47 protein-coding genes, 2 tRNA genes and 3 rRNA genes (2 of these 52 only partly in view) are annotated in these 57,671 nt (G+C 47.6%); 25 read left to right on the top strand and 27 right to left on the bottom strand.

Annotated features, from left to right (window positions below; all coding sequences use genetic code 11):
* Nucleotides 1-747 carry the 5' portion of a TDT family transporter gene (locus K7B67_RS21095; RefSeq protein WP_252177818.1) on the bottom strand. The gene continues 225 nt to the left of window position 1, outside the view, so the window shows 747 of its 972 coding nt (coding positions 1-747); its start codon is at nt 745-747; the stop codon falls past the left edge of the window.
* Nucleotides 748-1,091: 344 nt separating this feature from the next.
* On the opposite strand from K7B67_RS21095, the gene mutY reads away from it, so the two are divergent.
* The 9 genes from mutY to K7B67_RS21050 all read left to right on the top strand — a co-directional run bounded on the left by mutY (nt 1,092) and on the right by K7B67_RS21050 (nt 10,789).
* Nucleotides 1,092-2,168, top strand: coding sequence for an A/G-specific adenine glycosylase (gene mutY / locus K7B67_RS21090; protein ID WP_252177817.1), 1,077 nt, complete (start codon nt 1,092-1,094; stop codon nt 2,166-2,168).
* A 109-nt stretch (nt 2,169-2,277) separates the two neighbouring features.
* Nucleotides 2,278-3,078, top strand: coding sequence for a phospholipase (locus K7B67_RS21085; protein ID WP_252177816.1), 801 nt, complete (start codon nt 2,278-2,280; stop codon nt 3,076-3,078).
* A gap of 100 nt (nt 3,079-3,178) precedes the next feature.
* Nucleotides 3,179-4,096: an acyltransferase gene (locus tag K7B67_RS21080; RefSeq protein WP_252177815.1), complete on the top strand. Its 918-nt coding sequence runs from the start codon at nt 3,179-3,181 to the stop codon at nt 4,094-4,096.
* Nucleotides 4,071-5,537 (top strand): protein adenylyltransferase SelO, encoded by a 1,467-nt coding sequence (locus K7B67_RS21075; protein WP_252177814.1) that lies wholly within the window; start codon nt 4,071-4,073, stop codon nt 5,535-5,537. Before K7B67_RS21080 ends, K7B67_RS21075 begins: the two co-directional genes overlap by 26 nt.
* Before the next feature lie 47 nt (nt 5,538-5,584).
* A complete protein-coding gene (locus K7B67_RS21070; protein WP_252177813.1) occupies nt 5,585-5,857 on the top strand; it encodes an oxidative damage protection protein in 273 nt (90 codons plus the stop codon).
* An 80-nt stretch (nt 5,858-5,937) separates the two neighbouring features.
* Nucleotides 5,938-6,013 (top strand) — tRNA-Phe (locus tag K7B67_RS21065).
* Nucleotides 6,014-6,054: 41 nt separating this feature from the next.
* Nucleotides 6,055-6,130: transfer RNA gene (locus tag K7B67_RS21060), tRNA-Phe, on the top strand.
* Nucleotides 6,131-6,466: 336 nt separating this feature from the next.
* Nucleotides 6,467-8,926 carry a hypothetical protein gene (locus K7B67_RS21055; protein WP_252177812.1) on the top strand — a complete coding sequence of 820 codons (2,460 nt, stop codon included), beginning with the start codon at nt 6,467-6,469 and terminating at the stop codon, nt 8,924-8,926.
* Between the two features lie 15 nt (nt 8,927-8,941).
* A complete protein-coding gene (locus tag K7B67_RS21050) occupies nt 8,942-10,789 on the top strand; it encodes a nuclease domain-containing protein (RefSeq protein WP_252177811.1) in 1,848 nt (615 codons plus the stop codon).
* Between the two features lie 43 nt (nt 10,790-10,832).
* Here K7B67_RS21050 and K7B67_RS21045 read toward each other — a convergent pair whose 3' ends face one another.
* The gene (locus K7B67_RS21045; protein ID WP_252177810.1) at nt 10,833-11,492 is read right to left on the bottom strand and encodes an XRE family transcriptional regulator; all 660 of its coding nucleotides are present in this window, start codon (nt 11,490-11,492) and stop codon (nt 10,833-10,835) included.
* Nucleotides 11,493-11,611: 119 nt separating this feature from the next.
* Here K7B67_RS21045 and K7B67_RS21040 point away from each other — a divergent pair, with 119 nt between their 5' ends.
* The 3 genes from K7B67_RS21040 (at nt 11,612) to K7B67_RS21030 (ending at nt 14,185) form a co-directional block, all read left to right on the top strand.
* On the top strand, nt 11,612-13,381 hold the full coding sequence (locus K7B67_RS21040) for a DEAD/DEAH box helicase (protein ID WP_252177809.1): 1,770 nt from the start codon (nt 11,612-11,614) through the stop codon (nt 13,379-13,381).
* A gap of 196 nt (nt 13,382-13,577) precedes the next feature.
* Complete coding sequence (locus K7B67_RS21035; protein WP_252177808.1) at nt 13,578-13,889, top strand: hypothetical protein; 312 nt, start codon at nt 13,578-13,580, stop codon at nt 13,887-13,889.
* Nucleotides 13,886-14,185 carry a hypothetical protein gene (locus K7B67_RS21030; RefSeq protein ID WP_252177807.1) on the top strand — a complete coding sequence of 100 codons (300 nt, stop codon included), beginning with the start codon at nt 13,886-13,888 and terminating at the stop codon, nt 14,183-14,185. Before K7B67_RS21035 ends, K7B67_RS21030 begins: the two co-directional genes overlap by 4 nt.
* Before the next feature lie 385 nt (nt 14,186-14,570).
* Here the strand turns inward: K7B67_RS21030 and K7B67_RS21025 are convergent, their stop codons facing one another.
* Entirely contained in the window at nt 14,571-15,683 is a 1,113-nt protein-coding gene (locus tag K7B67_RS21025; RefSeq protein WP_252177806.1) for a hypothetical protein, read from the bottom strand.
* Nucleotides 15,684-16,011: 328 nt separating this feature from the next.
* Here K7B67_RS21025 and K7B67_RS21020 point away from each other — a divergent pair, with 328 nt between their 5' ends.
* Nucleotides 16,012-16,182, top strand: coding sequence for a hypothetical protein (locus K7B67_RS21020; RefSeq protein ID WP_252177805.1), 171 nt, complete (start codon nt 16,012-16,014; stop codon nt 16,180-16,182).
* 122 nt (nt 16,183-16,304) lie between these two features.
* Here the strand turns inward: K7B67_RS21020 and rrf are convergent.
* From rrf to K7B67_RS20995, 5 genes are all read right to left on the bottom strand, one after another.
* A 5S ribosomal RNA gene (gene rrf, locus K7B67_RS21015) occupies nt 16,305-16,420 on the bottom strand.
* Nucleotides 16,421-16,643: 223 nt separating this feature from the next.
* Nucleotides 16,644-20,079: ribosomal RNA gene (locus K7B67_RS21010) — 23S ribosomal RNA — on the bottom strand.
* Nucleotides 20,080-20,426: 347 nt separating this feature from the next.
* Nucleotides 20,427-21,968, bottom strand: a 16S ribosomal RNA gene (locus tag K7B67_RS21005).
* Together the 16S, 23S and 5S rRNA genes form the textbook arrangement of a ribosomal RNA operon.
* Nucleotides 21,969-22,511: 543 nt before the next feature.
* Nucleotides 22,512-24,071, bottom strand: a complete 1,560-nt coding sequence (locus K7B67_RS21000; RefSeq protein ID WP_252177804.1) for a hypothetical protein — start codon at nt 24,069-24,071, stop codon at nt 22,512-22,514.
* Nucleotides 24,072-24,280: 209 nt separating this feature from the next.
* Nucleotides 24,281-25,585, bottom strand: coding sequence for a hypothetical protein (locus K7B67_RS20995; protein ID WP_252177803.1), 1,305 nt, complete (start codon nt 25,583-25,585; stop codon nt 24,281-24,283).
* 508 nt (nt 25,586-26,093) lie between these two features.
* On the opposite strand from K7B67_RS20995, the gene K7B67_RS20990 reads away from it, so the two are divergent.
* From K7B67_RS20990 to K7B67_RS20965, 6 genes are all read left to right on the top strand, one after another.
* Nucleotides 26,094-26,663 carry an alkylphosphonate utilization protein gene (locus K7B67_RS20990; RefSeq protein ID WP_252177802.1) on the top strand — a complete coding sequence of 190 codons (570 nt, stop codon included), beginning with the start codon at nt 26,094-26,096 and terminating at the stop codon, nt 26,661-26,663.
* A 229-nt stretch (nt 26,664-26,892) separates the two neighbouring features.
* A complete protein-coding gene (locus tag K7B67_RS20985) occupies nt 26,893-29,250 on the top strand; it encodes an OTU domain-containing protein (protein WP_252177801.1) in 2,358 nt (785 codons plus the stop codon).
* Between the two features lie 262 nt (nt 29,251-29,512).
* Nucleotides 29,513-31,147, top strand: coding sequence for an IS1634 family transposase (locus tag K7B67_RS20980; RefSeq protein WP_252177800.1), 1,635 nt, complete (start codon nt 29,513-29,515; stop codon nt 31,145-31,147).
* Nucleotides 31,148-31,582: 435 nt separating this feature from the next.
* On the top strand, nt 31,583-32,608 hold the full coding sequence (locus tag K7B67_RS20975) for a hypothetical protein (RefSeq protein WP_252177799.1): 1,026 nt from the start codon (nt 31,583-31,585) through the stop codon (nt 32,606-32,608).
* Between the two features lie 62 nt (nt 32,609-32,670).
* Complete coding sequence (locus tag K7B67_RS20970) at nt 32,671-34,188, top strand: IS66 family transposase (protein ID WP_252177798.1); 1,518 nt, start codon at nt 32,671-32,673, stop codon at nt 34,186-34,188.
* Nucleotides 34,189-34,298: 110 nt separating this feature from the next.
* Nucleotides 34,299-35,291 (top strand): OTU domain-containing protein, encoded by a 993-nt coding sequence (locus K7B67_RS20965; protein WP_252177797.1) that lies wholly within the window; start codon nt 34,299-34,301, stop codon nt 35,289-35,291.
* A 170-nt stretch (nt 35,292-35,461) separates the two neighbouring features.
* Here K7B67_RS20965 and K7B67_RS20960 read toward each other — a convergent pair whose 3' ends face one another.
* The 12 genes from K7B67_RS20960 to K7B67_RS20905 form a co-directional block, all read right to left on the bottom strand.
* Nucleotides 35,462-35,851, bottom strand: a complete 390-nt coding sequence (locus tag K7B67_RS20960) for a type II toxin-antitoxin system VapC family toxin (RefSeq protein ID WP_252177796.1) — start codon at nt 35,849-35,851, stop codon at nt 35,462-35,464.
* Entirely contained in the window at nt 35,848-36,087 is a 240-nt protein-coding gene (locus K7B67_RS20955) for a type II toxin-antitoxin system prevent-host-death family antitoxin (RefSeq protein WP_252177795.1), read from the bottom strand. The genes K7B67_RS20960 and K7B67_RS20955 overlap by 4 nt, the downstream gene beginning before the upstream one ends.
* A gap of 234 nt (nt 36,088-36,321) precedes the next feature.
* Nucleotides 36,322-36,747 (bottom strand): F0F1 ATP synthase subunit epsilon, encoded by a 426-nt coding sequence (locus K7B67_RS20950; RefSeq protein WP_252177794.1) that lies wholly within the window; start codon nt 36,745-36,747, stop codon nt 36,322-36,324.
* 13 nt (nt 36,748-36,760) lie between these two features.
* Nucleotides 36,761-38,137, bottom strand: a complete 1,377-nt coding sequence (gene atpD / locus K7B67_RS20945) for a F0F1 ATP synthase subunit beta (RefSeq protein WP_252177793.1) — start codon at nt 38,135-38,137, stop codon at nt 36,761-36,763.
* A gap of 60 nt (nt 38,138-38,197) precedes the next feature.
* Nucleotides 38,198-39,058, bottom strand: coding sequence for a F0F1 ATP synthase subunit gamma (gene atpG, locus K7B67_RS20940; RefSeq protein WP_252177792.1), 861 nt, complete (start codon nt 39,056-39,058; stop codon nt 38,198-38,200).
* Between the two features lie 60 nt (nt 39,059-39,118).
* Nucleotides 39,119-40,660 (bottom strand): F0F1 ATP synthase subunit alpha, encoded by a 1,542-nt coding sequence (gene atpA, locus K7B67_RS20935; protein WP_252177791.1) that lies wholly within the window; start codon nt 40,658-40,660, stop codon nt 39,119-39,121.
* A gap of 37 nt (nt 40,661-40,697) precedes the next feature.
* Nucleotides 40,698-41,231, bottom strand: coding sequence for a F0F1 ATP synthase subunit delta (locus tag K7B67_RS20930; protein WP_252177790.1), 534 nt, complete (start codon nt 41,229-41,231; stop codon nt 40,698-40,700).
* Between the two features lie 12 nt (nt 41,232-41,243).
* The gene (locus K7B67_RS20925) at nt 41,244-41,714 is read right to left on the bottom strand and encodes a F0F1 ATP synthase subunit B (RefSeq protein ID WP_252177789.1); all 471 of its coding nucleotides are present in this window, start codon (nt 41,712-41,714) and stop codon (nt 41,244-41,246) included.
* A gap of 211 nt (nt 41,715-41,925) precedes the next feature.
* Nucleotides 41,926-42,180, bottom strand: coding sequence for a F0F1 ATP synthase subunit C (gene atpE, locus K7B67_RS20920; RefSeq protein ID WP_252177788.1), 255 nt, complete (start codon nt 42,178-42,180; stop codon nt 41,926-41,928).
* A gap of 91 nt (nt 42,181-42,271) precedes the next feature.
* Nucleotides 42,272-43,153 carry a F0F1 ATP synthase subunit A gene (gene atpB, locus K7B67_RS20915; RefSeq protein WP_252177787.1) on the bottom strand — a complete coding sequence of 294 codons (882 nt, stop codon included), beginning with the start codon at nt 43,151-43,153 and terminating at the stop codon, nt 42,272-42,274.
* A gap of 52 nt (nt 43,154-43,205) precedes the next feature.
* On the bottom strand, nt 43,206-43,565 hold the full coding sequence (locus K7B67_RS20910; RefSeq protein WP_252177786.1) for an ATP synthase subunit I: 360 nt from the start codon (nt 43,563-43,565) through the stop codon (nt 43,206-43,208).
* 354 nt (nt 43,566-43,919) lie between these two features.
* On the bottom strand, nt 43,920-44,915 hold the full coding sequence (locus tag K7B67_RS20905; RefSeq protein ID WP_252177785.1) for a LysR substrate-binding domain-containing protein: 996 nt from the start codon (nt 44,913-44,915) through the stop codon (nt 43,920-43,922).
* Nucleotides 44,916-45,017: 102 nt separating this feature from the next.
* On the opposite strand from K7B67_RS20905, the gene K7B67_RS20900 reads away from it, so the two are divergent.
* The 5 genes from K7B67_RS20900 to K7B67_RS20880 all read left to right on the top strand — a co-directional run bounded on the left by K7B67_RS20900 (nt 45,018) and on the right by K7B67_RS20880 (nt 47,790).
* On the top strand, nt 45,018-45,173 hold the full coding sequence (locus K7B67_RS20900; protein ID WP_252177784.1) for a hypothetical protein: 156 nt from the start codon (nt 45,018-45,020) through the stop codon (nt 45,171-45,173).
* A 202-nt stretch (nt 45,174-45,375) separates the two neighbouring features.
* The gene (locus K7B67_RS20895) at nt 45,376-45,540 is read left to right on the top strand and encodes a hypothetical protein (RefSeq protein ID WP_252177783.1); all 165 of its coding nucleotides are present in this window, start codon (nt 45,376-45,378) and stop codon (nt 45,538-45,540) included.
* 283 nt (nt 45,541-45,823) lie between these two features.
* Nucleotides 45,824-46,480, top strand: coding sequence for a hypothetical protein (locus tag K7B67_RS20890; protein ID WP_252177782.1), 657 nt, complete (start codon nt 45,824-45,826; stop codon nt 46,478-46,480).
* Nucleotides 46,366-47,172: a transposase gene (locus K7B67_RS20885; protein ID WP_252177781.1), complete on the top strand. Its 807-nt coding sequence runs from the start codon at nt 46,366-46,368 to the stop codon at nt 47,170-47,172. The genes K7B67_RS20890 and K7B67_RS20885 overlap by 115 nt, the downstream gene beginning before the upstream one ends.
* Before the next feature lie 279 nt (nt 47,173-47,451).
* Nucleotides 47,452-47,790, top strand: coding sequence for a hypothetical protein (locus tag K7B67_RS20880; protein ID WP_252177780.1), 339 nt, complete (start codon nt 47,452-47,454; stop codon nt 47,788-47,790).
* Between the two features lie 208 nt (nt 47,791-47,998).
* Here K7B67_RS20880 and K7B67_RS20875 read toward each other — a convergent pair whose 3' ends face one another.
* Nucleotides 47,999-49,972: a bifunctional 2',3'-cyclic-nucleotide 2'-phosphodiesterase/3'-nucleotidase gene (locus K7B67_RS20875; protein WP_252177779.1), complete on the bottom strand. Its 1,974-nt coding sequence runs from the start codon at nt 49,970-49,972 to the stop codon at nt 47,999-48,001.
* Nucleotides 49,973-50,242: 270 nt separating this feature from the next.
* On the opposite strand from K7B67_RS20875, the gene K7B67_RS20870 reads away from it, so the two are divergent.
* Nucleotides 50,243-50,701: a DUF29 domain-containing protein gene (locus K7B67_RS20870; RefSeq protein ID WP_252177778.1), complete on the top strand. Its 459-nt coding sequence runs from the start codon at nt 50,243-50,245 to the stop codon at nt 50,699-50,701.
* 108 nt (nt 50,702-50,809) lie between these two features.
* Here K7B67_RS20870 and K7B67_RS20865 read toward each other — a convergent pair whose 3' ends face one another.
* The 6 genes from K7B67_RS20865 to mnmG form a co-directional block, all read right to left on the bottom strand.
* Nucleotides 50,810-51,811: a 4-hydroxyproline epimerase gene (locus K7B67_RS20865; RefSeq protein WP_252177777.1), complete on the bottom strand. Its 1,002-nt coding sequence runs from the start codon at nt 51,809-51,811 to the stop codon at nt 50,810-50,812.
* A gap of 47 nt (nt 51,812-51,858) precedes the next feature.
* The gene (locus K7B67_RS20860; RefSeq protein ID WP_252177776.1) at nt 51,859-52,767 is read right to left on the bottom strand and encodes an FAD-binding oxidoreductase; all 909 of its coding nucleotides are present in this window, start codon (nt 52,765-52,767) and stop codon (nt 51,859-51,861) included.
* A gap of 319 nt (nt 52,768-53,086) precedes the next feature.
* Nucleotides 53,087-53,992: a ParB/RepB/Spo0J family partition protein gene (locus tag K7B67_RS20855; RefSeq protein WP_346658282.1), complete on the bottom strand. Its 906-nt coding sequence runs from the start codon at nt 53,990-53,992 to the stop codon at nt 53,087-53,089.
* Nucleotides 53,989-54,795 carry a ParA family protein gene (locus K7B67_RS20850; RefSeq protein ID WP_252177774.1) on the bottom strand — a complete coding sequence of 269 codons (807 nt, stop codon included), beginning with the start codon at nt 54,793-54,795 and terminating at the stop codon, nt 53,989-53,991. Before K7B67_RS20850 ends, K7B67_RS20855 begins: the two co-directional genes overlap by 4 nt.
* A 46-nt stretch (nt 54,796-54,841) precedes the next feature.
* On the bottom strand, nt 54,842-55,486 hold the full coding sequence (rsmG, locus tag K7B67_RS20845) for a 16S rRNA (guanine(527)-N(7))-methyltransferase RsmG (protein WP_252177773.1): 645 nt from the start codon (nt 55,484-55,486) through the stop codon (nt 54,842-54,844).
* Nucleotides 55,487-55,914: 428 nt separating this feature from the next.
* Nucleotides 55,915-57,671 carry the 3' portion of a tRNA uridine-5-carboxymethylaminomethyl(34) synthesis enzyme MnmG gene (gene mnmG / locus K7B67_RS20840; protein ID WP_252180624.1) on the bottom strand. The gene runs 118 nt beyond the window's last position, so the window shows 1,757 of its 1,875 coding nt (coding positions 119-1,875); the start codon falls outside the window, past its right edge; its stop codon occupies nt 55,915-55,917.

The following is a 57,671-nucleotide window of genomic DNA, read 5'->3' as shown; positions in this document are numbered from 1 at the left end:
AATAAACGCCATATACACCATGGCCGTCATAAAAATCGCCAGTGGTGCCAGAACACTGATCATAATCAAGCTGGGGTTATCCGTGATGGTCAGATAACCTGCCAGAGACAGACTGGCGGGTGCCCCCATAATGGCAAAAGTAGGCAGCGCCGCATCAGGAATAGTGTTCTTGAACATCAGGCGATAAAACATAACGGGCAGCTTCACGAAATAGCAGCACACGCCAAAAATAAACAACGCCTGGACCAGAGGCTCAAAGCCCATACCCGGACTGGTGACCGCAGCCACAATAATGCCAACAGGAGGTACAAACCAACTGGGCACCATGTGCTCAATATCAAAGTCCCGAACCCTGTGCACCACAAAACCAATCAGTAATACCAGGTGAGTCAGAACCGCTGCCGACCAGAGCAAACGTGCCACAATTTCAGAAACAGGCATGAGAGCAGCGGCGATCACCATAACAGCCATGGCACAGGTTGGCATAACGCTGCTGACCACAGGGTGTGCAAGGTCTTCCCGAATCAGGTGCGGGTGCAGAATAAACTTCAGCATCAATTTGAAAACCAGGATAGCGGCGATCACAGCGGCGGTTAACTTCAGCGCCAGGGACTGATCCGGTATCACCAGAGACCAGGCTGCGCCAAGGCTGGCAATGCCCAGTGCCAAGCCGCCAAGAGGGGTAGGAACACGACTTAATCTAGAGACCAGGCCGGTTTTACGACCTGGATTTTCAGACTTATTCATCTTTCTTGTTACCGAGAGTATCTGTTATTCGCTCATGGTCAGTCTCCTGAACTCATGGCTGTTTCAACAGTTTTTGAAGGGAATATGAATAAAATAACGTGTTTACAGAATAATAATATTCAAACTTTTACATGACATAAATCAGTAAAACTTATACTAAAGAGGTTTACGCTTTCGGCAAGAACAGGTCTGGGCAAAAAAATAGCTGGATTAAAGTGAGGAAATTCATATCTCTCCCTCCCAGAGGCAGATAAAAAAAGTCTATAAAATCAGATTCAGTAGCCATTACATCGTATTTTTCATAGTAGAATGCACGGTTAAATTTTTAAACCCAGACACTCTATATGTCGTCAGATAGCAAGTCAGACAGCAATAATGAAGCCTTCAGCCAGCAGGTGCTGCAATGGTTTGATCGTCATGGTCGCAAGAACCTGCCATGGCAGAAAAACATCAACCCCTACCGGGTCTGGATCAGCGAAGTCATGCTGCAGCAGACTCAGGTCGCCACCGTCATTCCGTACTTTGAAAACTTTATGGCACGTTTTCCCACCGTTGCCGACCTGGCTTGGGCCCAGACTGACGATGTGCTTCACCTATGGAGCGGACTGGGATATTACAGCAGAGCCAGAAACCTGCACAAGGCAGCAAACATGGTCATGGATACTTTTGTCGGCGAGTTTCCTCGTTCTGTTGAAGAATTAACGCAGTTACCCGGTATAGGTTTATCCACAGCCGGAGCAATAGCGTCTATCAGTATGGGCATTCGCGCTCCGATTCTGGACGGCAATGTTAAGAGAGTCCTGACCCGTTATCAGGCCATTGCTGGCTGGCCCGGACAGTCTGCGGTGACAAAACAACTGTGGAGTATTGCTGAGGAGTACACCCCACATCATCGCAATGCTGATTACACCCAGGCGATGATGGACCTGGGAGCCATGATCTGCACCCGAACCAAACCTTCCTGCCTGATTTGCCCGTTACAGCAAGACTGTCTGGCCCATGCAGCCGGAGAAGAAACCCGCTACCCCGAGTCCAAACCTAAAAAAGAGAAACCGGAACGATCGATAAGAATGTTAATGGTCATCAACGAGTTTGGAGAGGTTCTGTTGGAAAAAAGGCCACCCACCGGCATCTGGGGAGGACTCTGGGGCTTTCCGGAAATCCAGACTGATGAAGAACTGTCTGAAGCGGCTCAACACAAGACCGGATTGAGTCTGGAAGATTTTGAAGAATGGTCGTCTTTTCGACATACCTTCAGCCATTATCACCTGCATATTACTCCCATCAAATCCTTTGCTGCCAGAGACTGTTCAATAATGGATGGCGATCGATGGCACTGGTTTCAACCGGATCAGCCCTCTGAGCTGGGGCTGGCAGCGCCGGTCAGTAAACTGTTAACGAAAATTAGGAGAAGTTTATAGAGCGTCAGTGTGAGTCAACAGAGACTTTCTGAGCCTCAAAACTGGTCAGGCCCGAAAATATAACCTTTAATGGCTGTAGTCCCAGCACTGTGAGATGGAGTAGATCGTAATGCGACTCTCAGCCCAGCGACTCTCAGCCCAGCGACTCTCAGCCCAACTTCTATCCTGCCTGCTCATTCTGCTGCCATGCCAACTTCTGGCCGACTGGTCGACCTCAAGTTATGAGAAGGACGGCATTGTGCTGCCTTATCAACTTTATTCACCTGCACTTGCACCCAGGCAAAAAGTGCCGCTGGTCATCTACCTGAACGATTCACCCGAGGCAGGAAAAGAAAGTAAGAAGCCGCTCAATAGCAAACAGACTGTCGGGCCTGACTATTTCGCCAGTCAACCCATACAGACCATGCAGAAAGCTTATGTTCTGGCTCCCCGGCCCCCTGCAGACAGGTATTGGGTAAAAGTGCCTCCGGGTGAGTTCAACTTTCAGGAAATCCCTTCTTCCACAGCGCTTTCATCCCTGCTGGAACTGGTCAGCCAGCTGGCCTCAAATTCCGAAATAGATGAGAATCGGATTTATCTGGCGGGTCACGGCCAGGGCGGGAGTGGTGTCTGGTTTGCAGCCATGACCACACCCGATTTATTCACAGCCATCGCTCCCATTGCTGGAGCAGGAAGCCCTGATGCAGCAAAACAGCTCACACGCCTGCCGGTCTGGACGTTCCATGGTGACGCCGACAAGGTGACACCGGTTCTTTATGCCCAAAACATGGTCGATGCCATTATCAGGGCCGGCGGCAGCACACAGCGGCTGCGTTATACAGAAATAGAAGGTGGCAACCATGAGTCGGCCTGGCGTGAGGCATTCAGAGGCCACCAGCTTTGGCAATGGTTCCTGAAACACAGGAAATAGCCGCAGGAAAAGCTCAGTTCTTTATAAAATTTCGGGGTTAGAGATGACAAAGGTTTCAAGTTAAACTACGCAGACTCAATGACAGAATGCCTAGTTCAACATGATCGGTCGATGTAAAGAATATTTCACAGGGTGTTTATCTCTCTCCCTTTTAGTCATCAACACCCTGTTACTCAGTCTTCCGCTGCTCTGCTTTTCCCTGTTGAAGCTCATTATTCCATTAAAAGACTTTCGTCGTTTGATGGGACGTGAGGCCCACTCTTTAGCTGAGCTGTGGATCAGCATCAACTCCCTCTGGATCAGAGGACTGTCAGGAACTCATCTGAATATCAGCGGTCTCAACAATCTGAATCCCAATGGCTATTACCTGGTCACTGCCAACCATCAAAGCTGGGCTGATATTTTACTGATGCAACACCTGCTCAACAGAAAAATCCCCTTGATGAAGTTCTTCCTCAAACAGGAGCTGATCTACGTTCCGGTTATTGGCCTTTGTTGGTGGGCTCTCGACTTCCCGTTTATGAAGCGTTACAGCAAAGCCTATCTTGAAAAACACCCGGAAAAACGCGGCAAAGATCTGGAAAACACCCTTAAAGCCTGCGAAAAATTCAAAACCATGCCGGTATCAATCGTCAATTATCTTGAAGGCACCCGTTATACCGAGGCAAAACACAAAAAGCAGAAATCCCCCTTTGAACACTTGCTGAAACCCCGCGCTGGCGGTATCAGCTATGTGATTGGCGCTCTGGGTGAACAAGTAAGAACCCTTTTGAATATCACCATTGTTTATCATCAAAAAGGCCAGTTGGGTTTCTGGGACTTCCTCTGTGGTCGAATTAAACACGTCAGCATCCATTTTGAACAACGAACCATCCCGGAATCGTTCACAGGCCGAAATTACCAGCAGGACGCTGAATTTCGTAATGACTTTCAGGCGTGGGTCAATCATCTCTGGGAAGAAAAAGATCAGCTTATACAACAGATGAAGTGTTATGAAAACCAGCCCGGATCAGCTTAACTTTAATAACCGCTTTGGCCGGTTGCCAGACGTGTTCTATACCCGTCTTCAACCCATCCCCCTGGATCATCCAAAGCTGGTAGCCGTAAGCCAGAACGCCGCTGATCTGTTAGATCTTGAGCTGGGCGACAGCTGCAAACAACAGTTGACTCAGATAGCTGGCGGTTCACGGGTTCCAGAAAGCGCCGACCCTCTGGCAATGGTCTACTCCGGGCATCAGTTTGGCAGCTATAACCCGCAGCTGGGTGATGGACGAGGCTTGCTGCTGGGAGAAGTGACCAACGACAAAGGAGAAAGCTGGGATCTCCACTTGAAAGGAGCGGGTATGACACCCTACTCCCGATTTGGCGATGGTCGGGCTGTTTTACGTTCCTGCATCCGTGAGTACCTGGCTTCAGAGGCTTTGTTTCACCTGGGTATCCCGACCACCCGCGCCCTTTGTGTGGTGACCAGCGACACGCCGGTTTATCGTGAAACGGAGGAACGCGGATCGACCCTGTTGCGAATAGCAAAAACGCATATCCGCTTCGGTCACTTTGAGTATTTCTATTACACCCAACAACACGACGCTCTTAAAACACTGGCCGAGTTTACGATTCAGAACTACTTTCCCCAATGGCTCAATAAAGACGACAAATACTGTTTACTTTTCAAAACAGTGGTGGAGAAGACCGCTCACATGATTGCCCTGTGGCAGGCCAACGGCTTTGCCCATGGAGTGATGAACACCGACAACATGAGCATTCTCGGAGAAACCTTTGATTACGGGCCTTATGGCTTTCAGGATGATTTTAACTGGCACTACATCTGTAACCACTCGGATCATTCCGGTCGCTACGCCTTCAGCCAGCAGCCTGACATAGGTTACTGGAACTGTGGTCGACTGGCGCAGGCTCTGGTGCCTCTGCTGGACGATGCATCGGCTCTGCAAAAAATATTGGACAGCTATCCCACACTTTACTCAGACAAATACCTTTCATTGATGAGTGAAAAGCTGGGACTGCGGGAAGAAGAGCCTGAAGACTCAGAGCTGATCCGGGACCTTCTGCAACAGCTCCATGAGCAACACCTGGACTACACCCTGTTTTTCCGGGCATTGTCGAATTACCAACCGGGTCAGGCATCATCCGCATTAATGGACTTGTGCAGCCAGCCTGATCCCCTCAAACAATGGCTGCAACGCTATGATGAAAGGGTTCTTCGAAACTCGGAGCCAGAGCAGCAGCGTCACCAGCGAATGAAACAGGTTAACCCCAAATACGTTTTGCGAAACTATCTTGCCCAAACGGCAATCGAAAAAGCAGAAACAGGGGATTACAGTGAGATCAAACAACTGATGACAGTGTTGAAATCACCCTATGATGAACACCCTGATCTGGAACACTATGCCCAAAAGCCCCCTGAATGGGGTAAAAAACTGGAAGTCAGCTGTTCGTCCTGACGGATAGTTTGCTATACCATGCCACGATTTAGAAAAAGGGGATACCCATGGCCCGTACTGTACATTGTGTAAAACTCAACAAAGAAGCCGAAGGTCTTGCTGTACCGCCACTGCCAGGCCCGAAAGGCCAGTGGGTTTATGAGAACGTATCCCAGGCCGCCTGGAGTGAATGGCAAGCCCACCAGACTCGCCTGATTAACGAGAAACACCTTAACCTGCTGGATCCTGAAACCCGCAAATACCTGACCGAACAAATGGATAGGTTTTTCGCTGGCGAAGACTATGATGCCGCTGAGGGTTTTGTGCCGGAACAGCATTAAAAAACGGAAAATCGGTATGCCCGACTTGACTCAGAGGGGGGAAATCCGTTTAATACGCCTCGCACATGATTGCATGAAATGCCTGGGTAGCTCAGTTGGTAGAGCAGCGGATTGAAAATCCGCGTGTCGGTGGTTCGATTCCGCCCCTAGGCACCATCTGTCTTTACGGATGGTGTTAGCAAAAGCAGTCTGGCATGGCCTGGGTAGCTCAGTTGGTAGAGCAGCGGATTGAAAATCCGCGTGTCGGTGGTTCGATTCCGCCCCCAGGCACCATGGATAGATACAAAAAAGCCTCGCACTTGCGGGGCTTTTTTCGTTCTAGATGTAATTGACGGGTTCCCTCTATCAATGGCACATCAAACTCATTGAAGTGACGTACCAGGTGCTTATCTTCCCCCTCCTTGGCCTACACCCCCCACTCAGCCCCAAAACCGTAGCTTTTTTCTACAGTCGTCAAAACCTGTTTCAAGTCAGTACATTTACTAACGACGAAGGTGTACTATTGACCCAACAAATTTAAAATATATTCAGATCGGTTCAAAAATTATGCATGACAGTCTAGGCAAAGCACTATGTATCAAGAGTTACTCATTTGAGACAGAGGGGGACATGGGCATTGTCAAAATACTTTTTGTCCAGGAGGATGACAAGTACACACCTTACACCCCGGAAATTGAAGCTGAAGACGGGATATTCATTACCCATAGCTACGAATCAGCCACAAACGCCTTCGATGAGGGTGAGATTTTCTGCATTAACGCTTACAGGGAGTCAGATCGGGACGATTGGAAAGAAGGGACTGGATATAAAAAACGGTTTGTGTCCAATGGTACAGAGATCTCTGCCCTGAATAAATATGAAATGATGCCCATCATAAAGTGCTCTCTACCAGATAAAAAAACAGGCATCATTGATAGCAGCATCATTCCTCCACTCAACAAGTCCTTCTTTGTACACAGTGAAGATAAGGCCTATGGCCCATTTTTAGCCAGTAGAGTTAATGATGACAGTTATCGTTTGATGCCTGTTAGTGGTTCTTTAAACCTTGATACTGATCACATTGTATCCATAGACATAACAGAACTGGCTAAGTGTACTGTGGTTCAACGCTCAACAGACGCTTTATATTTGCCCAATCTGAATAGCATTAAGGAGATGAGTGGCTCCCTGGAAAAAATTGATTTTATCTCAGACAAAGACCTGATCAGGTATTTTGCTAAAAACGGCTTTGGTAAAAATGTCAAGAAATTATCTAAAAGCGCGGCAAAAGGGCTGCTTGACGCTATAGATAAGCACAGTCAACAAAAAGCCTCATATAGAAGCCATGAACGCCTGGATCGGCTCAAGAACATAATGGATGACTATCTATCTCAGGATGACATCGGTCAAGAAATAATTAATGACTGGACTAATTCCAGACAAGGTGAAAAGTTTCTTGGTAAGTACATTCAGAATAACAAGTCAAAGATACTTGATGACCGTATAACAAAACTGGATAAAGAAGCAGAGGAAGAACGTGCCAAGCTTGAGGCTCGTAGAAATAAGTATAAGAAAGAGCATGATAGCGAGATGGCTCGTTTAAATGCTGAGCTTGAAAAACTCCGCATCAGGGAAAGAAACGAAAGACAGGAAATTGATGACCAATTAGCCCAATACCGCCAGCAATCAGAAAAGCAGAAAAAAGAAGAAATACAGAAGCAAAATGCTGAGCTTATGGCTGAAATAGAAGCCCTGGAGCAGCAAAGAGACACGATGGCTTCAGAAAATGCCGAGCTAGGCCAGGAGCTTGAGCACCTCCGTCATGCTCGTTCTCTTCAAACTGTCATTGAAAATCTGGAGTTTCAGAAAGACTCTCTGGTTCGCACCATTGAAGCAAAGAATGCTTTACTGAATGACACCAATGAATTAAGAAAACTTGCTATTCAAGACAAAACCTTAAAACAGTTGATGTCCCTGAACTCCACCATTGATTCTGATCAGAAAATAGAGTTCTCAGAGGTAATCTGTAACGACAATCCAGCCACTCGACCAGAAGATTATATAGAGGCCATCAAGTCTCATCTTGATGAGCAAGAAGGCCGGTCATTGTCCAGAGATGAGGTAGCCAACCTCATGATCTGCATTGCTCAAAATTATCTCACCTGCCTGGCGGGCCCTCCCGGTGGAGGTAAAACATCGTCTGTGGTTCGGTTAGCAGAAGCAATGGGGCTTCATAATTCTGAAGAAAATAAACCAGGCCATTTTTTGAATATTTCTGTCGGTCAGGGTTGGGCAGGTATCCGAGACCTATTGGGTTATTTCAATGCTATAAAAGGTGAGTTTCAACCAGCTCCAACCAAACTTTATGAGTTTTTACAGCATCTTCAGGATGATCAAGAAAAGAAATTTCTCCGATTAGTACTCCTGGATGAAGGAAATCTGAGTCCTCTTGAACACTATTGGTCTGACTTTCTGCAAATGGCAGACGCCGAGTATAGAAACAAGGTGTTAAGTCTGGGTGCAAAAGATAATAACCTGATACTCCAGCCCGCTAACAACTTGCGCTGGATAACAACGATAAACTCTGACGAAACAACAGAAAGACTGTCACCTCGACTGCTCGACAGGGTTCCAGTGATTAAAATGGATCCAGAACTGGATATTGAAAGCATCCTGGATTACACAACATCTGAAACGCAAACGGTTCCTGGCGGCATAAATTGGTCAACGCTTGAGAACTGGTTCAGCCCCCAGGAGGACAAAGATTTTTCTGTCTCCGATCGGCAGGTTATCAAATTTATTCTTGATCAAAATGACAAATCTCGAATGCTGCATTTGAGCCAGCGAAAACTGAGCAATATGCGACATTACCTGAATGTAGCTAACCAGCATATGGGGGAGAGTCAGGCACTTGACTGGTGTATCGCTATGTATATTTTACCGACTATCGAAGGCTATGGTAAACGTATTGAAGGGGGGTTACAGGCTCTGATTGGTGAGCTTGACAAAAATGGCCTGCGACGCTCGCTCAAGATTGTTGATTCCATTCTTGAAGAAGGTCGTCTGTCGCAAAGTTATAGCTTTTTCTAAGCCAGGAGAGCAGCTTTGCAACATTACATCTTGCACCTTGAGTTACTCGATGGCGCCAGGAGGGGGGTCACCCTCTCCCTTCCTGTTAAAGGTGATAGCCATCCTTCTGTCTGCCGTGTAAAGGAAGATGAAAGTCTTCGTCTGGCTGTCGTTCTTCCTGAACATTGGGAGAATGTGACCATTGCCGTTGCAGATCAATTGCTGGAACCCACAGAGTGGTCAGAGGTAGATTCTGGAATAGAGTACGTCTGGATACCCAATAAACAGAAAAATAAATACACCCCTTATTTTCGAAATTACTTCGGAATAGCAAACTTTGAGATTTCTGCCCACAATACCATCACAGGCCTGCCTGAGATAATCGTTTTTTCTGAAATAGAAGTACTTGCGAGGAGACTTAATGCCGAAAGAGCCAGTCAAATGCTCGACTACCTGTTTCAAAAATCTTTCCCCTTACATGCCACCACCAGTCCAACCAGGCAAAAGGGGAGTAACTATTATGGTAGCGGTAGCTATGATGGTAACGGAGAAACACCGACCCAGCGATTGGATGCTCTCGAACATATATGTAGCGTATTAGAACAAAATATCCCAATCATTGCTCGACGACCTCTCACCAGACTGCGACAGAAAAGAGTGGTTGAGCCTGTTTATGGAAAAGATCTCAACGCAAGCGAAGCCTCCATACAGTGGCTAGCAAGAAATACCGATCAATTAACACCGGAAACAGATAAGGAAAATGCTCATCTTCAACTGGACGACCAACTGTATAGGGTAAGCCAGCTAGCAGTCCAAAAACCCACCGGGTCAACCGATATAACTGAGAATCGCAGGATTCTTGGAGTATTAAGAAACCTTCAACAGCAAATTGAAGATTTAATTTCTTCAATAGAGAACAGGATATGTTCTATTGAGAAAAAAGGGCAGGGATCAGGTACAACTGGAGCCTATGTAAGCTTTTTCAACTGCTTATCACACCATGTTCGTCAATTGAATCAAACAAGGCTTTATCGTTGTGAGCGCCTAAAAACCAGATTGCAAGTCTGCACTCGCATTTATGAACGTTCTGTTCCGGTAAGACAGCCTGATTTATCGATCACCATATCGGCAAAAGCTAAGTCGAATCATTCCTATAGAGATATTATGCTGGCTGCTTTGAAGCTTTATGGCAGCATAGACTGGAAGCAAGAAGATATTTTTCTGGCAATTCACTCAATTCCAAAACTGTATGAATTATTCTGCCTTGAACAGCTTAAAGAAGCCCTTCATAAAGTGCCCGATATGGTGACAAAACAGGACATCAAGCTTGCCACTGGTTCTGACAGAGGTAAACATGCTGCATTCTCATGGGAAGACTGGAATATAAGCCTCCTATATCAACCCATATTCCCGACAGAAAAGAGCGGCGATGCTTTGTCCATTATTAACAGCGAAGGCTGGACTGAGAGATACGATGGCAGTTTGGTCGAAAGAATCAAAAACAAAAGAGAGCCTGATTACATCATAGATATACAGCACATCACAAAAGACTACCGCTATATTATAGTGCTAGACGCAAAGTACACTCATTCAGAAAATGCATACAGCCGTGACTTGAAGTCCTCGGTCATGAAATATGTTCATGGCTTGCACCTCCTGAAAGGCGGCTTTTCTCCTGTCATTGGTTTATATATTCTTTTTCCTGAAGAGGGTGCGCGCTCTTTTCATCATGAGCACTTCGGGATAATGAGTGAGCAACCCGTACTCCCTGTGCTTACAACGCACTCGATGTCCCCCAGGTACTCTTCAACACTCAATAACCTGGAAAGGAAACTTCACAAGTTGATGAGTGCTGCTACAAAAACTGTGAAACCCTCTTCTTAAATTTGGGTGAGCCTGCTCACCCTTTCCAGGTCTGGAGCGGTGCTCAGACCGTTCTGGCACACCAGACGACCTTACCTACTATTGGATTTTCTTCCAGCTTTTTCAGGTCTATATTCCAGCGGGGATACTCAGGGTTATCGCTGATTATTTTCAGTTCATGCTGAATCTGTTTGACCCGCTTGGCCATCAAACCTTCTTCGGTCTGAATCAGATACACCGCTTCACTCTGAACTGATTTCCGGGACATATCCACCAGCACCTGATCGCCATCCCGAAAGGTAGGCAGCATACTGTCACCGCTGATGGTGACAAAGGCCAGGTTTTCACCGGAAACACCTAGTTTCTGGCTAAGAAAAGCCTTACTGAAGGTAAAGTAGTGGCTGACATCCTCAGCCTGTACAACAGAGCCTATGCCGGCGCTGGCCTGCACATCAAACATGGGGGCGAAGACCAGTTCTTTAGTGTCTGAAGTTTCAGAAATTTGTCCACTGTCGTTTTGTTCACCGGTCAACAGCCAGTTCAGGTCGACCCGAAACTCATCGTAGAGACTTTCCAGATAGGCCATGGAAGGGCGGCTGGTGCCCCGACAGATTTTATAGATATGAGAGGCGGATTTGCCTGTCATTTCAGCAAACTGCTTTTTGTTTCCCTGTGTCAGACGATCAACTATCAACTGAAAACGGCGCGCGAAAGCGTTTGCCATACCTTGTTTTTTCCTGAATAAGAATAAAAAATCAATTATACCAGCTCTGATCAGCGGTGCAGAAATGAAAAGAGTGCGCCACTATTCAGCCTTTAAGCAAGGATCGATATAATCAACCGATGACTTTCCAGCTACGCCCTTATCAAAAAGACGCTGTTTCCAGAGTGATACAGCATTTTCGCAACAGTGACGATCCTGCCCTTGTGGTATTGCCCACAGGTGCCGGCAAAAGTCTGGTGATCAGTGAGCTGGGGCGCATTGCCCGTGGCCGGGTTCTGGTTCTGGCTCACGTCAAAGAGCTGGTTGAACAGAATCATGCCAAGTACCAGAGCTATGACCTGAAAGCCTCTATTTTCAGTGCCGGGCTGGGCAGAAAGGAGGCCTCTGAGCAGGTTGTATTTGGCAGTGTTCAGTCTGTCGTTAGAAATCTGGATCAGTTTAACGACGAGAGCTTCACGCTGCTGGTCATTGATGAGTGTCATCGGGTCTCTCTGGAGAAAACCTCCAGCTATCACAAGGTTATTGAACATCTTCAAAAGCTCAATCCGAGGCTGAAAATACTGGGATTAACGGCAACGCCCTATCGGCTTGGTATGGGCTGGATTTATCAGCATTACCTCCCCGGAAACAAAAAAGGTACCCAGAGAACGGCAGAAACCCGATTTTTCAAAAGCTGTCTTTATGAGCTTCCGTTGTCGTATATGATTAAAAATAACTATCTGACACCTGCAACGTTGATCGATGCCCCTGTGGTTTTTTACGACTTCAGCCTTTTATCTAGAGATCGTTTTGGTCGCTATAACGAAGCTGATCTGAACACGCTGCTAAAGGGTAAAGGCCGGGCAACGCAACAGATTATCACCCAGGTTCTGAAAGAGTCCGAAAACAGAAAAGGCGTCATGATCTTCGCTTCTACCGTAGATCATGCCCGGGAAATCATGGGCTATCTGCCAGAATCTGAATCTGCTTTGATTATTGGTGACACAGCTACACAGGAGCGTGACAGTCTGATTCAGGCTTTCAAGGCTCAGAAGATCAAATATCTGGTTAACGTTTCGGTATTAACCACCGGCTTTGATGCCCCCCATGTTGATCTGATTGCAATCCTTCGCCCCACGGAGTCGGTCAGCCTTTATCAACAGATTGTGGGTCGCGGGCTTCGGCTGGCCGAAGGCAAGAAAGATTGTCTGATTATGGACTTTGCCGGTAATCGCTATAATCTGTTCAGCCCTGAAATAGGCAGTCCAAAGCCTGACTCCAAATCCGTGCCAGTGACGGTTCCCTGCCCTGCCTGTGGTCATGAGAACAGCTTCTGGGGCATTGTCGACAGTGACGGTGATCTGGTTGAACACTATGGCCGCCGTTGTCAGGGCATTGAAGCGTTTGAAGGTGAAATTATTCAATGTGACTTCCGCTATCGCTTCAAGGAGTGTGACGAGTGCGGTGCCGAAAACGATATTGCCGCCCGAAAATGTCATCAATGCAAAAAAGCACTGGTGGATCCGGATAAAAAACTGCGGGATGCACTTAACCTGAAAGACTGTATGGTTCTGCGCTGTTCAGGTATGACGCTGGAGTCTGACAGCAAGGACAGTACCCCCAGGATCAAAATCACCTACTACGATGAAGACGGAGCTGAAGTCAGCGAGTTTTTCCGTCTGGACACACCTGCCCAGCAGGGCGCCTTTTATCATCATTTTGGTAAACATGCCCTGATTAACCGTGCTGAACCCTTCAGGGCCAAGTCGGTGGACACGGTTATCAGTCAACAAAAGAAATTTCGCAAACCAGACTTTGTGATTGCCCGGAAAGAGAAACACTACTGGTCGGTCGTTGATAAGCTTTACGACTATGAAGGTCATTACAGAAAGGCTTACGAGGCTGAATAAAGGAGCCTGAAGCCAGACTATTTATGACAGAAATAAATAAAATCAATTAATCTGACCACTCGCCTGAAAGGCTTACCCCGTCTGGGCTACAGCAATTTCCATAGCTTGCGGGAAAACGACACAGATTGATCTTACAAAAAAATCCAAGCACTATCTCTGGTACTGAAGTTTAAATTGAGTCTTTCTGTCTTGACCCATGCTTGAAAAAAGTAATCTGCTCACCGAAATAGGTCGAATGCTGCCTTCTATGACTATTGGAGAATGCCTTGATATTCGGTCTTACAAGCGCAACCGGATTATTGTGATCTGCAGAAAAGAAGTGGACCGGTACCTGCTGATCGAAAACGGCTTTTCGCAACAGAGCATGACAGGCCACGAAGTCTATATCCTCAAAGCCCTGAAGAAGGTCATCAAGAAAGAATTTCCCCGCAGCAATAAGCTCAGAATCTATCGAGAGGGGGTTACCGACCCCTATGCACTCAGTACTCTGAAACGTAAAACGCTATGATACCTATTAATGACTCTATTCCGAGGGTTCTGAAAGATATTCAGGTTCTCTCTCCAGGTTCAGGACTGAGTGTTCACAGTTACAAAAAGGATCGCGGCCTGTACATTGATGTGCTTTCCGAGAACCTCTTTATGATCACGGAGTTTGGTTACTTCAATCAGGAATCAGAAGTGGATTACGCTCTGTTGAAAAAACAGCTTAAGCGTATTTTTAAGCGAGAGTTTCCAAGATCACGATTCATTTACTTGAAAAAACGGGGCAAAAAGCCAAAGGCAGGGCAACAAGAGCTGCTTTAGACGGAAAACTTAACAGACTGTTAATCCTGAGCTTAAGGTTTGCCTGGCATAATTATGATGTCTATTCTCGGTCAGGCTCCCGGAACGGATACAACAGCTATTTCATAGAAAACAAGGCAGAGCATCTCTTGAATGTCAGGCTCTGCAAGGTAGTCAAACATGTCAGACAAATTACTCTCATTGCCTCAGGTTCTCAGCCGGGTTTCAAGAGGATCGACCGAAGAAGAAGGTTTTCCCAAACCTATCAGGCTGCCCTTCAGCAATAGTCCTTACTGGTTTAAATCAGAGATTGAAAGATGGCTGGTGAAGGAAAACCAAACAGCCTCCTGAACGGCTAAAGCCGTGAATGAGGCAGGTGTGACTTTTAATAGAGCACCTTTATAGATCAAGGAATAAGGTCATAATACATATTTTCATCAAACGGTTTTTTTTGATGCACTGCTTGCTTGTGTTGCAACAGTTTTTCAGCACCCTCACACATCGTATTGCATAAAGTATTCTGGCCATCCCTGACCACTAACTCGTTACAGTAAAGTTGATCGTGAAAGCTTCTTTTATGCCACGCCAGTTGTCGATGATTACACAGAACCACCCCGCATTCCTGCTGCTGGCCATCCGGGTGTTGCATTATCATTCGACAGGTTACACCACCTCCATATCCAACTTCATATACTTCATATTCATATCCATCTTCATCTGTATCTTCCTCTGAATCCATTGAAAGGTCGGGGGGAAGGGGTACATCAAATCCTAACGTTGCACCCTCAAAGGCGTTTAGGGCTTTTTTACAAACACCACGACAGGAACCGACGTAACAATTTAAACCCATCGTATGAAGGTGTTGATCAGGGCTCTGGTTGCCGCCGCCAGAGCCGGAAGACATGAGGTTGGCGAAAGCAGATGTAAGGTGGGGGACGGTTCCTGACGCTTGCTGACCGGATGATGCTGCTGCCGGGTTTGACTGGCCACTTTGTTGACTCTGCCCGGACAGCATCATAGTGTTAATCGCAAACGGGTGATCCCGACTTGCTTCCAGTTGACCTATCGGGTTAAACAGCGTTGAATCGGGATTCCAATAGCTTTTCAAAAGCCAGCCGATCGCAAAAAATGCTTCTTCAGTTAGCGATGAATAATGTTTAGCGCCGGGAACAGCGTTATCGCTGGTCAGAGCCAGTTTGTAAACAACCAGCGCATTGGCGGCGTAAATCAATTCCCACGAGATCGCATCAAAAAAGGTCGTTTTTAACCCATAACCGTCAAGTCCGTGTGATTTGCCATCAGGCGGCAAAATGGGTTCTCCATAGTCGTTTATGTCAGCAAGGTATGACGGGTTGCCTGACAATGTATGCGGGTCAGGCTTTATGGAAAAACTCTGGATTGAAGAGCCTGCATCCTGTTGAAGCTCGACAACAAAATTGCTCCCCAATGACTCGCCCAGACAGATGACAGAAAACAGGAACATCAACGACAGCAGTGCCGCAGAGAGTATATTTTTCACAGTTTTATCCTTACATCTACCCGGTTTCGTATTTTTGCAGACTGCTAAAGCTAGATCAGAGAAGTTAAAAATCAAGAAAATAAGCGTGTTTCTCTGTCAAAAACCAGCGAGGTGTCGTTTATTCTGAAAGTCACAATTACCAGAGACAATGCAACAAGAACGGCTTTAGATAGAAAACTTAATAGACTGTTAATCCTTAGTTTAAGGTTTGCCGGGCATAATTATGATGTCTATTCTCGGTCAGGCTCCCGGAACGGATACAACAGCTATTTCATAGAAAACAAGGCAGAGCATCTCTTGAATGTCAGGCTCTGCAAGGTAGTCAAAAATGTCAGACAAACTACTCTCACTGCCCCAGGTTCTCAGCCGGGTTTCAAGAGGATCGACCGAAGAAGAAGGTTTTCCTAAACCTGTCAGGCTGCCCTTCAGCAATAATCCTTACTGGTTTAAATCAGAGATTGAAGGATGGCTGATGAAGGAAAATCAGGCAGCCTCCTGAATCAGATTTTGAGAGGGTGGCTGCCACCCTCTTGATTAATTGCAAATCTCTTTTTCTGCTTTTTTTTACCAAATAACAAAAACCCCAGTCGATCTCTCAACTGGGGTTTTGCTGTATTCAATGCCTGGCGATGACCTACTCTCACATGGGGAAACCCCACACTACCATCGGCGATGCGTCGTTTCACTACCGAGTTCGGGATGGGATCGGGTGGTTCCAACGCTCTATGGTCACCAGGCAAAACTGGTTTGAACCGGAGGTTCAAAGCCGTAAGGCTTTAAGGCTTTAAGGCTTTAAGGCTTTAAAGTTTATTTCAATCCGGTTCTGGAATCCTGTCTAAATAAGCTTTTTCTTGCTTCACACTCTTCATGTATGGCTTGTCTTAAAACCTTACAGCCTTACAGCTTTAAAGCCTTAAAACCCGCAGCTTCGCTGCGCTGCGCAAATCGCTTTGGCGTTATATGGTCAAGCCTCTCGAGTCATTAGTACGGGTTAGCTCAACGCCTCACAACGCTTACACACCCCGCCTATCAACGTCGTAGTCTTCAACGTCTCTTATGGGCCTTAAGGCCAGGGAAGTCTCATCTTGAAGGGGGCTTCCCGCTTAGATGCTTTCAGCGGTTATCCCGTCCGAACTTAGCTACCGGGCAATGCGTCTGGCGACACAACCCGAACACCAGTGGTTCGTCCACTCCGGTCCTCTCGTACTAGGAGCAGCTCTCCTCAAACTTCCAACGTCCACGGCAGATAGGGACCGAACTGTCTCACGACGTTCTAAACCCAGCTCGCGTACCACTTTAAATGGCGAACAGCCATACCCTTGGGACCGGCTTCAGCCCCAGGATGTGATGAGCCGACATCGAGGTGCCAAACACCGCCGTCGATGTGAACTCTTGGGCGGTATCAGCCTGTTATCCCCGGAGTACCTTTTATCCGTTGAGCGATGGCCCTTCCATTCAGAACCACCGGATCACTATGACCTACTTTCGTACCTGCTCGACATGTACGTCTCGCAGTCAAGCTGGCTTGTACCATTACACTAACCGCACGATGTCCGACCGTGCTTAGCCAACCTTCGTGCTCCTCCGTTACTCTTTGGGAGGAGACCGCCCCAGTCAAACTACCCACCACACAATGTCCCCGATCCTGATAAAGGACCTGGGTTAGAACCTCAATATTGCCAGGGTGGTATTTCAAGGTTGGCTCCATGCAGACTGGCGTCCACACTTCAAAGCCTCCCACCTATCCTACACAAGCAACATCAAGATCCACTGTGAAGCTGTAGTAAAGGTTCACGGGGTCTTTCCGTCTAGCCGCGGATACACTGCATCTTAACAGCGATTTCAATTTCACTGAGTCCTGGGTGGAGACAGCGTGGCCATCGTTACGCCATTCGTGCAGGTCGGAACTTACCCGACAAGGAATTTCGCTACCTTAGGACCGTTATAGTTACGGCCGCCGTTTACTCGGGCTTCGATCAAGAGCTTCCCTCACCTCCAAATTTTTCTCGCTGACTGCGTTAAACGTCTTCGCTCGTTCCGTCATTTACTTCTATGTAAACTCCTTCACTCGCTCAGCCGTTTGCCTTGCAGCAAAAAAAATTTGGGGGTGAGGTAACCCCATCAATTAACCTTCGAGCACCGGGCAGGCGTCACACCGTATACGTCCACTTACGTGTTAGCACAGTGCTGTGTTTTTAATAAACAGTCGCAGCCACCTGGTATCTTCGACCAGCCTCAGCTTACGGAGCAAGTCCGATCACCAAAGCCGGCGCACCTTCTCCCGAAGTTACGGTGCCATTTTGCCTAGTTCCTTCACCCAGGTTCTCTCAAGCGCCTTGGTATTCTCTACCTGACCACCTGTGTCGGTTTCGGGTACGGTCCCTTTTGACCTGAAGCTTAGAAGGTTTTCCTGGAAGCCTGGCATCAACCACTTCCCCACCTTGGTGGGTTCGTCATCAGTTCTCGGCGTTCTCTAAAGAGAGGGACCGGATTTTCCTGATCCCACCGCCTACGACCTTAAACCCGGATAACCATCACCGGGCCGGCCTAGCCTTCTCCGTCACTCCATCGCAGTCAAAAGGGGTACAGGAATATTAACCTGTTTCCCATCGATTACGTCTTTCGACCTCACCTTAGGGGCCGACTCACCCTGCGCCGATTAGCGTTGCGCAGGAACCCTTGGTCTTCCGGCGAGGGAGCCTCTCACTCCCTTTATCGTTACTCATGTCAGCATTCGCACTTCTGATACCTCCAGCCCACCTCCCGGTTGACCTTCAACAGCTTACAGAACGCTCCTCTACCATCTAGAAACTAGTTTCTAGATACAAGTTTCAAGCAGTATATCGTTTGATGATGCCCCTGAGCATTTTTCCAACCTCCTGGTAACGGAAGTTGTAATGTTCAAACTGTGCTTGGTTGATATATTCCAAATCTTTGGAAAACTCTAACCAGACTCTGGTTTCATCGCACGATCCCATTGCCATTCGAATATAACGTTTTACTTCAGCATGACTTTCCTGCTTACCCATTCCCTCAGCAATATTTGCTGTAATAGATTTACTGGATCGTCTCATTTGGCTTGCCAATTCAAATTGTTCAATCTTGGGAAACCCAAGGCTTAAACGATGAATATCCAATGCCAACTGATAAGCTTTTTGATAAACACTTAAACTTCGATACGGCATAATCTAACCTTGTCACTTGTTTCTAGAAACTAGTCTCTAGATCCGTAGCTTCGGTGAATAGTTTGAGCCCCGTTACATCTTCCGCGCGAGCCGACTCGACCAGTGAGCTATTACGCTTTCTTTAAAGGGTGGCTGCTTCTAAGCCAACCTCCTGGCTGTCTGGGCCTTCTCACATCGTTTCCCACTTAACTATTACTTTGGGACCTTAGCTGACGGTCTGGGTTGTTTCCCTTTCCACGACGGACGTTAGCACCCGCCGTGTGTCTCCCGTGATTGCACTCATCGGTATTCGGAGTTTGCATGGGGTTGGTAAGCCGGGATGGCCCCCTAGCCCAAACAGTGCTCTACCCCCGATGGTGAGACACGAGGCGCTACCTAAATAGCTTTCGAGGAGAACCAGCTATCTCCGGGCTTGATTAGCCTTTCACTCCTATCCACAAGTCATCCCCTGGCTTTTCAACGACAGTGGGTTCGGTCCTCCAATCAGTGTTACCTGATCTTCAACCTGCTCATGGATAGATCGCCCGGTTTCGGGTCTATTCACTGCGACTCTTTGTTCCGAAGAACGGCGCCCTATTAAGACTCGCTTTCGCTACGGCTTCCCTATGCGGTTAACCTTGCCACAGAAAATAAGTCGCTGACCCATTATACAAAAGGTACGCAGTCACACCCCGAAGGATGCTCCCACTGCTTGTACGTACACGGTTTCAGGTTCTATTTCACTCCCCTCAACGGGGTTCTTTTCGCCTTTCCCTCACGGTACTGGTTCACTATCGGTCAGTCAGGAGTATTTAGCCTTGGAGGATGGTCCCCCCATGTTCAGACAACATTTCACGTGTGCCGTCCTACTCGATTTCACAATAACTGGCCTTTCGTGTACGGGGCTGTCACCCACTATGGCGGCACTTTCCAGAGCCTTCCACTAGACCAAAAACTGCTTAAGGGCTACTCCCCGTTCGCTCGCCGCTACTGGGGGAATCTCGGTTGATTTCTTTTCCTCCGGGTACTTAGATGTTTCAGTTCCCCGGGTTCGCCTCCTAAACCCTATGTATTCAGGTAAAGGATACTCACTTGTGTGAGTGGGTTTCCCCATTCGGACATTCCTGGATCAACGCCTGTTTATCGGCTCCCCAAGACTTTTCGCAGATTACCACGTCCTTCATCGCCTCTGACTGCCAAGGCATCCACCGTGTACGCTTAGTCACTTGACCATATAACCCAAAACGATCTCTTCGAGATCTCAGTTGTCAGTTGTCGGTGACCAGTGGTCAGTCGATTCGTGGCAACTGATGGTTATAGGCAATAACTACCTTAACGATCTTCAGTTCATCACTGGCCACTGTTAACTGACCACTGACAACTGAACGCCATACACTTGAGAGTGTCTCAGCAAGAATTTCATTAAAAGACTAATGCCTTCTAAATCAACTCAGCTTAATTTAAGTTTGGATTCCACATTGTTAAAGAACAAAACTAACAACTGACAACTGGTCACTGACCACTGTCAACTGATAATCAAACAATTCGTGTGAACGCTTATGGAAGGTCGGTCGTCGTTTAAGGAGGTGATCCAGCCCCAGGTTCCCCTAGGGCTACCTTGTTACGACTTCACCCCAGTCATGAATCACTCCGTGGTAACCGCTCTCCCGAAGGTTAAGCTAGCTACTTCTGGAGCAACCCACTCCCATGGTGTGACGGGCGGTGTGTACAAGGCCCGGGAACGTATTCACCGTGACATTCTGATTCACGATTACTAGCGATTCCGACTTCATGGAGTCGAGTTGCAGACTCCAATCCGGACTACGATGCACTTTCTCAGATTAGCTCCACCTCGCGGCTTGGCAACCGTCTGTATGCACCATTGTAGCACGTGTGTAGCCCTGGCCGTAAGGGCCATGATGACTTGACGTCGTCCCCACCTTCCTCCGGTTTGTCACCGGCAGTCTCCCCAGAGTGCCCGACCGAATCGCTGGTAACTGAGGATAAGGGTTGCGCTCGTTGCGGGACTTAACCCAACATCTCACGACACGAGCTGACGACAGCCATGCAGCACCTGTCACTGCGTTCCCGAAGGCACCCCTCTATCTCTAAAGGGTTCGCAGGATGTCAAGGCCAGGTAAGGTTCTTCGCGTTGCTTCGAATTAAACCACATGCTCCACCGCTTGTGCGGGCCCCCGTCAATTCATTTGAGTTTTAACCTTGCGGCCGTACTCCCCAGGCGGTCTACTTATCGCGTTAGCTGCGTCACCAGGAATGCAAGATCCCCGACGACTAGTAGACATCGTTTACGGCGTGGACTACCAGGGTATCTAATCCTGTTTGCTCCCCACGCTTTCGTACCTCAGCGTCAGTGTCAGACCAGAGTGTCGCCTTCGCCACTGGTGTTCCTTCCTATATCTACGCATTTCACCGCTACACAGGAAATTCCACACTCCTCTTCCGCACTCTAGCTTGCCAGTTTTGGATGCAATTCCCAGGTTAAGCCCGGGGCTTTCACATCCAACTTAACAAGCCGCCTACGCACGCTTTACGCCCAGTAATTCCGATTAACGCTCGCACCCTCCGTATTACCGCGGCTGCTGGCACGGAGTTAGCCGGTGCTTCTTCTGCGAGTAACGTCACAGCTCAAGGGTATTAGCCTTGAACCTTTCCTCCTCGCTGAAAGTGCTTTACAACCCTAGGGCCTTCTTCACACACGCGGCATGGCTGCATCAGGCTTTCGCCCATTGTGCAATATTCCCCACTGCTGCCTCCCGTAGGAGTCTGGGCCGTGTCTCAGTCCCAGTGTGGCTGATCATCCTCTCAGACCAGCTACGGATCGTTGCCTTGGTAGGCCTTTACCCCACCAACAAGCTAATCCGACGCAGGCTCATCCGATAGCGCAAGGTTCCGAAGAATCCCCTGCTTTCCCTCTTAAGGCGTATGCGGTATTAATCCGGATTTCTCCGGGCTATCCCCCACTACCGGGCAGATTCCTACGTGTTACGCACCCGTCCGCCGCTCGTCAGCAACTAGCAAGCTAGTCCTGTTACCGCTCGACTTGCATGTGTTAGGCCTGCCGCCAGCGTTCAATCTGAGCCATGATCAAACTCTTCAGTTTAAATCGTTTTGTCAGCTGTCCCGAAGAACAAGCTAACTGCTCAATCATTTGCAATTAAACGTACATGAATTACAGGTATGTTCACTTGCTTGATCAGCATTTAAATCATTCCAGAGCAAAGCTCTGTTGACCGATGCCATTCGCACAAGCGCCCACACGAATTGTCTGATAATTTGTTAAAGAACTGAGTCAAAACAAGAGGGTTTTAACCGACTGAATCAGCAGTCAGTGCCGTTCAGCGAGGCGCTCATCTTACCTTGGCGCCGGTTGTTGTCAAGCGATCATTTCTAAAAAGGAAATAAACGACCTGAAAACATCGCCAAACATTCCACCAGAAAGATAGAAACACCGTTCAGCGATTTGTGCATAACTGCACTCACCAGAGTAACTGCCAACTGCTGCAATATACTGCTCTTGAAATGATACTCCGGGTAACGAACCGGAACATCATCTGCCCGATCGATTTGCGTAGGTTACTCCTCAAACCGGCTTTCTTAAAGACTCGGATTACACCTACTTTTGCGCGAAGGATACATGAAACCGTTATTCACTGACCAGAATGTCAAAAGCCTTTGAATCGACTAAAGCGTTTGAGCCTCCACCCGGCGTTGCAAATGAAGCTTTACAGACTTTGTCCCTGTCAAAATACTTGCCGTAGGTTTTGAAACCGTTATTTACGAAACGGCAAAAATGTTGCGGTACCTTGCTGACTTCTTTGCCTGTACTTGAAAAGCTGTAACCGGCAATAATAGCCTTATCGGGCAGCTCATTCTCAAAAGCCTGCCAGCGAATACTACCCTCAACCTCAGGAGTCAGGTAATCAGAAGCAATACTGTCATCCTGATGGGTAGCAACATAGCCACTTCTGCCACTGGTACCAATGTATCTGCAATATTTATCGGGACCCCGTCCTGCCAGTGAGCCCAGTATAAACTCTTTGTAGGGCTTTCTGGGGGAGCAAAAGTATTCCTGAAGTTCGGTGTTGACTACACCTTTTTCTTTTTGTGATGGCACTTCCTGCCATATCACAGGAGATTGTCTGCTTTTATGAGACTTCTGTCGTACAGGAACAAAGTGAGACATATCGCCTGCTGGGTCAGCATCAGCTGTCAGGCCTGCACACCCATAACCACCGCTATGAGTCTCATCGTTGTACCATTGGGTCCCGGGGCTGGCATCGTCTTTGCACAAGGTTTCGTGACGCCAACTTTCAGACAACAGTATTGTTGACGCAAAGGGGACCGGATGCTCCTGCCATTTCTGAAATTGGTAGGAGGTATTACCGTAAGTAACATTAATCTGGTAATACTTTTTGTCGGTAACCAGAATATCTCTGGGTAGCACAGTTTCGCTCCCCAAAGATGCCAGGAAATAATCCGTTTTTCGACTTGATAACAGACATCCGCTGACATTATCGGGGGTATTGGCCAGCATGCCAACCAGGGTACCGATCCTGCCGACCTTAACACGACAGAATCCGGTCAATTGCTGATCATTACAGCGGAACTTTTTGGTTAAAGGTGCCGGCAGTGGAGAAATACAAAACTCGGTTGCAGATCCGTAGGGGTAAGCCGGATCATAGGCCGTGTTTAATGGAAATAGTGCAGGCTGGAGGCCACCTTCATCAAGGTGCAGGGGATGGGCATCAAGAAAGGTCGCCCTTGCCCAGAGATACTTCAGCTTTTTCTTTCGGTCAATATAGTTATCCTCACTGAGATTAAAAGGAAGCAGGTTGTATTTAGCGATAATGGTTTTCTGATAATGCTCAGGAGCTCGCGTGCTGTGCGTCGGCTTACTGGAACTGCCACTGACAATGCTTTGCGCCAACGGTGAATGATCGAGACCCTTTTTCTTGGCTTTGTCAGCTTTCTCAAGATCTAAAGCATGTAGCGTAGAAAAATGCCCAATCGAGTATCCGACCCCCAAAACAAACACAGCTAAGCCCGTTGCAGCCAGCATCGAAAACAACTTAGAATCCTTTAATTGTTTTGAGTACGAGTACGTGAGCAACTCATGACCCTGGATCCCAAACGTCGCGATAGCATTGTTAGTGACAGCAATAGATAACACCAGCACGGATAAAGCCCGAAAAACTCGCTTCATAGCTAAGCCTCTCCAGAATAACTGTAATAAGGTGAGAGTTAAGAGTCCGTAAATAAAGGATTCATAACTCTCAAGGAAGCCGAGAGTATAGTGTCTATTCCAACAGCAAATAGTACATAAACGACTCATAAAAACTGATTTTTATAAGTACCTGAGCATTTAGTTCCAAAAGCTTTCAGGAATACAGACTACCCTTTCGACTGATTCCGTCATTCACTAACTAGAATTTCAAAGGTCTTTGAATCGACCAAAGCGTGGGAGTCCCCACTCGGCGTTGCAAATGACGCTTTGCAGACTTTCTCCTTGTTAAAATACTTGCCTAAGGTTTTGAAACCGTTATTTACAAAACGGCAAAAATATTGCGGCACCTTGCTGACTTCTTTGCCTGAACTTGAAAAGCTATAGCCGGCAATAACAGCCTTATCAGGCAGTTCATCCTCAAAAGCCTGCCAGCGAATGTTACCTTCAACGACAGGAGTCAGGTAATCAGAAGCGATACTGCCATCCTGATTGGTTGCAACATAGCCACTTTTTCCATCGGTACCGATGTATCTGCAGTACCTGTCAGATCCCTTTCCTGCCAGTGAGCCCAGTATAAATTCTTTGTAGGGCTTTCTGGGGGAACAAAAGTGTTCCTGAACTTCGATACTGACTGCCCCTTTGTCTTGTTGTAATGGCACTTTCTGCCATGTCACAGGAGATGGTCTGCTTTTATGAGCTTTCTGTCGTACAGGGATAAAGTGGGATATATTGCCGAACGGGTTACTCTCAGCTGTCAGGCCTGCGCATCGATAGTCGCTGCTATGAGCACCATCGTTGTACCATTGGACTCCGGGGCTGACCCCGCTTTTACACAGGCTTTCATGACGCCAACTTCCAGACAACAGCACTCTTGATGCAAAGGGTGGTCGATTCCCGGGCCATTCCTGAAATCGATAGGAGACCTTGTCATAAATAACATTGATCTGATAATACTTTTTGTCAGTGACCAGAATATCTCTGGGTAACAGAGTTTCATCCCCCAACGACAGCAGGAAATTATCTCTTTTTCGACTTGATAGCAGACATCCGCTGACATTATCGGATGTGTTGGCCAGTATACCAACCAAGGTATTAGTCTTGCCATTCAGCTTAAACTTGACTCGACAGAATCCGGTAAATTGCTGATCATTGCAGCGGAATTTCTTGGTTAAAGGTTTCGGCAGTGGAGAATCACAAAGCTCGGTTGCAGAACCGTTGGAAGAAGCCGGATTATAGGCCGTGTTTAATGGGATCAGAGCTGGCTGGACGTGGTCTTCATCAAGGTGCAGGGGATGGGCATCGAGAAAGGTCGCCCTTGCCCAGAGATACTTCAGTTTTTTCTTGCCATCAGCATAGTTATCGTCATCGACACTAAAAGGAAGCAGATTGTACTGGTCGATGATTGTTTTCTGATTGTGTTCAGGAACCTTCGTCGTCTGCATCAATGCACTGGAATTGCTGCTGGCAGTAGTCTGATTTGATGATAAACCCACACAATTTTCTTTCTCGACATTTGAGTCGTCTTCAGTATTTGTCTGAAAAGAATGTGAGATTATGTAATAAGTTACCCAAGACGCAGCCCCACCCAACGCGAAACCGATCATGAATATTGCAAGTTGATACTCTCCTAGTTTATGTAAATTCGACTGCATAAGCACCCTGATGTTTTTCTCTCCACCCGCAAAAGCCATACCATTAAAGGTGACAGAAATGGATAACATCAGCACGGGCAAAACCTTTAAAACTCTTTTCACAGTTAAATCCCTCGACGTTAGCTACGGTAAAGTGCAGAGCCTATAAACAAAGACCCTATAACACTCAACAAAGCCGAAATTATAGTGCGTATTTCAGCAGCCAATAGAATATAAATGGTTTATAAAAACTGATTCTTATGAAGTCTGTTGCATAGCACACGCGTTTAATGATTTAGCCGTGTGATTAAGAGATGATTCTATATATAATCCCCACCTGCTCCTCTCCTATTAAGATCAGTACTTGTCTATGTCTATCGAAAACACTCTGTATGAACGCAGTGGCTCCCGATGTGAACTTTGTTCCTCTGGTAAAGATCTATCTGTATATGCCGTACCTGAATCACCGGACTCGCCTGCAGAAAGCTGTCTATTAATTTGTGATACCTGCCTTGGTCAAATTGACCAGCCCGATAAGATGAATGCTAATCACTGGCGCTGTCTGAACGACAGTATGTGGAGTCAGGTTCCTGCTGTTCAGGTTGTCGCATGGCGGATGCTGAACCAGCTTTCCTCTGAGCCCTGGGCACAGGATCTGCTGGATGTGATGTATCTGGACGATGAGGTAAAAGCATGGGCCGAAGCCGGTCTTTCTGATGAAGAGGATACGGTCTCAACCCTCGATAGTAACGGCACTCGTCTGGAGGCAGGAGATACTGTCACCCTGATCAAGGATCTCGACGTTAAAGGTGCCGGATTCACAGCCAAGCGTGGTACCACCGTCAAAAACATATCCCTGACCAACAACCCGGAACATATAGAGGGTCGAGTCAATGGTGTGAGGATTGTTCTGGTCAGTAAATTCCTTAAAAAAGCCTGAGAGGATGTCGTAAAACCCTGGTTCCCATGCTCAAGCATGGGAACGAGTTGTTGGAATTTTACGACACCCTCTTTACATCAAGGAGGATATCAATAAGTTAAACTATAATTCGCAATCTTAAATAAAATCACAAACAGGTTGTAAGGTTAGTATGGTTAGTAAAAGACGGATGGATAACATTAACAAAAGCTGTTTTAATCCGGGTTGTATTAAAAAAAAACCATTTAAAGTGCTTGTACTCGCTCTTTTGTTTACCGCCTTTCCGGTTCAGGCAGGAAATGAGGAACAAAAGCACTATTACCAATGGGTAAGAAAAAAACTGCTGGATATCTCTCTGCTGATTAAAAGCAGCCATGGTGCTGTTTCTGCTGAAAAGGTAACTCCTTCAGGCTGTAATTTTGTTTATTGGTCAAAATGCAGAGACAATTTTTATTTTTACACCCACGTAAGGGAAGACCTGGCAAGAACTGGTTACAATGAAAAAACGTATCAATACCTGGAAATGGAAAAATCCGCGGTACAGTTTACAACTCGAACCTCTAACGTGTTAAGCCTGCACGACCTACTTGAATATGAGCCTGAAGATCCTAATGCTACACCGTCTTTCTGGCAGTTTATTGACCGTCATGACATTGCAGATAAAACAGATATAACCGGACTACTTTTTCAGTACTTGACTGAATACCCCGAAAAATTAATAAAGCTTCTTCATTCAAACATTATCTATCCGGTTCCCGGTTTTTTTTCAAGACGTGACAATACCTCAGAGCTTTATTCAGTGGCTATGCAGATAAGACTTATGCTCCTCGACAGTGAGTGCTATATACCGAAAAGACCAAGCGACTTTCTCCTGGCTTATTCGATACCAACTCTTGATCCAACAATGTGGGCAGATACAATGTGGTCAGATCAGGCAGCAAGCAGCCACCAGGAACCCCAAAAAAATTCGCTAAATTTGACAGATCAGGAAGAAGAATTCGTTGGCAGGCTCGTTAATAGGCTTCGTCTGGGTGAGGCTTTTACTCTGGTTGATCTTTTTAAAGCTTTATCAAAAGAACTAAGCGGAACTGACTTCGACGATATGACGACAGCCAGGTTTTTAGAAATTATGGAGAATAAGCCAGCCAATGCCGAGACAGAGCTGGCTGCCTGGGAGATGCATAAATTATCCAACTCAGTCATTCAACTAAAGAAAGCTGTGTTTGAAATCATAAAATCAACTTACACTTTCACAGTGCTGCATTTGATGTCGAAGCGACTGAGGCAGGAACGGAAGATGGAACCAGAAAAGGAGCGAGCCCTGACACTGTTTGTTAACCAGCACATATCAAGTATTAGTGCTTTAGTTCGATTGCTTCCGGATCAGGTTAGGACGCAACTGCCCTCTAACCCCCGGGAGCTTGTTATGCTTCATGCAGTCAGCTATTCAGCTCTGACAGACTCTGCAAACAAATATAAAAGAGAGCAAATCCAACAGCAATGGTATGGTATGGAAAGTCAGGTTGCCCCTTTTACATCGACACCTGATTTCACAGATCTCAATGCCGATCGTCGCAGCAGGGATGACAGCGAGAAACCCCGGGGGTTCTTTATGGTCAGCGCAGGTAAACCAAAACTTCCACTAGGAATCAAGGAGGTCGTTGCTAACTCTCCGATTACAGCACCTGAGTTGCTCAATGAAGGGGTTGCCAAGCTTGACACTGATGACGAGAGCATTTCAAAAATGCTGCAGGTGATGTTCAGTTTTGGTTTTCTGCGCCCTGGCTACAGTGAGATTGATGTCATAAATTTCCTTGCTGCTTATAGCTACTCTCCCCTGCACAGCGCACTCTGGACATTGATCTTTCATGCGATGGAGGTTGGCAACGCAATCGTTCATCCTCACATGCATTACATAGAGGGTTATGAACGAAAATTCATATTTAACCATCTGGCCCGTGAAGATATTGCGAACCGGCTATCGGCCTTTCATCAAACACTCAACACGAAGACCACAGACGGGTCTGAATATGCCCGGCAACTCAATGATTTTCTCGAACAAACACAGCTGACATTGGGCAATACTCCCAGCGATGGACACTGCTTTGCCCATGCGCTGGCACAGCAATTACCAGATCATTACGACGAAAAAACCGTCAGACGTCATTTATGGAACTATCTTACTTCCCCCTCAAGCTTCTATGATAATGTTCCCGAAAGCATTATATCCATTGTCCCGGAACTTTTAGACCAGATATCATCAGACGGGCCGGACGGCTGGGTTGATATATCCATGGCTGCTTTCGTTTCACTGTTATTCGACAGAAGGGTGGTTGTCATACACCCGCAATTCAACCATAGCCCTGATTTGCAGGTGACTGTGTGGGAGGAGGGCAAACCGGAAGAGATTAACCCTGCTGATATATCTCAATATATTGATAATGCCTTGATACTGGTATTCGTCAATGGCAACCACTGGACTTATGCCTATCAGGCAGATCAGTTCCCCGGGCAACCCAATAACCCCCATGTTGTCGAATTGCCCGATGGCCCTTCTTTGGAAAATAACTTAGGGAGCAACGTGTTCCGATTTTTCATGGGGCAATAAGACATATTACTGACCAATAATTTTTTCGGCATAAAAAAACCCGGAAACATCCGGGTTTTTTTATAAGACACAGGCCCCGACGGTAACTGCGGCCCGGCCCGTTTGGGCGACCCTTTACGTCGAGGAGGACATCAGGAAGTTCAACTATAATTCGCAACCGAAAGAAAATCACAAACAGGTTGTCACCGACATTCACCACCTCACCTGACATTTTCCTGAATTCTGCTATTTATGAGATAAGCAAATATCAGGACCCCCCCTTATGCCTCCTGTTCAATACCGCAGTCAGGTCATGGATCACCTTGGTTTAGTGGCTGGAATGTGCAAAGAGCTTGGAATTGCCGAACATATCGATAAAAGAGCCCCCAAGGTATCTGATGACTGGCATATATCCCATGGTGAGTCTGTCGTTGCCATGATCATCAATGGTCTGGGCTTTACCGGACAATCTCTGCATATGTTTCCCCGGTTCTTCGCCAATAAACCTCTTGATAAACTGATCAGGCCCGGTATTAAGCCTGAGCATATAAACGACAAGGTTCTTGGCAGGACACTGGATGAACTCTTTGAACTCAATGTCAGTAAAGTCTATTTTGAACTGGCTATCAAGGTCGTAAAACATCTCAAGCTCCCATGCGATGCCCTAAATCTCGACGGCACCAGCATACACGTCGATGGACGTTATAACAGCGACAGCGAAGAGGACGATGAAGACCTCAACTGCATTAGGTTGTGCAAAGGCTACAGTCGTGATCATCGTCCGGATTTAAATCAGGCCATATTGCTTCTGATGACAGAAAACAAAGCAGGCATCCCCCTGTTTATGAAGGCTGCCAGTGGCAATGTAACGGATAAGACCAGCTTCAAACTGGTGGTATCTGAACACTTGAAAAGTTTCAAAGCGGCTCTGGAATCCAGGTACTTTGTCGGTGATGCTGCTTTGTACACCTCAGAAACGGTTAAGGAGCTTGACCAGCAGGATCAGTGGTTTATTTCCCGGGTTCCTCTCAATATTGGGGCCAGCAAAGAACTGGTGCAAAGTGCACCGTCACGCGTCATGAAGGCGGTCGAAGGTTTTGAGCATTATGAAGCTGTGGAAGTGTCGTCTGGTTATGCGGATGTGAAGCAACGCTGGGTCATGTATCGCAATAAGCAGAGCCAGGAGACAGAACAGAAAGCGCTCACAAGGCGTATGCAGAAAAAATCCACCAAAGAATTTCAAAGGTTGGAAAAGCTCAGCAAAAAGGCATTCCGGTGCAAAGCTGATGCCATGGAAGCCTTTAAACAATGGCAGAAACAATCAGAACTCTGTCAGGCAGAACCTCAGATCACCTCCAAACCCTGCTATAAAGGCAAAGGTCGTCCCGCTGAAGGAGCGGAACCCGATCATCAGGAATATTACATAAGTGGTTGCTGCTCAGTAACGGTGCAAACAAGGCGGGATGCACAAGCCTCTTTGGGGTGCTTTGTGTTGGCTACCAATGATACCGATACTGACCGTCTGAACACTGCTGAATTGTTGAAGACCTACAAATCACAACAACAGGTTGAAAGAGGTTTTCGCTTCCTGAAAAGTCCGGATTTTCTGGTATCTTCACTGTATCTCAAAAAGCCGGAACGTATCGAAGCACTATTAATGATCATGACTCTTTGTCTGATGGTCTATGCTGCTATCCAGCACAGAATCCGCTATGAACTGAAAAAGCAGAGTCGAACGTTTCCAGACATGAAGAAGAAACCCGGCCAGAATCCGACAGGAAGATGGGTTTTCAGCTGCTTTGAGGGCATTCATGTTTGGGTCATCGATGGGACGGAGAAACATGTGGTAGGCATCACGGAAAGCCAGTCGACAATCATTTTTATTTTAGGGTCTACGTACCAGTCGATTTATTCCTGATTGGGGTGGTGAATGTCGGTTGTCATGTTAGTATGGTTATTAAAAGACGGATGAATAGTATTAACAAAAGCTGTGTTAATCAGGGGTGTATCAAAAAAAAAACCATTTAAAGTGCTTGTACTTACTCTCCTATTTACAGCCTCTCCGGTTCAGGCAGGAAATGAGGAACAAAAGTCCTATTACCACTATTACCAATGGGTAAGAAAAAAACTGCTGGATATCTCTCTGCTGATTAAAAGCAGTCATGATTCTGGTTCTGCTGAAAAGGTATTTCCTTCAGACTGTAGTTTTGCTTTTTGGTCAAAATGCAGAGACAATTTTAACTTTTACACCCATGTAAGGGAGGACTTGGCAAGGTCTGGTTACAATCAAAAAACATATCAATTCCTCGAACTGGAAAAATCCACTGTACAGTATACAACTCGAACCTCTAACGTGTTAAGCCTGCACGACCTGCTTGAATATGAACCTGAAGATCCCAATGCCACACCGTCTTTCTGGCAGTTTATTAACCATGATGACATTGCAGATAAAACAGATATAACCGGACTACTTTTTCAGTACTTCAGTGAATACCCCGAAAAATTGATACAACTTCTCAATTCAAACATTATCTATCCGGTGCCCGGTTTTTTTTCAAGGCGTGACAATACTTCAGAGCTTTATTCAATGGCTATACAGATAAGGCTTATGCTCCTGGACTATCAGAACCCTGTAACGAAAGTACCAAGCGACTTTCTTCTGGCTTATTCGATACCACCAACTCTTGATCCAGTGTGGTCAGGTCGGGCAGCAAGTCGCCGTCAGGAACCCCAAATAAATTCGCTAAATTTGACAGCTCAGGAAAAAGAATTCGTTAGCAGGCTCGTTGATAAGCTTGAGCTGGGTGAGGCTTTTACTCTGGTTGATCTTTTTAAAGCTTTATCAAAAAAACTAAGCGAAACTGACTTCGACGATATGACAACAGCCAGGTTTTTAGACATTATGGAGAATAAGCCAGCCAATGCCGAGACAGAACTGGCTGCCTGGGAGATGCATAAATTATCCAACTCAGTCATTCAACTAAAGAGAGCTGTGTTTGAAATCATAAAATCAACTTACACTTCCTCAGTACTGCATCAGATGCTGTCAATGCAACAGAGACAAGAGCTGGAACCAGAAAAGGAGCGAGCCCTGACACTGTTTGTTAACCAGCACATATCAAGTATTAGTGCTTTAGTTCGATTGTTTCCGGATCAGGTTAAGACACAACTGCCCTCTAACCCCCGGGATCTTGTTACGCTTCATGCAGTCAGCTATTCAGCCCTGAAAAAGTCTGCAAACAAATATGCAAGCAGGCAAACCCAGCAGCAACGGCTTGGTACGAAAAGCCGGATTATCTCCTTTAAATGGCCGGCCCCCTTTAATTCTGTAAACCAACAGCAACGGCTTGGTACGGGTAACTATTCAGCCCCCCTGTAATCGACTGGTATTTTCGTGATTATGTGCCACTCTGAAGTACAGTTTCCTGGTCGTATGCCGCTATGAGTCAGCTTACTCCCGAATTTCAGATGATTGTCGCCCTCCTTGCCGTTGTGAATGAACTGCAAGAGCAGGTGACCGTGCTGAGCCAGCAAGGGGCAAAGCTGGAGACGGAGAACAAAGAACTCTCAGCTAGACTCAATACCAACAGCCGCAACAGCAGCAAGCCTCCATCCTCGGATGGATATGCAAAACCCAACGCCAAAGCAAAGGACTCTTTAGAGGCGACGGAGAGCGACCCAAAAGACGAAAAACCCAACCCAAAAAGCTTACGAAAGAAGTCAGGTCGTAAGCCCGGCGGCCAGAAAGGTCACAAGGGTTCTACGCTTCGACAAGCTGCTAAAGCAGAGCATACCCACTACCACCCTGTCATTGACTGCGAAAAATGCCGTTGCTCACTGCGTTCGGAAAAAACGGTTAAGCTGGTTGAACGACAAGTGTTTGAACCCGGTCGTTTTGGTCACTTTGAAGTAACTGCTCATGTAGCAGAGGTCAAAAAGTGTAGCTGCGGTCATGTAACGCAGGCCAGCTTCCCCGAAGGCGTAGACTCTCATGTGCAGTATGGGCCTGTTACTCAGGCACTGGCCGTGTATCTTTGCCAGTATCAGCTGGTGCCTTACAAGCGCGCTTCCCAGTTCTTCATGGATATTTTCGGATTAGAGGTTAGCCCGGGTTCTATCTGCACCTTCCAGGAGAAGGCTTATAACCAGTTAGCCAGCACCGAACAGGCTATTGCCGATGCCCTCAAGGTAGAACCCATTGCCGGTGCTGACGAAACGGGCATGAGAGTAGCCGGGGCGCTATGGTGGATGCATGTCCTTCGTACTGAAAAATGGACGATGTATCACCTTGATCCCAGTCGAGGTCACTCCGCCATAGAGTCCATGGGCATCTTACTGGCCTTTGCTGGAATATTAGTTCATGACCACTATAAGGCTTACTTCCGTTATGCTGCACTTCATGCCCTCTGCAATGCCCATCACCTGAGAGAGTTACAGGGTGTTGTTGATAGGGACTGCAACCATCTTGCCGCACGTTTGCAACGGTTGCTGAGACTGGCCTGCCATCTCAGCAACGGTTTCAGAAAGATTGGCATGAAGGCTATGCCAGAAGTGATTTACCAGCGCATTGCCTCACTGTTCGAGCGGACAGCGAGAAGAGCGCTGGCTGAAGAGGCTGAGTATATGGAACGAGTACGGCAACGGCTGGGTCGTGACAAAGTCAAAAATACCAAAGCCTTCAACCTGTTTAAGCGGTTGGTGGAGTTCAAGGACGAAACCTTGAGATTCATGACCGACCTCAACATCCCCTTCGACAATAATGGCAGTGAACGAGACATCAGAAATGGCAAGGTGAAGCAAAAAATATCAGGTTGTATCAGAAGCAAGAAAGGAGCGAAATGGTATTGCCGGATACGGAGTTATGTTTCATCGGCGAGAAAGCAGGGTCAGAACGTTTTCGAAGCCCTGCTTATAGCCATGAAGAATTACTGCGGTCATCCTTTGCTGGGTGCTGAATAGTTACTGGTACGGAAAGCCAGGTTACCCCTTTTGCATCAATGCCTCATTTCACAGATCTCAATGCCGATCATCGCAGCAGGAACGACAGCGAGAAACCCCGTGGGTTCTTTATGGTCAGCGCAGGTAAATCAAAACTTCCGGAAGGAATCAAGGAGGTCGTTGCTAACTCTCCGATTACAGCACCTGAGTTGCTCAATGAAGGGGTTGCCAAGCTTGACACTGATGACCGGAGCATTTCGAGAATGCTGCAGGTGATGTTCAGCATTGGTTTTCTGCGCCCTGGCTACAGTGAGATTAATGTCATATATTTCCTTGCTGCTTATAGCTACTCTCCCCTGCACAGCGCACTCTGGACATTGATCTTTCACGCGATGGGGGTTGGCGACGCAATCGTTCATCCTCACATGCATTACAGAGAGGGTTATGAACGAAAATTCATATTTAACCACCTGGCCCGTGAAGATATTGTGAACCGGCTATCGGCCTTTCATCAAAAACTAACCATGAAGACCACAGATGGGTCTGAATATGCCCGGCAACTCAATGAGTTTCTCGAACAAACACAGCTGATATTGGGCGATACTCCTGGCGATGGACACTGCTTTACCCATGCGTTGGCACAGCAATTACCAGATCATTACGATGAAAAAAGCATCAGACTTCATTTAGAAAGCTATCTTGCTTTTAGCTCAAACTATCAGGATTATGTTCCCGAAAGCATTATGTCCATTGCCCCGGAACTTTTAGACCAGATATCATCAGACGGGCCGGACGGCTGGGTTGATATATCCATGGCTGCTTTCGTTTCACTGGTATTCGAGAGAAGAGTGGTTGTCATACACCCGCAATTTAACCATAGCCCTGATTTGCAGGTGACTGTGTGGGAGCAGGGCCATCCGCAAGAGATTAACCCTGCTGATATATCTCAATATATTGATAATGCCTTGATACTGGTATTCGTCAATACCAACCACTGGACTTATGCCTACCAGGATCCATCCCCCGGGCAACCCAGTAACACCCATGCTGTCGAATTGCCCAATGATCCTTCTTTGGTAAATAACTTAGTAAGCAACGTGTTCCGATTTTTCATGGGCCAATAAAACATATCGCTGACCAGTTATTTTTTTCAGGCATAAAAAAACCCGGAATCAACCGGGTTTTTTTATAAGACACAAGTTGCTTACTTACCAAGCTTCTCCATACCTAATTCGGAGCCTTGGCTCCAGGCAACTCCTGTGCAGCTTTGTCAAAAGTAAGGGGATCTGAAAGCTCACCATATAGTCTCCACATGAGGACAATCTATGATCGCCAGATCACTGGTTACTATCGGCATCGACAATATTCTTGACTGAGCAACAATTATTCTGTCAGCCGGGTCTTTGTGAAATTCAAATGGCAAAAGAACGGATGACAGGGCAACATCGTTTGAGACTGGCAAATACTCAACGCCGGATTCGGTTTTCGCTATCCATAGGTCCAGTTTCATTCCAAGTTTTAATCTGCCTTTCTTCTGAAGCATTGCGACCTCCCAACAGGATATTGATGATGCGTATGCTTGGCCACCCTCAATTGCTGAGTGAATAACCTCCGCTGTTTTGTCTGGCAAGAGAGATTCGTTTGAATATGTCCATATTAATGCACAGGTATCCAGCAGGATCACTTAAGCACCTCCCAGTCATCTTCACCGACTGGCTTTACTATATCACCAAGAATCTCTACGGAGCCTTGCAATTCCTTTACCACATCCATTGGGGTTTTGGGCTCAAACCGAATTATTTTCAGGCTTGGCTGGCCGTTTGATGTAATGACGACTGGCTTGCCTGTGTTTTCAATTCTCCTCATTATTTCCAACGCTTGAGCTTTAAATTTATTCTTTGGTATTTTTTCCAATTCCATGATATCCACCTATAGTCGTAAGCTTATAGTCATAATGTAGACTGTAACTAAAAATCCGTAAAGCGACTCAGTCTTGCAAACTTGCTGAATCTATAGCAAGAACTGTGCATTGGTAAGTGGCCCGTAACCCTATTTGCCGACCGACCCTCAATAAAACCTATCGCTGACCAGTCATTTTTTTCAGGCATAAAAAAACCCGGAATCAACCGGGTTTTTTTATAAGACACAAGTTGCTTATTTACCAAGCTTCTTGCGAATGGCCTGCAGGGTACGCAGCTGGGCAGCGGCTTCAGCCAGCTGAGTGGCTGCACGGGAGTAATCAAACTCACCGCTCTGGTTAGCCAGTTCCTGTTCGGCCAGTTTCTTGGCTTCTTCAGCAGCAACCTCATCCATATCATCGGCACGCAGGGCCGTGTCAGCCAGTACCTTAATCTGGTTTGGCTGCACTTCCAGGAATCCACCGGAGATGTAGAACACCTCTTCTTCACCCCCTTGGGTGATCAGGCGGATTGGACCCGGATTCAAATCAGTCAGCAGAGGCGCGTGGCCCGGGGCAATACCCAAGTCACCCAAGGAGCCAGTAGCAACAACCATCTCTACCAGCCCGGAGAAGATCTCCTCCTCGGCGCTGACGATATCACAGTGAACCGTGATCGCCATTTGTGTCACCTCCTCACATGGACTTGGCTTTCTCGATCGCTTCGTCGATGCCACCTACCATGTAGAACGCCTGCTCAGGCAGGTGATCGTATTCACCCGCCAAAATACCTTTAAAGGCACTGATGGTATCTTTCAGGGAAACGTACTTACCAGGCGAACCGGTGAAGACTTCCGCAACAAAGAATGGCTGAGACAGGAAACGCTCAATCTTACGAGCACGGGTTACGGTCTGCTTGTCGGTTTCAGACAGTTCGTCCATACCCAGGATCGCAATGATGTCTTTCAGCTCTTTATAACGCTGCAGTACCGTCTGTACACCACGGGCAACATCGTAGTGATCCTGACCGATGACCAGAGGATCCAGCTGACGGGAAGTCGAGTCCAGAGGATCGATCGCCGGGTAGATACCTTTGGAAGCGATGTCACGACTCAGTACTACCGTCGCATCAAGGTGCGAGAAGGTGGTCGCTGGAGACGGGTCAGTCAAGTCATCCGCAGGTACGTATACGGCCTGGATCGAGGTGATGGAACCGGTATTAGTGGAAGTAATACGCTCCTGCAGTACCCCCATCTCTTCCGCCAGGGTGGGCTGATAACCTACCGCAGAGGGCATACGACCCAACAGCGCAGATACTTCCGTACCCGCCAGGGTGTAACGATAAATGTTGTCGATGAACAGCAGTACGTCACGACCTTCGTCACGGAATTTCTCAGCCATGGTCAGACCGGTCAGGGCAACACGCAGACGGTTTCCTGGTGGCTCATTCATCTGACCGTAAACCAGAGATACCTTGTCGATTACATCGGAATCAGTCATCTCGTGATAGAAATCGTTACCCTCACGGGTACGCTCTCCGACACCTGCGAACACCGAGAAACCGGAGTGCTCGATCGCGATGTTACGGATCAGTTCCATCATGTTAACGGTTTTACCAACACCGGCACCACCGAACAGACCAACCTTACCCCCTTTTGCAAAAGGGCAGACCAGGTCGATCACCTTGATGCCGGTTTCAAGCAGTTCGTTGGAAGCGGACTGCTCAGCATAGCTGGGTGGTTTACGGTGAATGGAGGAACGCTCTTCCTCACCGATAGGCCCCTTCTCATCGACAGGGTTACCCAGAACATCCATGATACGACCCAGGGTCTTGGTACCGACAGGCACCTGAATCGGCTCGCCAGTGTTAGCCACTGTCAGACCACGGGACACACCTTCGGTGGTACCCATGGCGATAGTACGAACGATACCGTCACCCAGCTGTTGCTGAACTTCCAGTACCAGATCTTTATCTGCGACGTTCAGGGCGTCGTAGACTTTGGGAACACTTTCCCTTGGGAATTCGACGTCAACGACAGCGCCGATAATTTGTAAGATACGACCGCTACTCATAGCCTTTCCTCTACCCTTTAATCTTTTACACAGCCGTGCTATCTGTATAGCCGCAGCGCCTTAAACAGCCGCAGCGCCACTGACGATTTCGGACAGTTCCTGCGTGATGGCAGCCTGACGGGCCTTGTTGTAGATCAACTGAAGCTCATCAATCAGGTTGCCGGCGTTATCGGTTGCGTTCTTCATCGCAATCATTCGCGCGGCCTGCTCACAGGCGTTATTCTCAACAACTGCCTGGAATACCTGGGATTCGATATACCTGACCAACAGGCCATCCAGCAACTGCTTGGCATCAGGTTCATAAAGGTAATCCCAGGGTCTTTTCAGTGACTCATCTTCATCAGGAACCAGAGGCAATAACTGCAATACCTCAGGGGACTGGGTCATGGTGTTGACGAAGCGGTTGTGAACAACGTACAGGCGGTCAATTTCGCCGTTTTCGTACTTGTCCAGCATTACCTTTACACCACCGATCAAATCAGCAATGTTGGGTGAGTCACCGATATGGGTTTTGGCTGCCACGACATTCCCGCCGTAACTACGGAAAAATGCAACTGCCTTGCTGCCGACCAGGCAAAGGTCTATTTCTACCCCCTGATCTTTCCACTGAGTCATACTCTCAATGGTTTTTTTGAACAGGTTGATGTTCAGCCCTCCACAGAGGCCCCGGTCCGTGGAAATGATGATAAAACCAACACGCTTCGCCGCACGTTCAGTCATGAAGGTATGATGGTACTCAGCATTGGCATGAGCAACATGCCCAACGACATGACGGATACGCTCAGCATAAGGGCGGCTGGTTTCTCTCCGCTCCTGGGCTTTACGCATCTTACTCGCCGCCACCATTTCCATGGCGCTGGTGATCTTCTGGGTGCCTTTGATGGACGATATCTGCGTCCGGATCTCTTTTGCGCCTGCCATTGTGTTTCCTCAGCTACCGTTGATGGCTACCAAGGCAGGCAGCCGTCAACCATGAGCCTGTTACCAGGACTGGGTGGCCTTGAACTTCTCAATAGCCGCTTTGATACCCTCTTCAATTTCACCGTTGTAATCTCCGGATTCATTGATGCGAGCCATCAGCTCACTGAATTCAGAGTTCACAAAGCTCAGCAGGGCAGCTTCAAAGTCCAGGATCTTGTTGAACTCAACACCTTCCAGGTAGCCTTTTTCAGCGGCATAGATAACCACACCCATGTCAGCAACAGACATTGGCGCGTACTGCTTCTGTTTCATCAGTTCAGTAACGCGCTGACCGTGCTCGAGCTGCTTACGGGTCGCTTCATCAAGGTCAGAGGCAAACTGAGCAAACGCCTGCAGTTCACGGTACTGAGCCAGGGCCAGACGGATACCACCGCCCAGTTTCTTGATGATCTTGGTCTGAGCAGCACCACCGACACGGGATACCGAGATACCGGCGTTCATCGCCGGACGGATACCCGCATTGAACAGATCGGTTTCCAGGAAGATCTGACCATCGGTAATGGAGATGACGTTGGTCGGTACGAAAGCTGATACGTCACCTGCCTGGGTTTCAATGATCGGCAGAGCCGTCAGGGAACCGGTCTGGCCCTTCACTTTACCATCGGTCAGCTTTTCAATGTGCTCGGCGTTAACACGAGAAGCACGTTCCAACAGACGGGAGTGCAGGTAGAATACGTCACCCGGGTAAGCCTCACGGCCCGGTGGACGACGCAGCAACAGGGAAATCTGACGGTAGGCCCAGGCCTGCTTAGTCAAATCATCGTAAACAATCAGGGCGTCTTCACCCAGATCGCGGAAGTATTCACCCATGGAGCAACCGGCAAACGGAGCCAGGAACTGCATGGCTGCCGGATCAGAAGCCCCCGCAGCCACCACAATGGTGTGTTCCATGGCGCCGTGTTCTTCGAGCTTACGTACCACGTTGGCAATAGACGACTGCTTCTGGCCAACAGCTACGTAGACACACTTGATGCCGCTACCTTTCTGGTTGATGATCGCATCGATGGCCAGGGCAGTCTTACCTGTCTGACGGTCACCGATGATCAGCTCACGCTGACCACGACCCACAGGAACCATGGAGTCAACGGACTTATAACCTGTCTGAACCGGCTCGTCTACAGACTGACGAGCGATAACGCCTGGCGCTACTTTTTCGATGGGAGAAGTTTCGGTAGCTTCAATAGGACCTTTGCCGTCGATGGGGTTACCCAGCGCGTCAACAACACGTCCCAGCAACTGCCTGCCAACAGGTACTTCAAGGATTCGTCCGGTGCACTGAACCGTCTGGCCTTCAGCCAGCTGACCATAGTCACCTAATACAACGGCGCCGACGGAGTCCTGCTCCAGGTTCAGCGCCATACCGTATACACCGCCGGGGAACTTGATCATTTCCCCGTACATCACGTCTTGCAGACCGTGTATACGCACAATACCGTCAGTCACACTGACGATGGAGCCCTCATTTCGGGCTTCACTGGACACATCAAGCTGCTCTATGCGGCTCTTGATAATGTCACTGATCTCGGAAGGATTCAGTTGCATAGCTTACCTGCCAAACTTTTTACTTAAAAAAAAGTAACTATGAAATCATCGCATCGGCAAGCTTGGTCAACCGTGAGCGGACACTGCCGTCGATAACGAGGTCTCCAGCTTTCACGATGACGCCGCCGATCAGGTAGCTGTCTACCTGAGTATGCATTCGTACTGAGCGACCAAGGCGTTTTTCAACTTTCTTCTCGATCTGCTCTTGCTGTTCACCAGACAGCGGGAAAGCCGAAGTGACGACTACATCCTGATAACTCTGATCTTGTGCTTTCATCTGCTCAAAGATCGCATCGATCTGAGGAAGCAGAAAAATCCGTTTTTTACTCGTAAGAATCCGAATGTAATTCTCGACTTCAACCGTCAGGCTGCCTTCGCACAATTTAATAAAGGCATCTGCCTTCATGTCTCCGGTTGTGGACGGGTCTTTTAACAGCCTGTCCACAGCCTCACACCCGGCAACGCTCGCACATAAAGCTAGCATCTGAGACCATTCACGTAGCTGATTATGCTCTTTTGCTATCTTAAATGCGGCCTTGGCATAGGGACGGGCACATGTCGTCAATTCCATGGTCTATCCCCTTTAGAGTTCCGCAACCAGGTCATCAACCAGATGGCTGTTAGCAGACTCATCCAGGTTCTTACCCAGAATACGCTCAGCGCCGACGACAGCAAGAGCTGCAACCTGCGAGCGCAGAGCTTCGCGGGCCCTGTTGGTTTCCTGTTCAATGTCAGCCTGTGCAGAGACCTTGATACGGTCAGCTTCTTCACGGGCCTGATCTTTGGCTTCATCAATGATCTGGGCAGAACGCTTGTTTGCCAGCTCGATGATTTCCTGAGCCTCTACACGAGCTTTGCGCAGCTCTTCGAGACCTTTTTTCTGAGCCAGTTCAAGCTCTTTCTGACCACGAGCTGCAGCGTCCAGCCCGTCAGCAACTCGCTTCTTTCGGTCATTAAGGGCCTGCATGATCGGTGGCCACACATACTTCATGCAGAACCAGACAAAAACAGCAAAAGCAATCGTCTGGCCGATGATAGTTGCATTGATATTCATGCGAACTCCAAATGCTCCAGTAAAATCTTAAAATCCTGTCTCAGATGAACGTACTACGTTTACTCAGAAGAATAAGGCGACTCCAACCCGGTTGTTGAGATGCGCATATTCGCTATTTGAGTACCACCAGGATCTTTATTCGGCTTTTCGTTTCGATACGGCTATCAGACCGGCCATACTTCAACGCCAAGCCGGATCTTCACTGCAGCGATTACTGAACCAGAGCTACAAAAGGGTTAGCAAAGGTGAAGAACAGGGCGATACCCACTGCAATCATAGGCACAGCGTCAAGAAGACCCGCCACGATAAACATTTTGGTTTGCAGCATAGGCGCTGTTTCAGGCTGTCTGGCCACACCTTCAAGGAATTTGCCGCCCAGCAAACCAAACCCGATGGCTGTCGCCAGAGCCGCAAAACCCAGCATGAAAGCTACACCGATTGCAGTCAGACCTACTACCAGTTCCATATTTCCTCCCGACCTATTGTGGTCTTTGTTAAATCAAAGTTTAAGGTTAGTCAACACATGACGTCAGTCACCTGACGTACAATATCTGTAATTAATGATCTTCGCTTGCCATGCTAAGGTAGACAATGGTCAGGATCATAAAAATGAATGCCTGCAGGGTGATCACCAGAATATGGAAAACAGCCCATCCAAAGTGCAAAGGCAGCTGTAACCATCCCACCAAAGCAATCAGGATAAAGATCAGTTCACCCGCGTACATGTTACCGAAAAGACGCAGCGCCAAAGAAATAGGTTTGGCGACAAGGGTGACCGTTTCCAGCAGGAAATTGATGGGAATTAACAGAGCCTGTACGGCTTTATTGGGACTGTTGAACGGATGAAGGGTCAGCTCACCAATAAACCCACCGATACCTTTTACTTTAATCGAGTAAAAGATAACGAGCATAAAGACAGAGAAGGACATACCCAGGGTAATGTTCGGATCCGTACTCGGTACGATCTTCATATAAGGGATGCCCAAAGCAGTGGCCAGACCCGGAATCCAGTCAACAGGGATCAGGTCCATCAGGTTCATAAAGAAGACCCAGCAGAAAATGGTCAGCGCCAGAGGGGCAATCAGATTACTTCTGCCATGAAAAGTGTCTCTGACATTGCCATCTACAAACTCAATAACCGTTTCGACCAGGTTCTGCATACCACTGGGAACACCCGCAGTAGCCCGCTTGGCCACCATTCGAAAGATCGTGACAAACACCACACCCAGCAGAACAGACCAGAACAGGCTGTCTACGTGGAACGCCCAGAAGCCCATTTCTTTTGCTTCAGCAGCGGTTTTGGCAAAGGTCCAAGTGTCCTGAGACAGAACACCCAACTCATTACCATAATTGTCAATACGTTCAAAACCTGCTGGCAGCTTACCGAAGGTAAGATTCTGCAGGTGGTGGGCTATGTACCCTGATGCTGTTGTCGCCATGAATTTTCCCGTACACCATCATTGTATAAATCTGTCGTCAGTAAACCTGCGTTCAACGCTTTATGAGTAAAGGGGTCAGCCAGTTTACCGCCTGAATCAAAGCAAATGCACCGAACAGCGCCAAGGGGTCGATTGACGGTATCAGTGTAAAAATCAGAATAAATGCAAGGATCGTTAAAGCAAATTTCCCGGCTTCACCCTGGTAAAAAGATCTGGCTATGTTTTGCGCTGCGCTGGCTCCCCGGTATCGAAACGCTTTCCAGACCAAATAAGCGTTGGGGATACTGCATGCCAAACCACCTGACAGAGCCGATATAGCGTAAGACTTACCCAGCAGCAGCAAAAGCAATGCCAGAGATGCTGTAGCCAACAGCTGCGCAAGAACAACACGATAGATACGTGGCCGTTGCAAATGCGGGTACCTGGCCCGACTGTCACTTCTAAACATCTCGCTACTTTTGGTGCTCCACGTCGTACCTGCCGACATAGATCCCTGTACTTGACCTTAACATCGTATCAGGCCTGATAAGTCTTAATCCGCCCCTCAAAACTAGCAGGGGTTTCAGCCTTTGCGGTGTGTGAAGACACCCAAACATCAGACGGCAAAGCTTCACACAACTGAAAATCTTAGAACTTTTCTCACCCTTTTGGCGCGCGAAAGTATACTAGTGACATACACCTACGTTCAACTAATATCTTAAGGATTAGCATTACACGACTGCGGTCTACGAACATCCCGCGAGCGCCAAAGAATAACATCTAATAGTTAACTAATTAAAAGTTTGTCATCCCATTTCAAAATAAACTCAGAGACTTTCTTGATCACACCACTTCTGTACTTTTTTCTATTAAGCAACAGATAAAAATGACGATTCAGAATCAAATCGGACACGCTGATGGTCGATAGCAGACCCGCCTTTCTGGCACGCCAGACCGCCAGACTGGAAATGCAGCCAATACCCAGCCCTTCCATAACAGACTGTTTGACGGCTTCAGCCCGGTTCAGGCTCATAATAACTTTCGGTGTACACAGGCGTGTTGCCACTACTTCATCAAACAGTTCCCGTGTTCCCGAGCCCGTTTCCCTGAGTACCCACTCTTCATCTTTCAGGGACTGAAGATCCACCGTCTGCCCGGCCATGGGGTGATCAGGGTGACAAATAATAACAAGCTCATCTTCACGCCAGGGTATTACTTCTATATCCGGGTGCAGACAGCTGCCTTCTACCACGGCCAGGTCAATCTCCATGGCCAATAATCGCTGTTGAATACTACGGGTATTCTCCACCAACAGTTCAGCTCTGATATAGGGGAATTCCCTGAAAAAATCCCCAAGAATACGAGGCATCAGATTATTGCCAATGGTGGAGCTGGCGTGAATCTTCAGCGTTCCCTGTTCATAGCAACTGTTGTCTATGAACTGAGTTTCAATCTCATGAGCCCGGTCAATCACCTCTGCAGCCATTGGCAATAATGCTCGGCCAGAGTCGTTCAATGTCATAGATGCGCCAGCATGACGGTCGAACAAAGGACCTAAATGCTTTTCCATCTCTGACAGCGCCATACTGGCAGCGGGCTGTGAAATAAACAGGGATTCTGCCGCGGCAGTGACTCTTCCGGACTGGGCAACCGCTTTAAAAATTTCAAGCTGTCTCAAAGTGATATGCATCAACTGCTCCGATATCAACTGCCAACTCAAAAAGGACGGTGCGGCCTCAAGTGGCATAAAGTAAGAGTAATTAAAACCAATCTCAATAGACATAAGATAATCTTATATATCTGGAATAAATAATTGATTTTTAATTATAAAGCGAATTTTTCATACTCCTCCCCATCCAGTTAACCCCTCAAACTTGGAGTCGACATGAGCGAACAAGGCATCAAAACCTGGGTGGAACTTAAGAAAATGACACCTGCTTTTAAAGAGTTGCTTCGCTGCAAGCAAATTATAAAGAAAAACACCTCATCCCTCGATAACCTCGAGGATTTTTGTAAGGAAGCTGACAAGGTGCTGAAATAGCGTTAATTGACCCTGATTTAAATACGCACAACTACTTATAAGCATTCCTTATAATGATCACTTGATTTATTGATTGTTCAAGAAATAAGCCATTTCTTATAATGAAGTGACCGTCATCGAATCAATAATCAATTTTTCATGGGAATCTTTTGGGGCTATGCCTAAAAAGATGCTTATGAAAATAATCTAATAAGGAGTGGCTATGCATAAACAATATTATGACTCTGCTGTAAAGCATTGGGTTGATCTTAAAAAGCAAACCTCCGTTCTTGAGAAAGTGGTCTATTGCAAACAAAGGAGAAAGCATGCATCAACACTTGATAGTCTCGGAGCTTTTTTCCGAGAGGCGGATAAATACCTGAAATAACGTGTTGAAAAAGTTACCGAGTTTTGTTCACTCTCCTGACTTTTGTGGGACAAAGTTCGATAGCTTTTTCAAAGCTGACCAGTGTGCGACAAGGTATTAGGCTGCTTTATGCAGCCTGTTTTTTTACTCCTCTTTTTACTCCTCTTTTTACCAGCAATTCCCGCTGTTTTTTTAAGCCTTTGAGCCGCATAGCCTCCAGCGCACTCAAAAAAAAACACTTCGCAGACTTTTTAGCTCTATATTGAAGGCATGAAAACACTGTCGTACTTTTGTGATCACAGCCATGCCCAAAGTCAGCAAACACCTTAACGCAGCAAACCTAATCGATCAGGTTTGCAAGTGCCTTGATGAGATTCCAGATCACCGGCCTAACCATTGCCCTAATGGGATTCCCTTTCCCAACTTTGCAAAATCCGCTTTTGCCATGATGCATCAGAAGTACGATTCCCTTCTGACCTTTGACTCTGACCGTGCCGACCCGGTTATTCTTCATAACCTGGCGACTATGTATCACGTCCAAGATCAGAAAGTACCCTGTGATACACGCATGAGAGAAGTGCTTGATCCCATTGAGCCTGCACAGTTTCGCAAGCCCTTCAAGAAGTTATTCTCCCTGATTCAGCGTAACAAGCTTCTTAAAGCCTTCGAGTACCAGTGTGGTGACTTGAAAGACTGGTACCTGATGCCGGTTGATGGCACCGGCCTCTTCTACTCAGGTAAATGCCGATGCCAAGAGTGTTGTGTAAAAAACAAGGGAAACCCAATGAAGCTTACTACCACAACTTATTGGGCGGCTGTATTGTTCACCCGGATCAAAAAGTCGTCATGCCCTTTGCCCCAGAGGCGATTGTTCAACAGGACGGCGACAACAAGAATGACTGCGAACAGAATGCCATCAAGCGCTACCTGGCGCACGTCAAGAGAGAGCACCCTCATTTAAAACTGGTCATACTCCTGGATGGGCTTTTTGCTGACAATCCTACTATTGAGTTGATCAAGAGCTATGGCTGGCACTTCATCATTGTGGCTAAAGATGGCAACCACAAATCCCTTATCGAGGCGATGGATGCGCTGTGTGACCAGGAACAGCTCAGTTATCATAAAATCATTGATGAAGAGCAAGGAACCAGGCACTGGTTTCGTTTCGCTAATGATGTACCGCTGAATGCCTCCAAGTTGACCCAAAATGTCAATGTCCTTGATTACGTGGAGACAGACAGTGAAGGCAAACGCCACACCTGGTGCTGGGTCACAGATATTGAGTTAACCAAAGATACCGTTGAAGCTGTCATGAGAGGAGGTCGTTGCCGCTGGCACATCGAGAACCAAACGTTTAACACCCTGAAAAACCAAGGCTACAGCCTTGAACACAACTATGGTCACGGGAAGCAGCACCTGGCAACCAACCTGGCTTACCTGACGTTCCTGGCCTTCATGGTTGATCAAATCCAGGAAATGGCCAGCCCGGAATTCAAAAAGGCGCTGAAGGAGCGAGCGAGGGGCGTCCGAACGTACCTATGGAAGGTGATTACACGGGTATTCCTGTCCTGGATGCTCGAAGGTTGGGATGAATTGTTCGATGCGCTCATATATGGCATAAAGCCTGGTAGGGTTCAAATTAACACTTCATAGAAAAGTAATGTAGCCAAGGTTTTCAGGGGACAATAGTACTTGTTAATGTACCTGGGGTGCAGGGTTTTTGCTGGCCGCTAACTCCTGAGCACGAATTTGAATAAAATACTTACATTGTCGTATTAAGTGCGGGAATCGCTGTCTTTTTACTTCACAAGTTGTCAATCCACCTGACCGTCATGTCAGTGTATCTCACCACCCCATCTGAAATAATCCTCTGCGATAGCCATGAAACCCTGCCAAGGGGGTAGGGCTTTTCTATCTCAAGGAGGAATGAATATGCAACCAATATTAGGAGATTGTTTCAAGATCGCCTGTGTTACTACATCCGAACTCGCATCTGTGCCGGGAAGAGCCATTGGCTATCTTGTTGGACGTAATGTTGGTGCCCTGGCTGGTGCCGTTGTTGTTGGTGGAGCAAAACTCTCCAATACGCTGTTCAATACAAACTATAAGCCAAAGTCCATCAATCAATACTCTCTAAGCACTGCGACAACCGCTCAGGCATTGGGGGGGTTAGTCTCTTCGAAAATAATCCCTGCTACCACTGCCCCAATACTGGGCGTACCGATTATTTTGGGTAAGGTTTTTGCGTTGGAGTATAACTTAAAGCATTAAAACACATTCATAACACACGCGCTTTTTTGAACGGTTTACCAAACATGCCTGGGGAACTAGAGCCTTGGAGGAGTGGAGTCAGAGCTTAATTGAAGTTAAAAAAAACCATCAGTACCCAGGTGGTTACTGGTATTTTTTTGCCGAGAAAAAATCTTCACAACCGAGGTAAATCGGTCATGAAGATTCATGTGAAATACCATACCCTGTGTCAATAACGCTTCTCAGAAAAATCAATCTGGTAAACAGCAAAGCCTGCTTTATCCGCCCCAATCTTTTCCATCTTGTACACCGAATTTTTCTGAATAAATGCCTCTGCTTTTTTGCTGGGAGCTGTTTCGACCAGCACATTCAGGTCAACCCTGCTATTGATGGGTGCAATGCTCCAGTTATTGTTAGCACGGGGAACCACCTGACCGTTCTCTTTGGTCGTTCGGCTAATATAGTCAGCCACGATCTGACGGTTTTCATCGGGAGAAGCAAAAGCAACAAATTCTTCTCCGGTACCTGCAAAGTTACCACCACCAAATGCACGGTAGTTATTGGTAGCCATAATAAATGGCTGATTGTCTTTCACTGGTTTTCCATTCAGAGTCAATTCCGTAATGCGATGAGTGTCAGGATTTATCAACTGACCATCGCCACTGAAACGGGCAGGTTGAGTGACATCAATCTGATACTCAACCCCTTCAACTGCATCGAAGTTGTAGGTACGGAAACCCTCCCAGTTGATCAGATGCTGTTGTTCAGTGCTGGAAGGGTCAATCTGGTTAAACTGGCCAGCCGCCATCTCCAGAAAATCCTTCAACTCTTTACCTGTGATCTTCAGAGCAACCAGAGTGTTTGGGTACAAATAGAGATCAGCCGCATTGCTAAACGTCAGGGTTCCGGCTTCTACTTCGGTATAGCCATTAGGATCGTCTTTACGGCCACCGGCCTTGAAAGGAGCGGCTGCGGAAATTACCGGAATACCATCCAGATCGGGATCACCCTGAATGAACCGTTCAACATAGGCGATCTGGGCATCATTGACGATCTGAACGGTTGGATCATCCTGAACCAGAGCCAGAAAACTGTACATACTGTCAGAAGACTTACCAATTGGCTGGTTTACAAAATCGAGTGTCCCTTTATGCTCTGCCTTTACCGCCTTGATAACCGCTTCATCAGACTTGGCAAGAGACTGGTTGTTAGCACGATCGAAAATAGGGCGGCTGACGGCCTTGCCATCTACGACTTCCCACTGACCATTGCTGTCATCCAAAACCAGGTCAACCACCCCAAGATGATCACCCCAGCGACCCGGCATCACGGAAGGAATACCATTGATGGTGCCTTTTTTCAGATCCACACCTTCAAGGCTGGCGAAAGAATCACTGGGAAATACTGCGTGGGAGTGACCAAACATAATGGCATCAATATCTTCAACCTGCGTCAGGTAATAGACTGAGTTTTCCATCATGGCTTTATAGGGTTCCTGACTAACGCCAGAATGAGGGATTGCAATAATAACTTCAGCCCCCTCTTTCTTCATTTGAGGAACCAGTTCTTTTGCCGTTTCGGTGATGTCTTTGGCGATCACCTTACCTTCCAGATTTTTTTTGTCCCACACCATAATCTGTGGAGGCACAAAGCCAATGTAACCCACTTTGACCGTTTGGGTTTTACCTTCGGTATCGGTGAACTGTTGCTCTTTAATCAGGTAAGGTTTGAAAAAATGCTGACCGGTTTTAGCATCGTAAACGTTGGCACTGATGTAGGGGAAGTTCGCACCACTAATAGCCTTGTCCAGAAAATCCAGACCATAGTTAAATTCGTGGTTGCCAATGTTGCCGACATCATAATCCATTAAATTCATGGCTTTATAAACGGGGTGGACATCCCCTTTTTTCAAACCGTTATCCGCCATAAAATCACCCATCGGTGACCCCTGGATCAGGTCGCCGTTATCGACCAGAACACTGTTTTCCACTTCAGCGCGAGCTTCACGGATCAGCGTTGCAACACGGGCATAGCCGAACTGGTTGGTAGGCTGCCCCTTGTAGTAATCGAAATCCATGATGTTGGTGTGGATGTCAGTGGTTTCGAGCACTCTCAGCTCAATGGTGGAGGCCTGTGAGAGACCGCCCAGAGATGCCAGACCCGCAAAAACAGCTGTGGAAAGAATCGATCTGTTGAAACGCATGGAAGGTCCTGATGTGGTGGATGGTTTTTATGTCTCGAAGCTTATATTGGTGCCACATCTGTTGATATCGGTGTTTTCCGTCTTTCAATCACATCCGCTGGACCATGAGTGCAAAGTAACGACCTGCCGCTTGAGAGAGCATTTTGCTCACGCTCATTCGATAACTTGAACCCATGGGCAAAGCCTCCGGCAAAGGCATTTGTGCCTTGGCAATTCATTTTGCTTCCCTGCTGTTATTTGCCTACAGTTGTAGGGCAATGGAGGTATTTTATGGAAAACCTGTACGACACTGATTTCTACACATGGTCTTATCAACAAGCTGAGCTTATCAAGCAAGGGCGTTTCGATGAACTTGATATGGACAATTTGGCTGAGGAAGTTGAAGACATGGGTAGAGCACGTCAACGTTCAGTCGAAAGCCGTTTGTCTCAATTACTCATGCACTCGCTTAAATGGCAGATGCAGTCGAAAAAGAATGACCTGCATGACATGGACAGATGGTTCCGTAGCTGGTCGATCAGCATCGGCAAGCAACGGGATGCTATCGAGCATGAGCTGAAGAAAAACCCGGGTCTGTATCATAAACTGGAAGAGATTTTTTTAGAGTCTTATCAGTATGCCCGTAAATTAGCCGCCAGGGAGATGCAGTGCAAACCCGACGCTTTCCCGTCTGAATGCCCATGGACCTACGACGAGATCATGGAAGACGACTGGCTGCCAGAAAGTTAGCCTTTCTGGCGCTCCTCCATTTTCTACAACCGCTTGTCAAGATTACGCAGCACGGCCACCTGACTGAATGTTTATGAGGCGTGGCATTTACAAACTCCCACTCCCGGATCAACGAACAATAAACCCATGGGCAAACGGGTCACGATCATCAATATAGATTGTGTTATTACCTGTCACCCGGGCCCAGCCGGAAATAGACGGTACGATGGCATCTAACTCGCCAACCCTGGTCATTTTTTCAACCCGACCTTTGAACAGGGAACCAATAATACTTTCATGAATAAATTCATCTCCCTCTTTCAGTTTGCCCCGGGCAGCCCACTGAGCCATACGGGAAGAAGTACCGGTTCCACAGGGAGAACGATCGATAGCCTTATCGCCATAAAATACCGCATTGCGCGCGGTTGAATCCTCTCTGGTGCTGGCGCCGGTCCAGAGAATATGACTCAGGCCACGGATGTCAGAGTGTTCAGGATGAACAAAGTCGTATTTTTCATTCAATGCCTTACGAAGCTGAGGGCTGAACTGAATCAGCTCACCGGCAGAATAATCAGCCATATCCCGGAAGTTTTTCTGGGGATCAACAATGGCATAGAAGTTTCCACCATAAGCGACATCGACTGTGATCTCTCCCAAACCCTGACAATGGGCAGTAAGGTCTGTTCTGTAAAGAAAAGACGGCACATTGGTCAATCTTACTTCTTCAATAAAATCCCCCTGTTTAACATATTCCGCCACTACCAAGCCGGCCGGGGTATCCAAACGAACAATGCCTGGCTCTTTTGGAGTGATCAGCCCATTCTCGAGAGCAATCGTTATTGTGCCGATAGTGCCGTGCCCACACATGGGTAAGCAGCCAGAGGTTTCAATGAACAGTATCGCTGCATCACAATCCGGGCGGGTGGGAGGATAAAGGATGGAACCGGACATCACATCATGCCCCCTGGGTTCAAACATTAAACCCGTTCTAATCCAGTCATACTCTTCAAGAAAGTGAGCCCTTTTCTCCAGCATCGTATTGCCTGTGAGATCGGGACCACCACCGGCAACCACGCGAACAGGATTGCCGCAGGTATGTCCATCGATGCAGAAAAAGGTATGTTTTGCCATGATTCACTCCTCTATTTACTGACGTTAATCCACTGTCGTTAGCTTTTTTAAAACCGACTGGCACGCAGAGGATAAACGTCTATAGATGTTTTCTTTTTTGTGATCAGTTCAGACACCAGCAATGCGGTTGCTGCTGACTGGGTAAGCCCTAAATGCCCATGACCGAAGGCGTAGATAATATTGTCAGACTGTGATGAGTAGCCAATGACGGGCAGAGTATCGGGAATGGACGGTCTTTGTCCCATCCACTCTTCGCCATTATCAAGATTGAGTTCGGGCAGAAAACGACCGGCTTTCTCTGCCATTAATCGGGCTCGCTGATAATTTGGTGCCTGATCAAGTGCTGCAATTTCAGAAGCCCCCCCGATTCGAATATGTCCACTGAGGGGCGTGATCAGAAAGCCATGTTCACTGAACACAAGCGTCTTGTTATAACCTTCGGGTAAAGCAGTTTTTGGTAACGTGGTGTTATAGCCACGCTCACCAATAACAGGTACATTGTCGCCTAATTGTTTTGATAGCTCCGCCGACCACGGACCCGCTGCCAGTACAGTATTATTAGCTTCAAGAATTTGACCATCGCTCAGTTTTACCTGAGTTCGACCATCAGCATTGTCGATACTCTCAGCATTGCTGATATAGGTAACGACACCTCGTTCACTCAACTTGCAATGAAGCTCGGAACACAGATCTGCCGGGTTGGTTATGGTCTGCCACTTGGGAACAAAAATGCCTGCCACAAACGCACTGGATAAACCTGGTTGGAAGCTGTGCAGCCTATCTCTTTCATAAGCCTGATACTCAATTCCGTGCTGTTTGCGGAAATCCCAGTTTTTCAGATCCTGCTGATAGAAAGACCAGCTTTGGTACAGATGCAGAGCACCATTGTTAATGATCATGGCACTGAGTCCAGAGCGCTTCAGCATTTGTGGAAAAGCGGTCTTGCTCAAATTCATTAACTCAGCCTGAACATTAATACTGATATTCTGATGCCTGCATCTTTGAAGGTGAATGATGATCCCAGACTGAACAGGGTAGTTGATGGTGATATGACAGTTAAATAGCTATTTCATTTGTAGCAGCTGGGTAATAGTCCGGTAATCACTTTTCCCTGTTTCCCGATCTGGATCAACTGGAACAAGTGCTGGAAGAGGCGATGGATGATTAGGCAAGGCCTACCGGACAAACCATTTTGCGCAGTTGCGCAAAATGGTTCAAAACCTTGCCAGTCGTAGGTTGAGCTATAAAGACTGTGCTTTTTTCAACCGTTTTCAACTATTGAATATGCGCCAAAACCCCATCCAGCTCATCCAGACTGTTATAGGAAATCACCAGCTTTCCTTTGCCCTTCGCGTTATGGGTAATAGCCACCCTGGCCCCGACCCGATCCGATAAATCTTCTTCCAGACGTTTGATATCAGGATCGATTTTCTTGCGGTCTTTTGCCTTACCCTGCTCTTTTTCTTGAATCATTCGGCGTATCAGGGCTTCTGTCTGGCGAACAGAGAGTCCTTTGGCGACAACCGTTCTTGCTGCTTCCAGCTGCTCCATATCCGACAGAGGTAACAGAGCACGGGCGTGACCCATTTCCAGGTCACCGTATTCCAGCATTTTTTTTACGTCAGGACTTAAAGACATCAGTCGTAAGATGTTGGCAACGGCGGTTCTGGATTTACCGACGGCTTCTGCCACTTCCTGCTGAGTCAGTTCGAACTCTTTCTGTAAGCGAGACAGTGCAATGGCTTCTTCTATGGGGTTAAGATCTTCCCGCTGAATGTTCTCGATCAAAGCCATCGCTATGGCCGCTTCGTCCGGGACATCCCGAACGATAGCTGGCACTTCAGCCAGACCAGCCAGCTGTGCGGCTCTCCAGCGACGTTCTCCGGCAATGATCTCGTAACGATTGCCAGACAACGGGCGTACCACGATGGGCTGCATGATGCCCTGGGCTTTAATACTTTCCGCCAGTTCTTCCAGAGCATCCGGGTGCATATCCCGGCGTGGCTGGTATTTGCCACGCACCATAAATTCGACAGGAATCTCTTTCAGTTCCTTGCCCTGATGGGTTTCGCTTTCAGGCGTTTCTGCCAGGTTGGATAATTCATTGGAAACCGACGAAGAGAGGTTGGCTCCCCCCATCAACGCACTTAAATTGGTGCCAAGACGTTTTTTAGCCATCAGGTGCCTGTCTTCCTTTCAGTCTCGAGCTTGTTTTTAAGAGCCTCGTCTCTGCGAACCAGCTCACCCGCCAGCGCCAGGTAAGCAACTGCTCCCCTGGAGGTTCGATCATAAGCCAGTACCGGCTTGCCGTGACTTGGAGCCTCCGCCAGACGCACATTCCGGGGGATAACGGTGCGATAAACCTGATCGCCAAAATGACCAATCAACTGTCTGGAGACTTCGTTGGTCAAACCCATCCGGGGATCGTACATGGTTCTGAGCAGCCCCTCGATATGCAGCTTTGGATTAATCGTCTGCCTGATGCCGGTAATGGTTTCCATCAGGGCGGTTAAACCTTCCAGCGCATAATATTCGCACTGCATGGGGATAATGACACCTTCTGCCGCCGCCAGGGCATTCAGGGTCAGCATATTAAGCGACGGAGGACAATCAATCAGGATAAAGTCATAGCGGTCACGGACAGCAGCCAGGGCATTTCTCAGCCGGGTCTCTCTGGCCTCCATCGACATAAGTTCAACTTCAGCGGCAGTGAGGTCGGCATTGGTGGGAATGACGTCGTAGCCCGCTTCTTCAGAGTACTGAATCGCCTGATCGATAGAGCACCGCCCAGTCAAGACATGATAGGAGGAATACTCAAGGTCGTGTTTATTGATACCACTGCCCGTGGTGGCATTGCCCTGGGGGTCCATATCAACCAGTAGCACCTTTCGTTTGGTGGCTACCAGAGAGGCGGACAGGTTGATGCAGGAAGTGGTCTTTCCAACTCCACCTTTTTGGTTCGTTACCGCAAGAATTTTTCCCACTGCCAATTGCTACCGTATCGTCTTTGTTAAAAACCGTCTGTTTAAATTACACGTCTGACTTTAGGATAACCAGATGCCTTTGTGCTTCACAACCCGGAACATCCAGGGCATGGCTTTCCAGCAGGGATATTTCCGGTTTTACCTGCTTCAGATCAGCCAGCTCCTGTTCCGGGTACAGACCTTTCATTGCCAGAAACTTACCACCGCCTTTGATCAGATGGTGAGTGCCATTGACCATATCCGCCAGAGAACTGAATGCCCTGGACATAATAACGTCAAATGGCTGGAGTGACTTAAAGGATTCTACCCGGCAATTCGCCACTGTGACATTACCAAGACCCAGTTCTGTTTTGGCCTGGGTCATAAAACGGGTTTTCTTGCCGTTACTGTCCAGCAACGTGAATTGCTTTTGTGGATTCAGGATCGCCATGGGTATACCCGGCAGACCCGGCCCGGAGCCTACGTCCATCAGATAATCCCCTTCCATAAAGGGCGCAATACTCAAACTGTCGAGTATATGCCGTGACACCATTTCCTGCGGATCCCTGACGGCGGTCAGATTGTAGGCTTTGTTCCACTTGGCAAGCAGCTCCACATAACGCGTCAGCAAGTCTGCCTGACTGTCTGCCAGAGACAGGGATTGTACAGCTGCGCCCTGGCAGATGCGTTCACGTAGGGACAGAAATGACATCAAAAAACAGTCCGGATAGAGTGCATGGATAAATAGCCTCAAGGCCTGCTCGATAGTGTATTGCAAATAGCAGATTCAGTCGAATGCAGAACTTTCTGATTACGCAGTAATTTTCGTGGCCTTGTTGATAAAAAAGCAGTATCAATAGATTTATGAAAAAAATAATCAGACGACTTTCACAGACTATTTTTCGCAGGCTTAAGTCAGGAGTTGGCTTTTTCGCAGGCTCCCCATCAAAGCCTGAATTGACCGTCAGAGAGCAGGCTCAGTTAATCACCCAGTTCTCAGCACCTGCTCTGAATATCAGAAAGCCCGCTCAACCTGCGAAGCCCTATTCAGATAGAAAAGGGCAAATGGCACCGGCCAATCGCTTAAAAACGAAGCGCCAATCTTCCCGTGACGAAGCGTTGAAAAAGAAAGCTCGATGCTCAGGCAACCATCGAGCGTTTCTTAAGATGAATCAGTAACAATGACACTGCCGCCGGTGTCATCCCCTGGATTCTGGAAGCTCGTCCCAGGGTTTCAGGCCTGCTCTCCATCAGCTTCTGTTTCAGCTCGTTAGACAGTCCCTCAATCACACTGTAATCCAGAGCCTCAGGAATCTTTGTGCCTTCATAACGACGCAGACGATCAATCTCTTCCGCCTGACGATGGATATAGCCTTCGTATTTGGTGGCAATCTCAACCTGCTCACACACCTGAGCGTTTTCTTCCGGCTCACCGGAGAGAGCAGCGACATCGACATAAGTCAGTTCAGGACGACGCAACAGTTCCTGCAGGCTGTATTCCCGACTGATAGGCTTGGAGAGTTTGCCGTCGATTTTTGCCGAAGCTTCGGTTTTTGGATGAATAAAAGTGGTTCGAAGTCGTTCATTTTCTTTCTCGATCCGCTCTTTTTTGTTGCAGAAAGCCGACCAGCGGGCATCATCCACCAAACCCAGCTCACGACCTTTTTCTGTCAGTCGCAAATCGGCATTGTCTTCACGCAGGATCAGGCGATATTCGGCACGACTGGTAAACATTCTGTAGGGCTCACTGGTGCCATTGGTAATCAGGTCGTCCACCAGAACCCCAATGTAGGCTTCGTCTCTGCGGGGACACCAGCTTTCCTTACCCTGAGCTCTCAAACCGGCATTCAAACCGGCCAGCAGTCCCTGGGCTGCTGCTTCTTCATAGCCGGTGGTGCCGTTGATTTGTCCAGCAAAGAACAGGCCATTGATCGCTTTTGTTTCGAGAGAATACTTCAGACCTCTTGGATCAAAGTAGTCGTATTCAATGGCATAGCCAGGACGGGTAATGTGGGCATTTTCCAGACCACGGATAGAACGTACCAGATCCACCTGCACATCAAAGGGCAGACTGGTGGAAATACCATTAGGGTAAAGTTCATTGGTATTCAGGCCTTCTGGCTCGAGGAATACCTGGTGTGAAGCCTTATCGGCAAAACGGGTGATCTTGTCTTCAATGGAAGGACAGTATCTTGGACCAATGCCTTCTATCACCCCGGTAAACATAGGTGAACGATCCAGGCCGCCACGAATGATTTCGTGGGTCTGTTCGTTGGTGTGGGTAATATAACAGGACACCTGACGTGGATGCTGGGCAACAGAGCCCAGGTACGACATCACCGGAACCGGTGTATCGCCAGGTTGTTCTTCCATGACTGAAAAATCAACAGAGCGGGCGTCAATACGGGCAGGCGTGCCTGTTTTCAGACGTTCAACGGCCAGATCAAGCTCTCTCAATCGATTAGCCAGGGCTATGGAAGGCGGATCCCCGGCTCTGCCGCCGCTGTGATTTTCCAGACCGATATGAATTCGACCACCTAGGAAAGTCCCGGCAGTGAGGACCACATTGGTTGCCAGGAAACGAACCCCCATATTGGTCACCACACCGGTAACCTGACTTTGCTCAATGATCAGATCATCAGCGGATTGCTGGAATATCCACAGGTTGTCCTGGTTTTCCAGAATATTGCGGATCGCTTCTTTATAGAGTGCCCGGTCAGCCTGGGCCCGGGTGGCTCTCACGGCAGGACCTTTTCGGGCATTCAAAACCCGAAACTGAATACCCGCCAGATCCGTTGCCAAACCCATGGCTCCACCCAGGGCGTCCACTTCTTTGACCAGGTGGCTCTTGCCGATACCTCCGATAGCAGGGTTGCAGGACATCATTCCCAACGTTT

Origin of the sequence: Endozoicomonas sp. 4G (assembly GCF_023822025.1) — a bacterium.
Classification (GTDB): domain Bacteria; phylum Pseudomonadota; class Gammaproteobacteria; order Pseudomonadales; family Endozoicomonadaceae; genus Endozoicomonas_A.
Note: the sequence above shows the minus strand (reverse complement) of the source record. Positions and strands in the feature narration are given on the sequence as shown.

Bases quoted from the DNA above. Each gene is read 5' to 3' on its own strand.
- mutY (WP_252177817.1), top strand. From the start codon at position 1,092: ATGTCGTCAGATAGCAAGTCAGACAGCAATAATGAAGCCTTCAGCCAG.
- K7B67_RS21085 (WP_252177816.1), top strand. From the start codon at position 2,278: ATGCGACTCTCAGCCCAGCGACTCTCAGCCCAGCGACTCTCAGCCCAA.
- K7B67_RS21080 (WP_252177815.1), top strand. From the start codon at position 3,179: ATGATCGGTCGATGTAAAGAATATTTCACAGGGTGTTTATCTCTCTCC.
- K7B67_RS21075 (WP_252177814.1), top strand. From the start codon at position 4,071: ATGAAAACCAGCCCGGATCAGCTTAACTTTAATAACCGCTTTGGCCGG.
- K7B67_RS21070 (WP_252177813.1), top strand. From the start codon at position 5,585: ATGGCCCGTACTGTACATTGTGTAAAACTCAACAAAGAAGCCGAAGGT.
- K7B67_RS21055 (WP_252177812.1), top strand. From the start codon at position 6,467: ATGGGCATTGTCAAAATACTTTTTGTCCAGGAGGATGACAAGTACACA.
- K7B67_RS21045 (WP_252177810.1), bottom strand. From the start codon at position 11,492: ATGGCAAACGCTTTCGCGCGCCGTTTTCAGTTGATAGTTGATCGTCTG.
- K7B67_RS21040 (WP_252177809.1), top strand. From the start codon at position 11,612: ATGACTTTCCAGCTACGCCCTTATCAAAAAGACGCTGTTTCCAGAGTG.
- K7B67_RS21035 (WP_252177808.1), top strand. From the start codon at position 13,578: ATGCTTGAAAAAAGTAATCTGCTCACCGAAATAGGTCGAATGCTGCCT.
- K7B67_RS21030 (WP_252177807.1), top strand. From the start codon at position 13,886: ATGATACCTATTAATGACTCTATTCCGAGGGTTCTGAAAGATATTCAG.
- K7B67_RS21020 (WP_252177805.1), top strand. From the start codon at position 16,012: ATGTCAGACAAACTACTCTCACTGCCCCAGGTTCTCAGCCGGGTTTCA.
- K7B67_RS21000 (WP_252177804.1), bottom strand. From the start codon at position 24,071: ATGAAGCGAGTTTTTCGGGCTTTATCCGTGCTGGTGTTATCTATTGCT.
- K7B67_RS20990 (WP_252177802.1), top strand. From the start codon at position 26,094: ATGTCTATCGAAAACACTCTGTATGAACGCAGTGGCTCCCGATGTGAA.
- K7B67_RS20980 (WP_252177800.1), top strand. From the start codon at position 29,513: ATGCCTCCTGTTCAATACCGCAGTCAGGTCATGGATCACCTTGGTTTA.
- K7B67_RS20970 (WP_252177798.1), top strand. From the start codon at position 32,671: ATGAGTCAGCTTACTCCCGAATTTCAGATGATTGTCGCCCTCCTTGCC.
- K7B67_RS20965 (WP_252177797.1), top strand. From the start codon at position 34,299: ATGGTCAGCGCAGGTAAATCAAAACTTCCGGAAGGAATCAAGGAGGTC.
- K7B67_RS20955 (WP_252177795.1), bottom strand. From the start codon at position 36,087: ATGGAATTGGAAAAAATACCAAAGAATAAATTTAAAGCTCAAGCGTTG.
- K7B67_RS20950 (WP_252177794.1), bottom strand. From the start codon at position 36,747: ATGGCGATCACGGTTCACTGTGATATCGTCAGCGCCGAGGAGGAGATC.
- atpD (WP_252177793.1), bottom strand. From the start codon at position 38,137: ATGAGTAGCGGTCGTATCTTACAAATTATCGGCGCTGTCGTTGACGTC.
- atpG (WP_252177792.1), bottom strand. From the start codon at position 39,058: ATGGCAGGCGCAAAAGAGATCCGGACGCAGATATCGTCCATCAAAGGC.
- atpA (WP_252177791.1), bottom strand. From the start codon at position 40,660: ATGCAACTGAATCCTTCCGAGATCAGTGACATTATCAAGAGCCGCATA.
- K7B67_RS20930 (WP_252177790.1), bottom strand. From the start codon at position 41,231: ATGGAATTGACGACATGTGCCCGTCCCTATGCCAAGGCCGCATTTAAG.
- K7B67_RS20925 (WP_252177789.1), bottom strand. From the start codon at position 41,714: ATGAATATCAATGCAACTATCATCGGCCAGACGATTGCTTTTGCTGTT.
- atpE (WP_252177788.1), bottom strand. From the start codon at position 42,180: ATGGAACTGGTAGTAGGTCTGACTGCAATCGGTGTAGCTTTCATGCTG.
- atpB (WP_252177787.1), bottom strand. From the start codon at position 43,153: ATGGCGACAACAGCATCAGGGTACATAGCCCACCACCTGCAGAATCTT.
- K7B67_RS20905 (WP_252177785.1), bottom strand. From the start codon at position 44,915: ATGTCTATTGAGATTGGTTTTAATTACTCTTACTTTATGCCACTTGAG.
- K7B67_RS20900 (WP_252177784.1), top strand. From the start codon at position 45,018: ATGAGCGAACAAGGCATCAAAACCTGGGTGGAACTTAAGAAAATGACA.
- K7B67_RS20895 (WP_252177783.1), top strand. From the start codon at position 45,376: ATGCATAAACAATATTATGACTCTGCTGTAAAGCATTGGGTTGATCTT.
- K7B67_RS20890 (WP_252177782.1), top strand. From the start codon at position 45,824: ATGCCCAAAGTCAGCAAACACCTTAACGCAGCAAACCTAATCGATCAG.
- K7B67_RS20885 (WP_252177781.1), top strand. From the start codon at position 46,366: ATGCCCTTTGCCCCAGAGGCGATTGTTCAACAGGACGGCGACAACAAG.
- K7B67_RS20880 (WP_252177780.1), top strand. From the start codon at position 47,452: ATGCAACCAATATTAGGAGATTGTTTCAAGATCGCCTGTGTTACTACA.
- K7B67_RS20875 (WP_252177779.1), bottom strand. From the start codon at position 49,972: ATGCGTTTCAACAGATCGATTCTTTCCACAGCTGTTTTTGCGGGTCTG.
- K7B67_RS20870 (WP_252177778.1), top strand. From the start codon at position 50,243: ATGGAAAACCTGTACGACACTGATTTCTACACATGGTCTTATCAACAA.
- K7B67_RS20865 (WP_252177777.1), bottom strand. From the start codon at position 51,811: ATGGCAAAACATACCTTTTTCTGCATCGATGGACATACCTGCGGCAAT.
- K7B67_RS20860 (WP_252177776.1), bottom strand. From the start codon at position 52,767: ATGAATTTGAGCAAGACCGCTTTTCCACAAATGCTGAAGCGCTCTGGA.
- rsmG (WP_252177773.1), bottom strand. From the start codon at position 55,486: ATGTCATTTCTGTCCCTACGTGAACGCATCTGCCAGGGCGCAGCTGTA.